The sequence below is a fragment of the Pseudomonas sp. PA27(2017) genome (genome assembly GCF_001945445.1).
Classification (GTDB): Bacteria; Pseudomonadota; Gammaproteobacteria; order Pseudomonadales; family Pseudomonadaceae; genus Aquipseudomonas.
This window is the reverse complement of sequence record NZ_MSXW01000009.1, coordinates 114837-170762: the sequence shown is the minus strand read 5'-3', so window position 1 is coordinate 170762 and position 55926 is coordinate 114837. Positions and strand designations below refer to the sequence as shown.

Here is a 55926-nt window from a genome sequence, read left to right as displayed (position 1 = left end):
GGCAACGACCCGGATGCCTTCGCCGAACCGCTGGCCAATGCCCGAGCGCTGTGCGAGCGAGCGCGAGACGCTGGCCTGGACAGCCCGGCCCAGGATCGCCTGATCGACGAGTTGATGAGTTTCCAGCACTGGCATTACGTGCTGCCCAGCAGCCCGGCGCTGCTGGTGCTCGATACCCGCACCCGCCGCTGGCGCAGCGAGCGCAACCTCAAGCGCCCATCCGGATTGCTCGACTGGGAAGCGCTCAGCGAACTGCAACAGAACCTGCTCGACCACCCGAGCGCCATCATCGTCTCGCCGGCGCCGATGTTCGGGGTCAAGCTGATCGAAGCCGTGCAGCGGATATTCAGCTGGGCCGGCCACCCGCTGATGGTCGATGCGGAAAACTGGATGGCACACCGCGGTGCCGCCAGCGTGATGATGAACATCTTCCGCCACTCGCGCACACCCCGAGACTACGTGGTGCTGTCCGGCGACGTGCACTACTCGTTCTTCTACGAGGTCAAGGTGCGGCACCGGTTGCGCGGCCCGACCATCTGGCAGATCACCAGCAGCGGCGTGAAGAACGAATTCCCACGCCGTCTGCTGGATGTCTTCGACCGCCTCAATCGCTGGCTGTACGCGCCCTGGTCACCACTCAACTGGCTGACCAAGCGCCGGCGCATGCAGGTTTTCCCGCACATTCCCAAACACAGCAGGTCGGGCGAGCGGCTGTGGAATTCCGCCGGTCTTGGTCAGGTGTTCTTCAATGCCAAGGGCCAGCCGAGCCGGGTGTTCCAGCTCAACGCCGACGGCTCGCCGCGAACCGAATTCATCGACGACCGCGACGAAGTGGCCGAGTCCAGCGAAGCGCCGAAACACGTTTAAGTGCGGCGCCGTGGCGGGCTAGCGGCGTGCCCAGGTTTCGAAACGATGTGCGGGTGCCTCATCGGTGGCCGCCTGCTCGTCGCACTCGACGCGCTGCCATTGCGCCTCGTCGAAGGCCGGAAACCAGGCGTCGCCCTCCGGCTGCAGCGCCACCCGGGTCAGGTACAGGCGGTCGGCATCCGGCAGCGCCTGTTCATAAAGCTGGGCACCGCCGATCAGCATCACCTCGTCGACACCCTGCTCGCGCGCCCAGGCTTCGGCACGCTGATGTGCGGCCTCGACCGTGGCGAAGACTTCCGCGCCTTCTAGCTGCAGGCCTGCCTGGCGGCTGACCACCAGATTGAGACGTCCCGGCAACGGACGGCCGAGGGAATCCCAGGTCTTGCGGCCCATGATGATCGGCTTGCCGAGGGTCATGGCCTTGAAGTGCTTGAGATCCGCCGGCAAGCGCCAGGGCAGTTGATTGTCGCGGCCAATCACGCGATTTTCGGCGAGGGCGGCGATCAGGCAGAGGGGGAGTCGAGTCGTCATGGCGGCGAGCATAGCAGAGGGCCGCGTGCCGTCGCATGACTTGCTGCATTGTCATGCGCGCGCCATGGTTGATGGTGCAGGCTAACCCTTCAAATCGCCAGGAAGCCCTCTCCATGCCGACCCACCAGCCCCGCGCGCTGCTGCTCAGCGCCCTGCTCGCCCTGCCCTTCACCGCCAACGCGGAACAACCGACAGCCCCCGCAGCCAAGCGCGCCGACGACGGCAAGCCGCTGATCATCGCCCATCGCGGCGCCAGCGGTTACCTGCCCGAGCACACCCTGGCCGCCTATGCGGTCGCGGTGCTGCAGGGCGCGGACTACATCGAGCCGGACCTGGTGATGAGCAAGGACGGCCAGCTGTTCGCCCGCCATGACAACGAACTGGGTTTGACCACCGACGTGGCCGAGCACCCGGAGTTCGCCGACCGCAAACGCAAGCAGCGCATCGATGGGGTCGAGCTCGATGGCTGGTTCAGCGAGGACTTTACCGCCGCCGAGCTCAAACGCCTGCGCGCCATCGAACGCATCCCCGATACCCGCCCAGGCAACACGCGCCTGGATGGCCAGTTCGAGATTCCGACCCTGCAGGAAATCATCGGCCTGGTGAAGGCGCTGCAGGTCAGCCAGGGCCGCGAGATCGGTCTGTATATCGAGACCAAGCACCCCGCGCACTTCCAGCAGCTCGGGCTGGCCATGGAGAAACCTCTGGTAGAGGCGCTGGCCCGCAACGGCTATCGGGACTCAGAGGCACCGGTGTTTATCCAGTCGTTCGAAGTGAGCAACCTCAAGGCCCTGCGCCAGCTCAGCCCGCTGCGCCTGGTGCAGCTGTACGGCAAGGGCCAGCCACAGGATCAGGTCGAGTTGGGTAATCCGCTGACCTACGCGCAGATGGCCACGCCTGCTGGATTGAAGGCAGTGGCCGAGTACGCCAACGGCGTGGGCCCGGACAAGGGCTACGTGATCCCACGCCAACCGGACGGCAGCCTGGGTGAGCCGACACGTTTTGTCACCGATGCCCATGCAGCCGGCCTCAAGGTTCATCCCTACACCTTCCGCGCCGAAAACCAGTTCCTGCCCACCGACCTGCAACGGGGCAGCGACCCGGCCACCCGCGGCGACATCGACGCCGAGCTGCGCGCCTTCCTGGCCACGGGCATCGATGGCCTGTTCATCGATCAGCCGGATATCGCCGTGCGCCTGCGCGACGCCGCCAGACACTAGGGTCTGTTGCCGTTTCACGCACGGCCGCGCCGGAGCCCGTTTTGTCGCGAGGCAAGGCACGAGCCGCGAAGTTTAGTGGGCTAAATGAGCCGGCGAGAAACGCAGCGTCGCGACAAAACGGGCCCGGCCCTTCGGGTTGTGCGGGAAGTCTCGCCATGCGTCGTTGGAGGACTTGGCAAGGGAAAACGCGGACGGCTAGTCCATTACCTGCGTCCTCCGCCTAGCGGATCGCCGCCCGGCCTGGCGAGATTTCTCGCGACAACGCGGCTCGCGTTGAAACGGCAACAGACCCTAGCTGCGAGCTGTTGTCATTCACCACGCAGCGGGTATGCTCCCGGAGACTGACACTCACCGGGAGATCGCGTGTCCCTACCCAAGCTGCAACGCCTCTGGCTTTGCGAGGCCGTGCGCCTGCGCGAAGAACATGCCGGCCTGCTCGAAGACAGCGAAGCCAACCGCCGCGCCCAGGTAGCCGGTGGCGACCTGGCCACCCGTATCGAACACCGCGCCCTGCACCTGGCCGAACGTGACGGCCAAGTGCAGGCGCAGCGCCACTGGCTGCAAGGCGCGCGCCTGGCCCTGCTGCTGCTCGGCCTGCTGGCCCTGGCCAGTGGCGCCGGCCTGGCGGTAGCGGCCCTGGGTGACGGGCAGACGCCGGTGAACGTGTTCTGGGCCCTGGGCAGTATGCTCGGCCTGCATATTCTGATGCTGCTGGGCTGGTTGCTCGGCCTGCTGTTCGGTGGCGGTCATGGCGCGGTGCTCGGCCGTCTGTGGCTGTGGCTCAGCGAAAAGCTGGCCCGCGATGCCAGCGCACTGCACACCGGCCCGGCCCTGGTTCTGCTGCTGCGTCGCCAGCGCCTCAATCGCTGGCTGGTCGGCATGGCCGTACACGGCCTCTGGCTGGTGGCGCTGACCACCGCCCTGGTAATGCTGCTGGCGCTGCTCTCCACCCGCCGCTATGGCTTCGTCTGGGAGACCACTCTGCTCGGCGGCGATACCTTCGTCGCCCTGACCCAGGCTTTGGGCGCATTGCCTGGCCTGCTCGGTTTTCCGGTGCCCGATGCCGCCACCATCCGCGCCAGCGGCGACAGCCCCTTGCCGCTGGAAGCCGCCCGCCATGCCTGGGCCGGCTGGCTGATCGGCGTGCTGGTGATCTACGGGCTGCTGCCGCGCCTGCTGCTGGGCCTGGTGTGCCTGTGGCGCTGGCGAGCCGGCACGGCCCGGCTGACCCTGGACCTGTCGCAACCCGGCTACGACCTGCTGCGTGACCGCCTGCAACCCAACAGCGAGCGCTTAGGCATCTGCGATGCCGAACCGACGCAGTTGCATCGGGTGCAGCCGGCTGCCGGCGTCGCCGCAAGCGACGGCGCACTGCTGGTGGCGATCGAGCTCGACGACCGCCGCCCCTGGCCGCTGGCCCTGCCCAAGTCGGTGGCCGACGCCGGGATCATCGACAGCCGTGAGCAACGCCGTCAGTTGCTCGACCAGCTCATCCGTTTTCCGCCGGCGCGCCTGGCCATCGCCTGCGATCCACGGCGTTCACCGGACCGCGGTAGCCTGGCACTGCTCGCCGAACTGGCCCGCAGTGCCGGCGAAACACGCATCTGGCTGCTGCAGCCACCCCAGGGCGAGACCCTCGACAGCGAGCGCCTCGGCGACTGGCACAAGGCGCTGGACGACCTGCAACTGGCCCACCGCGGCAGCTCGCCGCTGACCTGGCTGGAGACCGGCCATGACTGAAGAGAACCGTAGGCGTGGATCGGGGCGCGCAGCCGGCGATCCTTTCATCCAACGTGCAACTGTGAAGCCTGGTGGATCGGTCAAGCGTCATCCACCCTACCGCACTGAGGCCCGAATCAGCGTAGGAGCCGCGCCCTCCCAGCGAATGGGTACCGCACCGCTGCTACGGCTCCATGGCTCCCTTCGCATCGCCCCGAGGTCGGGGCTCCTACAGGATCGAAACGGGAGCCAGTACCCATGACCCAGGCCCTGAGATTCGCCGTGGTCGGCCACACCAACGTCGGCAAGACCTCGCTGCTGCGTACCCTGACCCGTGACGTCGGCTTTGGCGAGGTATCCCACCGCCCCAGCACTACCCGCCACGTCGAGGGCGCGCGCCTGTCGGTGGACGGCGAGGCGCTGCTGGAGCTCTACGACACGCCCGGCCTGGAAGATGCCATCGCCCTGCTCGATTACCTCGACGGGCTCGACCGCCCCGGCGAGCGCCTCGACGGCCCGGCGCGACTGGCGCGCTTCATGGAAGGCAGCGAGGCGCGCCAGCGCTTCGAGCAGGAAGCCAAGGTGCTGCGTCAGCTGCAGGCCTCGGACGCCGGCCTGTATGTAATCGACGCCCGCGAGCCGGTGCTGGCCAAGTATCGCGACGAGCTGAACGTGCTGGCCATGTGTGGCCGGCCGCTGCTGCCTGTGCTGAATTTCGTGGCCAGCGCCAACCACCGTGAGGACGACTGGCGCGAAGCCCTGGCGCGCCTGGGGTTGCATGCCCTGGTGCGTTTCGACAGCGTGGCGCCGCCGCTCGACGGTGAGCGCCGCCTGTACGAAAGCCTGGCGCTGATGCACGAGAAGTCGCGCCCGCAATTGCAGCGCTTGATCGACGATCACGAAGCCCAGCGCGTGGCTCGCCACCGCAGCGCCAAGCGGCTGATCGCCGAGCTGCTGGTCGACTGCGCCGCCTGCCGGCGCAGCGTCGCCAACCAGCCGGAGCTGGAAAAAAGCGCCATCGAGGATTTGCGCACCCAGGTGCGCCAGCGTGAACAACGCTGCGTGGAAGCCCTGCTGCGCCTGTACGCCTTTCGCCGCGAAGATGCCCGCGCCGACGACCTGCCCTTGCTGGACGGCCGCTGGGGCGAGGATCTGTTCAACCCGGAGACCATCAAGCAACTGGGCATCCGCCTGGGCGGCGGCGCGGCCGCCGGTGCCGCGGCCGGCGCGGGTGTGGATCTGCTGGTCGGCGGCCTGACCCTGGGCACCGCCGCCCTGGCTGGCGCGCTGCTCGGCGGTGGCGCGCAGACCCTGCGTAACTATGGCTCGCGCCTCAAGGGCAAGCTCCAGGGCCAACGCGAGCTGACCGTCGACGACGCCGTGCTGCGCCTGCTTGCGCTGCGCCAGGAGCACTTGCTGGCCGCACTGGATCAACGCGGCCACGCGGCCGTCGAAGCGGTGCGTCTGGGCGCCCTGCAAGACAGCCAATGGCGCGAAGGCAAGCTGCCGGGCGCCCTGCGCGTTGCCCGCGCACGGCCGGAATGGTCGTCGCTGAACCCGGGCGCCCGGGTCGATCAGGTCGAACGCCAGGAACAGGTCGAACGCCTGGCTCGGGAAATCGGCTCGGTGCCGAGCGCGTCATGACCTTCTGCGCAGAGCTGGCCGCGGTGCTGGCCCGCGAATTGAGCAGCGGCAACCGCCTCGGCCAGGCGCCGCATCGCGCCGGCTGGCCACAGCCCGACTCGCTGTTCGCCGCCCTGCGCGATGATTTCAAGAGTGACCTCGCGCATCTGCCGGCCTGCCTGCAACATGGCTACTGCAACGATCCCCACTACGGCTGGTACGAAGAACTCTACTGCCGTGATCACCACCACCTGCTGGTCGCCGGCGTGCCCAAACCCGGCCGCCGCTGAACACGAGCCCGCCCGATGCTCATTGCCAACCTGTTCCATGACAGCCAGCCGCCTGCCGAGGGTGAGCGCTTCGACACCCTTCTCAGCCACCGCAACCTGCAGATCGAACGGATCCTCAGCTCGTCACGGATCGAGTCGGTGGACTACGTGCAGGAACAGGATGAATGGGTACTGCTGGCCCGCGGCGAGGCGAGCATGACAGTGGCAGGTGAAGCGATCGAGCTGAGCGCGGGCGACCACCTGTTCCTGCCCGCTGGCACGCCCCACCGGGTGGAGCGCACCAGCGATGGCGCGCTGTGGCTGGCCATCCATTTGCACCCCAGCAACCCGTAGCCTGGGTCGAGCGCAGCGACCCCCGGATTTTTTCATACCCTTGCTCAGCCCCGGGTTGCCCCTTTGGCTAACCCGGGCTACAGAGCCGAGGCCACAGCTAGACTCAGACTGTGGGAGCGCGCCATGCGCGCGACAATTGGCGGGCCAATCCCGGAGGGTGGAAGACGCTTCACCTCCGCGGCCCGCCCCTTCCACCACTCAGGTATCAGCGCCTAAGCAAGCTCGTCCACAGCGTCGCCGCGACGATCAGAAAGCCGCCGATCCAGGCCTGTACGCTCAATTGCTCACTGAGCCACAGCACGGCGAACAGCGCGCCGAACAACGGCTCGCTGCCCATCAACAGCGACACCCGGGTCGGGCTGCTGCGCCGCAGCGCGTAGTTCTGCACGAAGAACGCGAACAGCGTGGCGAACAGCACCAGGTACAGGGTGCCGATCCAGAACGCTGGCACGGTCGGCAGTGCAGGCAAACCGCCTGGCAGAACGATCACCCCGAGCAGCAGACAGCCAATACCGATCACCCCGGTTTGCACGGCGGTCAGCGCCAGGGCCGGCACCTGGGTGTGTGCGGTCAGCCGCCCGGTCAGACACACCAGCACCGCGCGCAGCAGCGCCGCCAGCAGCATCAGGCCGTCGCCCAGGTTGAACTGCAGATCGACGCCACCGCTGAGCAGCCAGGTACCGAACAGCGATAGGACCACGGCCGGCAGCAGCCGCGAGTCGGGGCGGCGGTCGAGCATCAGCCATTCCACGAATGGGGTGATGACCACGCACAGGCTGATCAGGAACGCGGCATTGCTCGCCGAGGTGTGCAGCACGCCGTAGGTTTCGCACAGGAAGATCGCCAGCATCACGCCGCCTAGCGGGATGCCGGGTGCCCAGGCCTGGCGCCCCTCGCCGCGTAGCTGCGGCAGCAGGATCAGAAAGGTCAGGCAGAAGCGCACGGCGAGAAAGCCCAGCACCGGGTAGAACACCAGCGCCTCCTTGGCCACGCCGTAGCTGGTGCCCCAGACCATGGCGACCAGCAACAGAAGCACATCACTGGCCTGCAGCAGGCGCGAAGGGGAACGGCTAACCAGGGTGGACATGTGGATACTTCCTGCACTTGGTGAGGAGCGCATTGTCCATTGCGTCCCTGAGCGTGATAATCCACCAACCCCGAACAAGACCTGTTCCCCATGCGCACGAATATCACACCACAATTGCTTCCCTATCTGGCCATCTTCGTGCGCGTGGTCGAGGCTGGTAGCTTCTCTGGCGCGGCCCGTCAGCAGGGCAGCACGGCGTCGGCGGTGAGCCGGCAAATCGCCCATCTCGAGCAGACGCTCGGCGTTCGTCTGCTCGAGCGCACCACACGGCGCCTGCGCCTGAGCGAAGCCGGCAGCGAAGTTTTCGAGCGTTGCAAGGACATGCTCGACGCCGCCCAGGCTGCCGTGGATGTCGGTGAGAGGCTGATGAGCCAACCGCGCGGCCGGGTGCGCCTGAGCGTGCCAAAGGCCTTCGGGCGCTTCCTGGTCATGCCGCTGATTCAGGACTTTCTGCAGCGCTATCCGGAAGTGGACGTCAGCCTCAACCTCAGCGACCGCAGCCCGGACCTGATCAGCGAGCAGTTCGACCTGCTGGTGAGCATCACCGACCAGCCGCCAGCGGCTCTCGCCGGTCGGCCGCTGTGCAATGTCCAACAGCTGCTGTGTGCAAGCCCCACCTATCTGCAGCGCCATGGCACGCCCCAGCATCCGAGCGAACTGGTGCGCCATGCCTGCCTGTATCTCGACGAAACGCCGGACGACCACCGCTGGCACTTCAGCAACGGGCCGGAACAATGCGTGGTAACGGTGGGCGGCCGCTTCGCCAGCAACCACAGCGAAGTACGTCTGAACGCCGTGCTCGGCCACCTGGGCATTACCTGCCTGCCACACTTCACCGCCGCGGCGGCATTGGCCAGTGGCGAGTTGGTACGGGTGCTGCCACAGTGGCGCTACACCGGCTCGTACCAGGGTACCGCGTGGATTCTCTATCACCCCACCCGCCACCTGCCGCCGAAACTGCGGGTGCTGATCGATCACCTGGCACAAGGGCTGGGCAAGGACTCATCCCGATGACCCGGCTCTGGCGGTGGCTGAAACGACGGCGCCTGGAATGGCAGCCGGTGGATACCACCGGGCACATCACGCTGGAGAATATCGATACGCAAGTGGGCAATCGCCTGCTGGAAACCCTCAAGGCCGAGGGTTGGCGGCAGGTCGCGCAGTACAGCCCGCTGGCGTTCGACAAGGGCATCGATTACGACAGCTACCGCCTGCGCCGCGGCCTGGATGAGCTGAGACTGGAGTGGGACAACTGGTTCGAGTGGAAACTCAGCGGTCCGAGTGAGCTCGTCGAAGAGATCGCCGAGCGTTTTTCGTTACCCAAGTGAGCGATAGCATTCCCGGGTTACGCCTTCGGCTAACCCAGGCTACGAGGTTACTTGAACGTAGTCCGGGTTGAGCGAAGCGACACCCGGGAAATGCATCAGACCGCCACCGGCGCTTTGATATGCGGGTGCGCCTGGTAGCCGACCAGTTCGAAATCCTCGAACTTGAAAGCGAACAGGTCCGTCACTTCGGGGTTGAGCTTCATGGTCGGCAGGGGCAGCGGCTCGCGGGTCAGTTGCAGGTCGGCCTGCTCCAGATGATTGGCGTACAGATGGCAGTCACCGCCGGTCCAGATGAACTCGCCCGGCTGCAGACCGCAGACCTGCGCGACCATCAGGGTCAGCAGTGCGTAACTGGCGATGTTGAAGGGCACGCCGAGGAAGATGTCGGCCGAGCGCTGGTACAGCTGGCAACTCAGCTTGCCATCCGCCACATAGAACTGGAACAGCGCGTGGCACGGCGGCAGGGCCATCTGCTCGACCAGGGCCGGGTTCCAGGCCGAGACGATCAGGCGGCGCGAATCCGGGTTCTTCCTGATCATCTCGATCAGCTTGCTGATCTGGTCGACCGACTCGCCATTGGGCGCCGGCCAGTTGCGCCACTGGTAGCCGTACACCGGGCCGAGGTCGCCGTTCTCGTCGGCCCACTCGTCCCAGATGCGTACGCCGTTGTCCTTCAGGTACTTGATGTTGGTGTCGCCCTGCAGGAACCACAGCAACTCGTGGATGATCGACTTGAGGTGGCACTTCTTGGTGGTCACCAGGGGAAAGCCGTCGGCCAGGTCGAAGCGCATCTGGTGAGCGAACACGCTGTAGGTGCCGGTGCCGGTGCGGTCTTCCTTGAAGGTGCCGTTTTCGCGCACGTGGCGCATCAGGTCGAGATACTGTTTCATCGGGCCACCTCCACTGCAGCTTGGCGCTTGTAGGCGTAGACCATCAGGCCCAGGCCGGCGAGAACCATCGGCACGCACAGCACCTGCCCCATGGTCAGCCAGCCCCAGGCCAGGTAACCGAGCTGGGCGTCCGGCACGCGGACGAACTCGACGATGAAGCGGAAGATGCCGTAGCACACCGCGAACAGCCCGGAAACGGCCATGGTCGGGCGCGGCTTGCGCGAGTAGACCCACAGGATGACAAACAGCGCCACGCCTTCCAGGGCGAACTGGTAGAGCTGCGACGGGTGACGCGGCAGCGGCCCGCCAGTCGGGAACACCATGGCCCACGGCACGTCGCTGACCTTGCCCCACAACTCGGCATTGATGAAGTTGCCGATGCGCCCGGCGCCCAGGCCAATCGGCACCAGCGGCGCGATGAAATCCATCAGCTCGAAGAAGCTCTTGCCGTTGCGCCTGGCGAACCACAGGGTTGCCAGCATCACGCCGATCAGCCCGCCGTGGAACGACATGCCGCCTTTCCACACTTCGAGGATCAGCAGCGGGTTGGCGATGTACGCCGGCAGGTCGTAGAACAATACGTAGCCCAGACGCCCACCGACGATCACCCCCATGGCCACCCAGAACACCAGGTCGGAAAGTTTCTCCTTGCTCCAGGTCGGGTCGAAGGCGTGCAGCCGCCGCGAGGCGAGGAACCAGGCACCGCCGATGCCCACCAGGTACATCAGGCCATACCAGTGGATCTGCAGGAAGCCCAGGTCGAGAGCGACCGGGTCAATATTCGGGTAAGGCAGCATCAGGATTCCTCACAACAGAAAATTCAGGCCGACGATAAACAGCAACAGGGCGAACAACCGCTTGAGCACCCGCGGCGACAGGCGATGAGCCAGCCGCGCGCCGGTACGGGCGAAGAACACGCTGGTCAGCGCAATGCCGAGCAACGCCGGCAGGTACACGTAACCCAGGCTCCAGTGAGGCAGACGCGCGTCGCCCCAACCCAGCCACAGGTAACTCAGGGCGCCGGCGGCGGCAATCGGCCAGCCACAGGCCGACGAAGTCGCCACCGCCTGCTGCACGGGCACACCGCGCCAGGTCAGGAACGGCACGGTCAGCGAACCGCCGCCGATACCGATGATCGCCGAGGCCCAGCCGATCACGCCACCGGCAGCGCCCAGCCCTGCCTTGCCCGGCACCTCGCGGCTGGCCTTGGGTTTCAGATCCAGTGCCAACTGCAGCGCCACGCACAGGGCGAACACGCCAATGATCTTCTGCAGCACCAGGCCGTCGATGGAGTCAGCCGTCAGCGCGCCGAGTGCCGAGCCCAGCACGATGCCCACCGTCAGCCAGACGAACAGCCCCCAGCGCACCGCACCGCGGCTATGGTGCTCGCGCACGGCATTGACCGAGGTGAACAGGATGGTCGCCAGCGAGGTACCCACCGCCATATGGGTCAGCACGGAGGCATCGAAGCCCTGGGCGGTAAAGGCGAAGATCAGCACCGGCACGATGACCATGCCGCCACCGACGCCGAACAGCCCGGCCAGCAGGCCTGCGGCGGCACCGAGCAGGATGTAGAGAAGGAAGATCATGGTGTGCTCTGCGAAGCGATGCGGCATGGTAGCGGAAGCAGCCCGCAGCCTCTAGTTTTGGCGATGGATGCCACACGATGCTTTGCGTAGAGTGAGGGCTCTCCCAGACAGCGAACTGCACCGTGGCCAATACCTTTTACCTGCGCATCGCCTGCAATCATCTGCACCTGACCCATCTGGAAAGCGCCCGTGTAACGGTACTGGAGGCTGACCCGCCCTTCAGCAATCAACGTCTGCTGGTGGCGGATTTCAGCATCGCCGACCGCTTGATCGCAAAGACAGTGCAAGGCCTGATGCCCAAGCGCCTGGCCTTTCTCAACGCCGCGCCAAAGCTGTTGATCCAGCCACTGGAGCGGCTGGAAGGCGGCCTTTCCCAGGTGGAAGAGCGCATTCTGATGGAGCTCGGCATGGGCGCGGGAGCGCGCAAGGTCGTGGTACATGTCGGCGAAATTCTCGACGCCGCTGGCGTACGCAGCAGGCTGAAATAAACATGTGCCTGATCGTCCTCGCCTGGCGCCCCGGCCACGTCTTGCCGCTACTGGTCGCCGCCAACCGCGATGAATTCCATGCCCGCCCGACCGCCGTCATGGCCGAGTGGCCGGATGCGCCTGGGCTGATCGCCGGGCGCGATCTGCAGGCTGGCGGCACGTGGCTGGGCATCGGCCCCGAAGGCCGCTTTGCCGCCCTCACCAATATCCGAGACCCGCAGGCCGAGCAGGGCTCTCGTTCGCGGGGTGAATTGCCGCTGCGCTTTCTGCTGGGAAACCAGGGTCCAGAGGCTTTTCTGAACGAGTTGCGCCGTGAGGCAGATGAATACAGCGGCTTCAACCTGCTGGTCGGCGACCGCCACGCACTGTGGCACTTCAATTCGCACGGCGGACAGGCCCAGGCGCTGCCCGCCGGTATCCATGGCGTTTCCAATGCAGGATTGGATACGCCCTGGCCCAAGCTCGAACGCGCCAAGGCAGCACTTGCCGCCACGCTCGAGGTGCCGGATGAGCCTGCGCTGTTCGCGCTCCTGGCCGACACCACCAAACCGGGCGATGCGGCGCTACCCAAGACGGGGGTGAGCCTGGATCTCGAGCGGCTGCTCGGTAGCGTGTTCATCACCAGCCCGACCTACGGCACCCGCGCCAGCACCCTGGTGTTCGCCCATGCTGACGGTCGACGGCAGATCGTCGAGCGCAGCTTCGGTGCCGAGGGCGTACCAATTGGAGAAGCGAGGTTCGAGATCTAGGCTGGCAACTGGGTGCCGTGGAAGCAGCTCTGCTCCAGCCGCTAAGCCTGAATATCCGACGCCGGGTTGATCATGCGGCCCAGGCCCAGGTTGCGCAGGGCCAGTTGCAGGGTGCTGTGGATGACCTGCGGGTTGTCGATGCGCATGGCCTGGCCAAGCAGGTCCTTGGCCTTGCTCAGGCTGATCTGGCGCAGCAGCCATTTCACCTTCGGCAGGTTGGTAGCGTTCATCGACAGGCTGTCGAAGCCCATGGCCATCAGCAGCACGGCGGCGCTCGGGTCGCCGGCCATTTCGCCGCAGATGCTCACCGGTTTGCCTTCGGCGTGGGCATCTTCGACCACCTTGGTCAGCGCCTGCAGCACCGCCGGGTGGAGGAAGTCGTAGAGGTCGGCCACCCGCGGGTTGTTGCGGTCCACGGCCAGCAGGTACTGGGTCAGGTCGTTGGAGCCGACCGACAGGAAATCCACCTGACGAGCCAGGTCGCGGGTCTGATAGACCGCGGCGGGAATCTCGATCATCACGCCGATGGGCGGCAACGGCACGTCGGTGCCCTCATCGCGCACCTCGCCCCAGGCGCGGTGGATCAGGTGCAGGGACTCTTCCAGTTCCTGAATACCGGAAATCATCGGCAGCAGGATGCGCAGGTTGTTCAGGCCCTCGCTGGCCTTGAGCATGGCGCGCACCTGCACCAGGAAGATTTCCGGGTGGTCAAGGGTCACGCGAATGCCGCGCCACCCCAGGAAGGGGTTGTCTTCCTTGATCGGGAAGTAGCTCAGGCCCTTGTCACCGCCGACATCCAGCGTACGCATGGTCACCGGCAGCGGATGGAAGGCGGTCAGCTGCTCGCGGTAGATGGCCAGCTGTTCCTTTTCGCTGGGGAAGCGGTCCTTGATCATGAACGGCACTTCGGTGCGGTACAGGCCGACGCCCTCGGCGCCGCGCTCCTGGGCGCGCACCACATCGGCGAGCAGGCCGGTGTTGACCCACAGCGGCATCTGGTGGCCGTCGAGCGTCTCGCAGGGCAGCGCGCGCAGGGCGTCGAGGCCCTTGGTGAGCTGGCGATCCTCCTCGACCACATCGGCATACTGCTTGCGCAGGATCTCGCTGGGGTTGGTGAACACTTCACCGTGGTAACCGTCGACGATCAGCTGAATGCCATCGATCTTCGAGTACGGCAGCTCGACCGCACCCATCACCGTGGGAATGCCCATGGCACGGGCAAAGATCGCCACGTGGGAGTTGCCCGAGCCCTGCACCGATACCAGGCCGACCAGCTTGCCTTCCGGCACTTCGCCGAGCATCGCCGGCGACAGTTCTTCGGCGACCAGGATGCAGTTGTCCGGATACACCAGTGTCTGCTGACGGGCCTGTTGCAGGTAGGCAAGCAGACGGCGGCCCAGGTCGCGGACGTCCGAGGCACGCTCGCGCAGGTAGGCGTCGTCCATCAGCTCGAAGCGGTTGATGTGCTCGCTGACCACATGGCGCAGGGCGCCCTGGGCCCACTGGCCGGTCTTGATGACGTTGACCACCTCGTTACCGAGGGCGGCGTCTTCGAGCATCATCTGGTAAACGTCGAACAGCGCGCGCTCTTCGGGGCGCAGCTGGGTCGCCATGCGCTCGGAGAGGTTGCGCATGTCGGCGCGCACGCCTTCCAGGGCGTTCTGGAACAGTTTCAGCTCGGCATCGATGTCGTCGATGCTCTTGTCCGGCACCACTTCCAGATCGGCCGGCGGCAGCACCACCACGGCAGTCCCGACCGCTGCGCCGGGCGAGCCCGGCACACCGATGAACTTGGCCTCCTGAATGCCCTTGCCCTGCTTGCCCAGGCCACGGATCGAACCGGTGGCCTCGGCGTGGGCGATCACCCCGGCGAGCTGCGCGCTCATGGTGACCAGAAAGGCTTCCTCGCCTTCGTCGAACTGGCGGCGCTCTTTCTGCTGCACGACGAGCACACCCATCACCCGACGGTGGTGGATGATCGGTGAGCCGAGGAAGGAGGCGTAGCGCTCTTCGCCGGTTTCGGCGAAGTAACGGTAACGGGGGTGCTCGGAGGCGTTTTCGAGGTTCAGCGGCTCTTCACGGGTGCCGACCAGGCCGACCAGGCCCTCGTTCGGCGCCATGCTGACCTTGCCGATCGAGCGCTTGTTGAGGCCGTCGGTGGCCATCAGCACGAAACGGTTGGTCTCCGGGTCGAGCAGGTAGACCGAGCACACCTGGGTGCCCATGGTCTCCTTGACGCGCTGCACGATGATGCCCAGCGCCGCTTTGAGATCCTTGGCGGCGTTCACTTCCTGGACGATCTTGCGCAGCGTGTTGAGCATGCCTGACCCTGCCTAATCCCGTGCCAGCAGGCGCGGTGCGAGTTCCTTGAGTGCGCGACGGTAGACTTCGCGCTTGAATGTAACCACCTGCCCCAACGGGTACCAATAACTGACCCAGCGCCAGCCGTCGAACTCCGGCTTGCCGGTCAGGTCCATACGCACGCGCTGCTCGTCGGAGGTCAGGCGCAGCAGGAACCACTTCTGTTTCTGGCCGATGCACAGCGGTTGGCTGTGCGTGCGCACCAGGCGCTGCGGCAGACGATACCTCAACCAGCCCCGGGTGCAGGCGAGAATTTTCACGTCCTGCTCTTCAAGGCCCACTTCTTCGTTCAATTCGCGGTACAACGCTTCTTCCGGCGACTCCCGGTCATTGATACCGCCTTGCGGGAACTGCCAGGCATCCTGGTTAATTCGACGCGCCCAAAGCACCTGGCCGACATCATTGGTGAGAATGATGCCGACGTTGGGGCGAAAACCATCAGGATCGATCACGGCACACAACCTCGTAAACGCATGTCTCCGCATTGTTCCACAAAGCTCGCGACAGCGGCAACGCGCTCGGATGGGACTGCATGGCGGCCCGTCGCGCGGTTTTCCCCGGGCCGGCAAAGCCGCTATTCTGGCTGCCTCCATGGCCCTGTATGAAGAGGTGATTCTGTGCGTTTGGCTTTATTCGATCTCGACAACACCCTGCTTGGCGGCGACAGCGACCATGCCTGGGGCGACTGGCTGTGCGAACGCGGCATCCTCGACGGCGCCACCTACAAGGCGCGCAACGATGCCTTCTACCAGGACTACCTGGCCGGGCGCCTGAACATCACCGACTACCTGAACTTCACCCTGGCTATCTTCGGCCGCACCGAGATGGCCCAGCTCGACGCCTGGCACCGCGAGTTCATGGCCGAATGCATCGAACCGATCATCCTGCCCAAGGCCCTGGCGCTGCTCGACAAGCACCGCGTAGCCGGCGACAAGCTGGTGATCATCACCGCCACCAACCGTTTCGTCACCGCGCCCATCGCCGCGCGCCTGGGCGTCGACACCCTGCTGGCCACCGAGTGCGAGATGGTCGACGGTCGCTACACCGGGCGCACCACCGACGTGCCCTGCTTCAAGGAAGGCAAGGTCACCCGCCTCAACCGCTGGATGCAGGAAAACGGCTTCAACCTGGACGGCGCGACGTTCTACAGCGACTCGATGAACGATCTGCCGCTGCTCGAGCAGGTCAGCTATCCGGTTGCCGTTGACCCGGATCCGAACCTGCTGGCCGAAGCGCAAAAACGCGGCTGGCCGGTCATGTCACTGCGCGACTGAGGCGCAACAGGCCCCGAAAGCGGCCAAGGAGCTTTATGCCGCGCCCCGTCGAGCAGCCTGCGTCGCGACCACTGGTGGTGGTCGCACTGGCCACCGCGCTGTGTCTGGCTGGCGACTCCATGCTGTACATCGCCCTGCCCGTCTACTGGCAGGACGTGGGCCTCGATGCACTCTGGCAGGTCGGCGTACTGCTGTCGGTAAACCGGCTTATCCGCCTGCCATTCAACCCACTGATCGGCTGGCTGTATCAGCGTATCAGTCTGCGCACCGGGCTGTTGCTGGCCACCGTACTCGGCGCCGCCACGACATTGGGCTACGGCATCGCCAAAGGCTTTCTCGTCTGGCTCGTGTTGCGCGCAGCCTGGGGGATCGGCTGGTCATTCTTTCGCATCGGCGGCCTGTCGGCCGTGGTCTACTGCTCGGACGGGCAGTCGCGTGGCCAGGCAATGGGCCTCTACAACGGCCTTTACCGGCTCGGCAGCCTGGCGGGAATGCTGCTCGGAGGGTTGCTGGTTCCGCTCTATGGGTTGCCAGCGCTGGCGCTAAGCTTTACCGGCCTGGCCCTGCTGGGCTTGCCACTGTTGCTGCGTCATTTCCACCTGCCCGCCGGCCATGACCAACAACATATCGCACCCGCGCGAGGTAGCCGCGCCTTGCTCGACGGCAAGCCGGCGGCCGGCGCCCGCGGGGTTCTGGTCAATGGCTTTTGCGTTGCTCTGCTGATTCAGGGTGTGCTGGCAGCGACGCTTAGCGCTCTGATCGCCCACTTTTACGGCAACGAGCTCGACGTGTTCGGTCTGCTGCTCGGCGCCACCGCCTTGTCGGGCGTTCTGCAGGCGCTGCGCTGGGCCTGGGAACCCTGGCTAGGCCGGCGCGTCGGCGCCTGGTCAGACGGCCCGGGTGGGCGCTCACGGCTTTATGGATGGACGCTGATGGGCGCCGCGGCGAGCTTCGGCCTGATGGCCAGCGGCCTGCCGCTGATCGCCTGGATTGCCGTGACCATGCTGGTGATGGTACTGGCGACTGCGCTGACCACGCTCTCGGACGCCCTGGCCAGCGATGCCGCCAGTGCTGGCAATGTCGTCGCCTTCATGACTCGCTATTCGATCGCCCAGGATCTCGGGGCCGCGCTGGGCCCTCTGCTGGCCTACCTGCTGATCGAACTGGACAACGGCTTCGCCTGGCTGTACTGGGGTGGCTCATTGATCTACTTGCTGCTGGCCGTTACCTGGCTGCGCCCCGCCGCCCAGGCGCGTAGCTGATCATGCCGGCTTGGCACCCATCACCGCCATGATCACCACCAGCAGCACGACGATCAGCGCGGTGTAGACCACCACCAGTCGCAACGACTTGGCGGGCACCGCGCCGTCGGCCTGGGCCTGCCAGGCGCCGAGGCGGCCGAGCAGCAACAGGCCGACGATCATCAGCACGGCAAACAGGCTGCTGCCCAGCAGCAACCACAGCTGGCTCAGCGGCCAGCCGGCCAGGTTGACCATCCACCAGCCGGTCACCGGCAGGCTCAGCGCCAGCACGGCGAACACCGGCAGGCTGATGGTGCGGGTGCGCCGCAACTTGCGTTGCAACACCTCCCGGTCACCGCCGCGCCAGGCTTTCCAGAGCATGAAGGCATGGGCCAGAACGCCGGCCAGCAGCAGAATGCCGGGCAGCGCATGGAGGACTCTGATCAGCAGATAATGCTCCATCACGGTATTTCCTTTGTTTTTTATAAGTACAGGCCCTGGGTACCGCTGCGCTCAACGCCAGGCTACACGCGCAAGAACGGTAGCCTGGGTGGAGCAGAGCGATACCCAGGAACCTATCAGAGCTATCAAAAAGCCTATGTTGATCGGCGCCTATGAAAGACGCTGATCAGATGGCTAGCCAAGAAACAGCTTGTAGGCCGGGTTGTCGCTTTCGTCCCAGTACGGATAGCCGATGGCGTCCAGCGCCGGCGCCAGCAGATGGCGCTCGTCTTCCGGGACCTGCAGGGCAGCCAGCACCCGGCCATCGGCAGCGCCGTGATTGCGGTAATGGAACAGGGTGATGTTCCAGCGCCCGCCCAGCTTGTTGAGGAAGTTGAACAGCGCGCCCGGCCGCTCGGGGAATTCGAAGCGGAACACGCATTCGTCCGGCACTGCCGCCGCATGCCCGCCCACGGTGTGGCGGATGTGCAGCTTGGCCAGTTCGTTGTCGGTCAGGTCCAGCACCGGGAAGCCCTGGCCACGAAGGTTCTCCACCAATGCCGCACGTGGGTCGTTCTCCGGGTGGGTCTGCACGCCAACGAAGATGTGCGCCTCGCCGTCCTGATGATAGCGGTAGTTGAACTCGGTGATCTGCCGCTTGCCGATGGCCTCGCAGAACGCCTTGAAGCTGCCCGGCTTCTCCGGGATGGTCACGGCGATGATCGCTTCGCGTTTCTCACCCAGTTCGGCGCGCTCGGCCACATGACGCAGGCGGTCGAAGTTGACGTTGGCGCCGGAGTCGATGCCCACCAGCGTCAGGTCGGCGATGCCTTCACGCTCGACGTAGCGCTTGATCCCGGCTACGGCCAACGCGCCGGCAGGTTCAGTGATCGAACGGGTATCGTCGTAGATATCCTTGATCGCTGCGCAGATCTCGTCGGTGCTGACGGTGATCACCTCGTCCACGCATTGCTTGCAGATATCGAACGTATGCTGGCCGATCTGCGCCACCGCCACGCCGTCGGCGAACAGCCCGACCTGAGGCAGCACCACGCGCTCGCCAGCGGCCAGGGCCTGCTGCAGGCAGTTGGAGTCGTCCGGCTCCACGCCGATTACCTTGGTGTTCGGGTACAGGTATTTGACGTAGGCGGCGATACCGGCGATCAGGCCGCCGCCACCCACCGGCACGAACACCGCATGCAGCGGCCCCTGATGCTGGCGCAGGATCTCCATCGCCACGGTACCCTGGCCGGCGATCACCAGCGGGTCGTCGTAGGGGTGGATGTAGGTATAGCCCTTTTCCTCGACCAGCTTCAGCGAGTGGGCCAGGGCCTCGGGAAAGGCGTCGCCGTGCAGCACGACCTTGCCACCACGCGAACGCACACCCTGCACCTTGAGCTCAGGAGTGGTGCGCGGCATGACGATGGTCGCCTTCACGCCCATGTGCTTGGCGGCCAGGGCCAGCCCCTGGGCATGGTTGCCGGCCGAGGCGGTCACCACGCCACGGGCCAGCTCCTCGGGCGAGAGCTGCGCCAGCTTGTTGTAGGCGCCACGAATCTTGAACGAGTACACCGGCTGCAGATCCTCGCGCTTGAGCAGAATCTGATTGCCCAGGCGTTCGGAAAGCTGGCGAGCGGGTTGCAGCGGGGTTTCCACGGCAACGTCATAGACACGGGAGGTCAGAGTCTTCTTGACGTACTGTTCGAGCATGGCGGGCATCGCAGGCGGCTTCGAGGGGAACGGACGAGTCTAACACCAGGGGCTGCCGTCGTTTCAGCACAAGCCGCATTGCGGCGGAAAAATTCACCAGATTGCAAGGGGACCACAACAGCAGCCTCTACCATCCGCCGAGCGACCATACGAATTCCGGGGTTTTGCCGGCTATAATCGCGGCCTCGTTTCCTTCCTTCTCGTGGAACCCGCATGACCCAGGATCAGCTCAAGCAAGCCGTGGCCCAGGCCGCCGTCGACTTCATCCTTCCCAAGCTCGATGCCAAGAGCGTCATCGGGGTCGGCACCGGCTCCACGGCCAACTGCTTCATCGACGCCCTGGCCAAGCACAAACTGGAGTTCGACGGCGCGGTGGCCAGCTCCGAAGCCACCGCCGCGCGGCTCAAAGGCCACGGCATCCCGGTGTATGAGCTCAATACCGTCAGCGACCTGGAGTTCTACGTCGACGGCGCCGACGAAAGCGACGAGCGCCTGAACCTGATCAAGGGCGGCGGCGCGGCCCTGACCCGCGAGAAGATCGTCGCCGCAGTGGCGCGTACCTTCATCTGCATCGCCGACGGCAGCAAGCTGGTGCCGGTGCTCGGCGCCTTCCCGCTGCCGGTGGAAGTGATCCCCATGGCGCGTAGCCATGTGGCTCGCGAGCTGGTCAAGCTGGGCGGCGACCCGGTGTACCGCGAAGGCGTGGTGACCGACAACGGCAACGTGATCATCGACGTGCACAACATGAGCATCACCGACCCGGTGAAGTTAGAAGCGGACATCAACGCCATCGTCGGCGTGGTCACCAACGGCCTGTTCGCCGCGCGCCCGGCAGACCTGCTGCTGCTCGGCACCGCCGAAGGCGTGAAGTCGCTGCAGCGCTAAGCACTCGGATTGGATCAGCGAAGGCCGGCTGAGCGATCACCCGGCCTTTTTTTCAAAGGTGTAGAACAGGTTCGGCTCGCTGATCATGTAGATCACGCCCTGCTCGTCCATGGCGATACCTTCGGCCTGCGGCACGGACTTCTCGAGCCCCTGCTGGCCACCGAGCAGCGACAGGCTGCTGACCGGTTCGCCCTTGGCATCCATCTCCACCAGCAGCCGCGAATCATCGGACAGTGCCAGCAGGTGGCCGGTACGGGCATCGTATTGCAGGCTGGACAGGTCACGGACGAACAGGCCGGCATCGCGCTCGCGATCATCGACGATGCGAATCGCCGACGGGCTCTGCGAGTCCAGATGCGGAAAGCCGTGCACTTCGTAGATGCGCAGTGGATCGCGCTCCTTGGCAATGAACAGGCGTTGGCCCGCCAGGTCGTAGGCCAGGCCCTCGAAGCCCTTGTTCTTGGCTTCCATTTCCAGGCCCAGCGACAGCTGCTGGCCGTCGGCAGCATCGACCTGAGTGGTGGCGTCGTCGATACGCACCTCGACCAGACGCTGCGGGCGCTCGTCAGCGATCACGAAAACGCCGGGGGCGACATACTCAACGGCCTCGGGATCGCCGAAGCCGACCAGGCCGATCTCGCGCAGCACCTTGCCGTCGAGCGACAGTTCGACCAGCCGGGAATTCTGATTGGTGACGGTGAACAGGCTCTTGCGCACCGGATCATAGGCCAGCGCCGACACATCATCGTCCAGGCCTTCGATCACCCTGGCTTCACGGGTTACCCGATAGTCGTCCAGCCACAGCGTGCTGGCCGGCGCCTCGGCCGGCTGCCGCACGTTGAACCAGGCGCGTTCGAACACTCGAAATTCCTGCCCCCACAGAATCAGCAGCAGCGCAGTGACCAATGCCAGCAACACTAACAGTGACTTGAAAGAAATCAGACGCCCCATACCCGCTCACCCATGAAAGAAGAAAACAGCCGCTGCGCGTGGTGCGGCCTCTCACGACCTGCGACGCTGACCAGCCTCACCCGGCCTTACCACCCTTGCTGAACACATAGAAGAGGTTGGGCTCGCTGGTCATGTACAGCACACCCTGATCATCCATGGTGATGCCTTCGGCCTGTGGCACCGATTTCTTCAGGCCCTGCTGCCCCTGCAACAGCGACAGGCTACTGATCGGCTTGCCCGCCTCATCCAGCTCAACGACCAGCCGCGATTCGTCCGAGAGCGCCAGCAGGTGGCCGGTCAGGCTGTCGTAGTGCAGGCTGGAAAGGTCGCGTACAAAGATGCCGGCGTCGCGTTTGCGGTCGTCGCGAATCTGCACGGGATTGGGCGTTGCCGGGTCGAGGTTGGGGAAGCCCTGCACCTCGTAAATGCGCATCGGGTCGCGCTCCTTCGCCACGAACAGCCGCTGGCCTTTCAGGTCATAGGCCAAGCCCTCGAAGCCCTTGTTCTTGGTGCCCATTTCCAGGCCCAGCGACATCTGCTGCCCTTCGGCGGCATCGATGGACGTGGTGTCCTCATCGATCCGCACCTTGACCAGCCGCTGTGCTCGCTCGTCAGCGATCACGAAGCGCCCGGGTGCCACGTATTCGACGGCTTCCGGATCGCCAAAGCCGATCAGCTCGATCTGCCTCAGCACCTTGCCATCCAGCGACAGCTCGATCAGCTTGGGGTGCTGGTTGGTGACGGTATACAGGCTCTTGCGATCAGGATCGTAGGTCAGCGCTGACACGTCGTCCTCCAGCCCCTCGATGCGCTGTGCCTCGATCACTACCTTGTAGTCGCTCAGCCACAGTGAGTGGGCGGGCGCCTCGACCGGCTGACTGACGTTGAACCAGGCCCGTTCGAACAGGCGGAACTGCACAGCAACGGTGACCAGTGCGGCCAACAGCACAAGCACCAACAGCAGGAGTAATCCCTTGATCGAAAACAGACGGCCCATGGCGACTCACATATGCAACGACAGAAATGACGACGCCGCCCCTCGAATCATCGAGAGGCGGCCATTCAATGCGGTGATGGGAAGCTAACAGCGTGTGGCTTATTTCACCAGTTCGACGATATCGACGTCGATTTCACGGCTGGTCAGGTCCTTATCGACTTCACCGGTCAGCTTGACGGTGGCTTTCTCGGAGATGGCCTGCGGCGGCCAGTCTTCGTCGTCGATCTCGACATGGATGGTGCCGGTGGCATCCTTGAACTCATAGAGTTCGTCCTGCAGGCGCTTGGTGATCTGGCCCTGCAGCACGACCGGCGTGTCGTCGCCGGCTTTCAGAGCCTGCTCGACCGTGGTGACCTGGGCGACCTGGCCCGGGCCGGTGTAGCCGGCAGCCAGAGCGGCGGTCGAGAACAGCGGAGCGAGCAGCAGTGCGATGACGGGAGCTTTCATGGGGATGACCCTCTATCTGTAGATGACGGGGTCAGGTTAAGTCGCCTAGCTGAAGCGAGCCTTAAAGCGGGCTTAAGCGAAGCTTAATTGGCAGGAGGCCGGTTTCAGGGGCGATGACCGCCGTGTGGCGGGAGCGGACGTTATCCGATCCATTGTGGGAGCCGCGACCTCGCGGCGAATCGCTCAGGCACCGCCGAAATAGGCAGTCAGGCTGCAATCGTTTCGCCCCGAGGTCGGGGCTCCCACAGGTTGGCTTGAGTGTCGGCTCCTGCCTTTCAGCAGCCCATGGATTGGGCGCTACGCCTGTCAGATTACCCGGCTGGCAAAACTGGAGTGACCGACCAGATCCAGCACCAGCTCGTCGCCCGTGTTCAGCGGGCCGACGCCAGCGGGCGTGCCGGTAAGGATCACGTCGCCGGGCTGCAGGTTGAAGTGCCCGGCCATCTCCTGGATCACCGGCACGATCGGGAAGATCATGTCGCCGCTGGTGCCATCCTGGCGCACATCGCCGTTGATGGTCAGGCGGATACCGATGTCGGACAGGTCGCTGATCGCGTCACCCGGCACGAAGGGCGCCAGCACGCAGGCGCCGTCGAAGGACTTGGCCGGCTCCCACGGGTGGCCTTTGTCCTTGAGCTTGTTCTGCACGTCGCGCAGGGTCAGGTCCAGGGCCGGGGCGAAACCGGAGATGGCGTCGAGCACTTCTTCTTCATTCGGCTTGCGCGACAATGGCTTGCCGATCAGCACGGCGATTTCCACTTCGTAATGCACGGAGCCACGGTCTTGCGGGATGCTGAAGCCGCCTTCCAGCGGCACCACGCAGCTGCCAGGCTTGATGAACAGCATCGGCTCGGTCGGCAGCGGATTGTTGAGTTCCTTGGCGTGCTCGGCGTAGTTACGGCCGACGCACACCACCTTGCCCAGCGGGAAATGGATACGGGTGCCATCGATGTACTGGTGCTGGTAGCTCATGGTCGCTCCTTTATTGTGTAGGGTCTGCTGCCGTTTCACCGCGACCCGCGTTGCAGCGAGAAATTTTGCCAAGCTAGGCGGAGGACGCAGGGAATGGCATTCCCTTTTCAAGTCCTCCAACGACGCATGGCGAGATTTCTCGCGCAACCCATAGGGCCGGGCCTGTTTTGCCGCGAGACAGCGTTTCTCGCCGGCTCATTTAGCCTACTAAACTTCGATGCTCGTGCCTTGCCTCGCGGCAAATCGGGCTCCGGCGCGGCCGTGCGTGGAACGGCAGCAGACCCTAGTTCAGGCGAAGATCTTGCCCGGGTTCATGATGCCGTTGGGGTCGAACACCGCCTTGATCGCCTTCATGTAGGCGATTTCCGCCGGCGAGCGGCTGTATTCCAGATAATCGCGCTTGACCAGGCCCACACCGTGCTCGGCGGAGATCGAGCCGTTGTAGCGCTGGACGGTCTCGAACACCCATTTGTTGACCCGCGCGCACGAGGCGAAGAAGGCCTCCTTGTCCATATGCTCGGGTTTGAGGATGTTCAGGTGCAGGTTGCCGTCGCCGATATGGCCGTACCAGACCACTTCATAGTCGGGATAGTGCTGGGTGACGATGGCGTCGATATCGCGCAGAAAGGCCGGCACCTTCGAGACGGTGACGGAGATGTCGTTCTTGTAGGGCGTGTGGTGCGAGATGGTTTCCGACAGGTACTCGCGCAGCTTCCAGAGGTTCTTCAGCTGCGTCTGGCTCTGGCTCATCACCCCGTCCAGCACCCAACCCCGTTCGATGCAGTGCTCGAAGGTGCTCAGCGCCTCGCTGGCCACTTCCTCGCTGCTGGCCTCGAACTCCAAGAGGGCGTAGAACGGGCAGTGGGTCTCGAAGGGTGACGGTACGTCACCACGGGCCATGATCCGCGCCAGCCCCTTGTCGGAGAAGAACTCGAAGGCAGTAAGGTCGAGTTTGCTCTGGAAGGCGTGCAGCACCGGCATGATCGAGTCGAAATCCGCGGTGCCGAGCACCATGGCGGTGAGGTTGCGCGGGGCGCGATCCAGGCGCATGGTCGCCTCGACCACGAAGCCCAGGGTGCCCTCGGCACCGATGAACAGCTGGCGCAGGTCGTAACCGGTGGCGTTCTTGATCAGGTCCTTGTTCAGCTCGAGCAATTCGCCGGTGCCGGTGACCACTTTCAGCCCCGCCACCCAGTTTCGGGTCAGGCCGTAGCGAATCACCTTGATGCCGCCGGCATTGGTGCCGATATTGCCGCCGATCTGGCTGGAGCCGCTGGAGGCGAAATCCACCGGGTAGTAAAGGCCCTTGTCTTCGGCGAACTGCTGCAGCACACCGGTCACCACGCCCGGCTGGCAGACCACGGTGCGGTTGGACTCGTCGAAGTCGAGGATCTGGTTCATGTAGTCGAACGACACCACCACCTCGCCGTTTGCGGCCACCGCCGCCGCCGACAACCCGGTGCGACCGCCCGACGGCACCAGGGCGACCTTGTGGGCGTTGGCCCAGCGCACGATGGCCTGCACCTGCTCGACCGTCTTGGGAAACACGATGGCGCTGGGCGCAGGCGTGTACTGACGGGTCCAGTCCTTGCCGTAGGCTTCCAGGGAAGCGGCGTCGGTCAACACCTTGCCGGGCTCGACCAGCGTTCTGAGTTCGTCAATCGGCATGAGATCGGTCATAGCAACTCTCGAAACGTTCATGGTCGCCCTGAGAACCGTTCAGGTCGCAACCGAGCAAGGAAAAGGGAAGCCATGCTAGCATATGCACCCCGCCAATCGCCCTGCACAGCGATCTGCCGGGCCGATTGGCGAGCGCGCCGATCCTTCTCCTGACACTTAAATTAGTGGGGCAACAGGTACTCCGATGAGCACGACCTCTCTCGACAAGAGCAAGATCAAGTTCCTTCTTCTCGAAGGCGTCCACCAAAATGCCGTGGATACCCTGAAGGCGTCCGGCTACACCAACATCGAGTATCTCAAGACCGCGCTCTCCGGCGAAGAGCTGAAGGCCAAGATCGCCGACGCACACTTCATCGGCATCCGTTCGCGCACCCAACTGACCGAAGAGATCTTCGACTGCGCCAAGAAGCTGGTCGCCGTCGGCTGCTTCTGCATCGGCACCAACCAGGTCGACCTGGACGCCGCTCGCGAGCGCGGTATCGCTGTGTTCAACGCGCCGTATTCCAACACCCGCTCGGTGGCCGAACTGGTGCTGGCCCAGGCCATCCTGCTGCTGCGCGGCATTCCCGAGAAGAACGCCTCCTGCCACCGTGGCGGCTGGATCAAGTCGGCGGCCAACTCCTTTGAAATCCGCGGCAAGAAGCTGGGTATCGTCGGTTACGGCTCGATCGGCACCCAGCTTTCGGTACTCGCCGAGGCCCTCGGCATGCAGGTGTTCTTCTACGACACCGTGACCAAGCTGCCACTGGGCAACGCCCAGCAGATCGGCAAGCTGCATGACCTGCTCGGCCTGTGCGACATCGTCTCCCTGCACGTACCAGAGCTGCCGTCCACCCAGTGGATGATCGGCGAGGCGGAAATCCGCGCCATGAAGAAGGGCGGCATCCTGATCAACGCCGCGCGCGGCACCGTGGTCGAACTCGACCACCTGGCTCAGGCGATCAAGGACGAACACCTGATCGGCGCGGCCATCGACGTGTTCCCGGTCGAGCCGAAGTCCAACGACGACGTCTTCGAAAGCCCGCTGCGCGGCCTGGACCGCGTGATCCTGACCCCGCACATCGGCGGATCCACCGCCGAAGCCCAGGCCAACATCGGCCTGGAAGTGGCCGAGAAGCTGGTCAAGTACAGCGACAACGGCACCTCGGTGTCCTCGGTCAACTTCCCTGAAGTGGCCCTGCCCGCGCACCCGGGCAAGCACCGTCTGCTGCACATCCACGCCAACGTGCCGGGCGTGATGAGCGAGATCAACAAGGTGTTCGCCGACAACGGCATCAACATCTCCGGCCAGTACCTGCAGACCAACGACAAGGTCGGCTACGTGGTCATCGACGTCGATGCCGACTACTCGGACCTGGCGCTGGAGAAGCTGCAGCAGGTCAACGGCACCATCCGCAGCCGCGTGCTGTTCTAAGCCGTCACTGCAGTGAAAAAGGGAGGCTTCGGCCTCCCTTTTTCATTTGCGTGTCACGACAAGCCGCTCAGAGCACGCCATCGCCACGGCGGCGAAACCAGCCGGTCAAGGACAGCCGGTCGCGGGTGGCCGGCAGCACCTCGTGGGGTACATCCGCCGAGAGAAACACCACCAGCGTGCCGGCTTCGGGCAGCACGTCGCGCACCTGGCCGTCCGCCAGATACAAGCGCAGCATGCCGCCCTCCTCGGCCTGCCAGTCGTCGTTGAGGTAGAGCACGGCCGATACCGCGCGGCGGTCGTCGTCGCGAAAGCGATCCAGGTGCTTGAGATAGAAGCCGCCCGGTGGATAGAAGGCGAAGTGACTCTCGTAGTCCACCAGCCCCAGGTAAAGGCTCTGGTTGATCGCCACACGCAGCTCGTCGAGTAACTGCAAGTAGCCATCGCAGGCAGACGACTGCCCGGCTTCGAGCCACTGGATGTGGTCGCTGCGAGTGCCTTCGTGCACCGCCACCGCATGGCCACGGCCGGTACCGGCCGGCGCCAGGGTGCCCTGGGCGATGCGCTGGCGGCACTCATCGGCCAGTTCCCGGGTCAGAGAAGCGGGGGCGAATTGGGTTTGCAACGACCATCCGAATTCGGCAAGGTCATCGATGATGCGGCTCAGCAGCGAATCGGAAATGTCTGTCGTCATGGCAGGATTCTACCCTGTGTCGAGTACACCTCGACAAGCTCCACCTGGCTGCCGAAAATAGCCGCCCCAGACAGGAGTTCGTATGCGCGCGTTGTGTTGTTTCTTGCTGTTGCTCCTGAGCCTGCCGGCCATGGCCGACACCCATGCCGAGCTGTATGAAAAAGCCGGCTGGCCCCAGCAGCGCGCGCATTTCAGCGATGCCCTGAGCGCCGCCCAGGCGCGCTACAGCAAGAGCCTGCCGCCGGCGGTCTATCAGGCGCTGGTCGACAACAGCAATAGGCGCTTCGCCGCCCGCGCCATGGACGAGCGCGCCGAAAACAGCTTGCGCGCCAATCTCGCCGACCCGGCGCCCGCCCTGCGCTTCTTCGAATCGCCCTTGGGCCGCAAGATCGTCAGCGCCGAGTTGCTCGCCACCCGGCCCGATCAGCTGGCCAAATACGCCGACGGCCTGCCGGTCAGCGAAGCCGACGCTACCCGCCGCCTGCTGATCCGCCACCTGGCCCAGGCCTTGCCAGCCAGTGAAGCGGGTGCCGAGATCAGCCTGGCGCTGGCCGGCGTGGCGGCCGACAGCCTCAGCCAGATGATTCCCGGCCTGCTCGGCGGCGGTACTGCCCAGGGGCTGCTCGACGGTCAGCGCCAACGGCTGATGAGCCAGATCGACAAGGATCTGGACAACACCCTGCTGCACGTCTACCGCGGGCTGTCCGATCCGGAGCTGGAGGAGTTCGTGACCTTCGCCCAATCCAGCGAAGGCGCGGCCTACTACAAGGCGGCCCTGACAGCGATCCGCGCCGGCCTGGCGGTCGGCCAGTAAATCTCAGCTCAACTGTTCGCCGAGATAATCGAAATAGCGCTGGCGTAGCGGAGCCGCCTCGTTGGCGAGGTGATGACGCGCTTCGGGGAGCCGGAAGATCCGTGGCGTGCTGAACTTGTTTTCGAGCACCGTCAGGTTGTGGCGCCAGTCCACCGTCATGTCCGCCTCGCCCTGGATGATCAGCGGGCTGCGCTTGCTGCGTGGCGCCTGCTCGATGCGCGGCACCCACTGGCTCAGCGCACCGACCCAGACGGTCGGCACCACCTTGGGTTGCAGCGGGTCGCGGTTGCGCAGGAAGTCGAGAAATTCCGGGTCGCTGGAGTTCTCGCTGAAGCGCCGCGGGATTTCCTGCACGAAGCGGCGCAGCAGGCGGTAGCTGAGCTGCGACCAGTTCCAGCGCCGTGGCCGAACCAGAGGCGCCAGCAGGATGGTTTCACCGACGGCGCCGAGCGGTTTGTCGTTGAGCAGATAATCGATCAGGATCGCCCCGCCGGTGCTCTGCCCACACAGGTGCCAGGGCGCCGGCAGGCCCAGCGCATCGGCCTGTTGCAGAGCGCCGCGCAGCACGGCCTGGTATTCGGCGAAATCCCTGATGCTGGCACGCGCTCCGCTGGACAGCCCATGCCCCGGCAAGTCCACGGCGAGCACCGCGAAGCCGGCTTCCAGCGCCCACTCGATCACATGCCGGTACAGGCCACTGTGGTCGTAATAGCCGTGCAGCAGCAGCAGCGAGGCACGGGGCGCCAGGGGTTTCCAGAGCTGGCCGGCGATACGGTAATCGTCCACCTCGAACCAGCCGAGCCGGCTCTCGACCGCCTCGCGCGGCACGAAGCCATAGAACTGCCGATAGGCCAGCTCCGCAGCCGACAATGGCGCAGCGCTGGCCAGCGGGCGCAGGCTGGCAACCAGCGGTTCGGGTTGGAAGATATCGGACATTGGCACCATCGACTCGTTGATTCACGGCAGCGTCATCCGGGCGCGTGCCCGGTACAGTGACGATCTTCTGCTGCCATGCGCGCCATGGCAAGCTACCGGACCGCTCAACGGAAATTGTCGGCATGGCCCGCTCCCGCCGCACCACCCTGCTCGCCTGCCTGGTCGCCGTCATCTGGCTGGCCGCCATGGTCGCCGCCTTCTGGTGGTTCGAGGCGCGCTACCTGCGCCCGTTCGATGAGCGTACCGCGCTGTTTTCCGGCAGCCAGCTACGCCTGCCAGACCAGCTGGCAGGGCCAGGCGAGATTCGCCTGGTGCATTTCTGGGACCCCGCGTGCCCCTGCAACGTCGGCAACCAGCAGCACCTCGGCGAACTGGTCGAGCGTTACGCCGGGCGCGGCGTGCAGTTCTATGCGGTGCAGAAACCCGGTAGCGAAGGGCAGTTGCCGCAGCCTCTGATCGCGCTGCAGCCGCTGCCTGGCCTCGCCGGCAGTGAACGGCTACCCGCCAGCCCGGCGGTGGCGATCTGGGACCAGCGCGGCGAACTGGTCTACGTAGGCCCCTATAGCGGCGGGTTCACCTGCACCTCCGGCAACAGCTTCGTCGAACCGCTGCTCGATGCGTTGCTCGACGGGCGAAAGGTGCTGGCGGACAACAACCTGGCCAGCGGCTGTTTCTGCGATTGGATTAAATAGCGGCAATCGGCCAGCAAAAAAAGCCGAATCTGCTTTTCTTTCCGTACGGCCGCCACTTCTGAGCGCCGCCTCGACAGGAACGGACACCCATGCACGATCATTTCTATCGCCAGGCCGATCGCCTGATGCTGTGCGTCGTCTGGCTGATGGTGCTGTACGCGCTGGGCCTGGCCTTCTGGCACGCGACCTGGGCCGCCGCCCTGATCATCGGCGGCGGTACCGCCGTTACGCTCAGCACGCTCTACGCGATGGTCGGTGGCACGCGCCTGTACCGCTGCCTGATCGCCGTGGCCTTCATGGTGCTGGCAGCGCTGCATATCCAGCAGAGCCACGGCATGGTGGAGACGCACTTCAGCGTCTTCGTGCTGCTGGCCTTTCTGGTCTACTACCGCGACTGGTTGCCCATTCTCCTGGCGGCCGGCACCATCGCCGTGCACCACTTGAGCTTTTTCGCATTGCAGCAGGGCGACAACGGCATCTACCTGCTGCAGCCGGGCTCCGGCTGGCACGTGGTGTTCATCCACGCCGGTTACGTGATCGTCGAAACCGCCATTCTGCTGGTGCTCGCGCGCCACGCTGCCCGCGAGGCCGCAGCCGGGGAAGACCTGCAACGCACCTCGGCGCACCTGCTGCGCGAGGGCCAGCCGGTGGATCTGGCCTACCGCAGCCCATCCAGTGACGGTTTGGCGCAGCGCTTCAACCGCTTCCTGGCGCTGCTCGACAATCTGGTGAGCCGGGTCATCGGCGCCGGTGACGAGCTGCGCGACACCAGCCAGCGCCTCACCCAGTCGACCCAGCAACTGAATCACTGCGCCGATGCGCTGCTCGATGCCACGGCGCAGATGGGCGGCGCCATCGAGCAGCTGAGCCATGCCGTCGGCGACGTCTCCAACAGCGCCGAGCAGGCGGCACATACCGCTCGCCAGGCCGATGCCGATGCCGCTGCGGGGGCCGTGGCGATCAGCGACACCCAGAGCGAAATCCACACCCTGGCTCGACAGATGGACAGCAGCAGCGGCGTGGTGCAACAACTGGCCGTCGAGGCCCAGGCCATCGACCGGGTGCTGGAGGTGATTCGTTCGGTGGCCGAGCAGACCAACTTGCTCGCCCTCAATGCGGCCATCGAAGCGGCACGGGCAGGCGAACAGGGCCGCGGCTTCGCCGTGGTGGCCGATGAGGTACGCCAGCTCGCGCAGTGTACCCAACAGGCCACCGGCGAAATCCAGGGCATGATCAGTCGCCTGCAGCAGGGCTCGGCCAACGCGGTCAGCGCCATGGCCGAAAGCCACGCCGGCGTGGCCCGCTGCGTCGGCCATACCGAGCGTACGGTGGCGCTGCTGGACAACGTGCACCGCTCCATCGAAGCGATCCAGACCATCGGCGTGTCCACCCGCGAGCAGCTGGCGGCCACCACCGAAGTGGCCAGGCTGATCGAACAGGTGCGCCAGGTGGCCGGTGACACCGCTCGCGATGCCGGCGAGGTGGCCGGCGACAGTCAGCGCCTGGCGTCCCTGGCCGAGCACCTCAACGGGCTGTGCGGGCAGTTCCAGACCAGTCAGACCCGCGTCACGTCCTGAGCAGGTCGCCTTGCAGTCCGTGCTGATTGCCCGCAGCATGGCGGCCCGCGTGAGACAAGGACGGCAGCATGAGACGCACCCTGATCACCCTGGCGGTCGTCCTGCTGACTGTCGCAGGTGGTGGCGCCTGGTACCTGCACGACAAGCGGCCGCTGCGTAGCGGCGAGCTGGCGCTGCAGCACCTCGGCGCACCGGTGCAGGTGCGCTATGACGAGCGTGGTGTGCCCCACATCGAGGCGCAGAACGAAGCCGACCTGTACCGCGCCCTGGGCTTCGTACAGGCCCAGGATCGCCTGTTCCAGATGGAGATGCTGCGCCGCCTGGCCCGCGGTGAGCTGGCCGAAGTGCTCGGCGCCAAACTGCTGCCCACCGATCGCCTGTTCCGCACCTTGCAGATTCGCCAACGCGCCGACCAGCAAGCCCGCGAGCTTGACCCCGACAGCCCCCATGGCAAGGCGCTGGCCGCTTACCTCGACGGCATCAACCAGTACCAGAACAGTCGCCCGGCGCCGCTGGAGTTCGATCTGTTGGGCATCGAGAAGCGCCCGTTCACCGCAGCCGACACCCTGTCCATCGCCGGCTACCTGGCCTACAGCTTCGCCGCGGCGCTGCGCAGCGAACCGCTACTGACGCGCATTCGTGATGAACTGGGCAGCGATTACTTGGCGATCTTCGATATCGACTGGCACCCCGAGGGCGTGCTCGACACGGCACTGGGCAAAAACGACTGGCGGATGCTCGACCGGATCGCCGCCCTGAGCGATCAGGCCCTGGCTGACAGCGGCCTGCCGCAGTTCGAGGGCAGCAACGCCTGGGCAGTGGCCGGCGCCCGCACCGCCAGCGGCAAGCCGCTGCTGGCTGGCGATCCGCACATCCGCTTCTCGGCACCGTCGGTGTGGTACGAGGCGCACCTCAAATACCCGGGCTTCGAACTCTACGGCCATCACCAGCCCGCGACCCCGGTGGCCTTTCTCGGCCACAACCGGGAGTTCGCCTGGACCCTGACCATGTTCCAGAACGACGACATGGATCTGGTCGCCGAACGCCTCAACCCGGACAACCCTGCCCAGGTCTGGTACCAGGGCCGCTGGGTCGATCTGCAGCAGCGCGAGGAAGTCATCCGGGTCAAGGACGGCGAGCCGGTGACCCTGCAACTGCGCCGCTCGCCCCATGGGCCCATCATCAACGATGCTCTGGGTGACAGCGCCGGCAGCACGCCGATCGCCATGTGGTGGGCCTTTCTGGAAACCGAAAACCCGCTACTCGACGCCTTCTACCGCCTGAACCGTGCCGACACCCTGGCAAAGGGCCGCGCCGCCGCCGAGCGCATCCATGCGCCGGGCCTCAACCTGGTGTGGGCCAACGCCAGCGGCGACATCGCCTGGTGGGCCGCGGCCAAGCTGCCGATGCGGCCCACCGGGGTGAACCCGGCGTTCATCCTCGATGGCAGCACGAGCGCCGCCGACAAACCGGGTTTTCATCCCTTCAGTGCCAACCCGCAGGAAGAGAACCCACCGCGCGGCTACATCGTCTCGGCCAACTTCCAACCGCTGCCGGCGAGCGGCATCGAGATTCCGGGCTACTACAACCCGCCGGAACGCGGCCAACGCCTGAACCAACGGCTGGCCGACCCACAGGTGCGCTGGGACCTGCACAACAGCCGGGCTCTTCAGCTCGATACCGGCACAGCCTACGGGCCGCGGTTGCTGGCGCCAATTCTCGGCGAGCTGCGCGCCGCTGCTGCGGACCAACAGGAGCGGGAGCTGGTCGAGGCTCTGGCAGCCTGGCAGGGCGATCACCCGCTGCAATCGCTGCCGGCGACGCTGTTCAACCAGCTCACCTATGAACTGGGCCGCACTGCACTGGCGCCGCGCCTGGGCGCGCAGGCCTTCGAGCAACTGCTGTCGACGCGAATGATCGACAGCGCACTGCCGCGCCTGACCGCTGCCCCCGATTCTCCCTGGTGGGCGCGCGCCGATGGCCAGCCGCGCAGCCGCGCCGAAGCGGTGGCCGAAGCCTGGCGCGCCACCGTGCAGCACCTGCGCGCCACCCTGGGCGACGATCCGGCGCAATGGCGCTGGGGCCAGGCCCATACCCTCACCCATCAGCATCCGCTGGGCGTACAGTGGCCGCTGAGCATGCTGCTCAACATCGGCCCGCTGCCGGCGCCCGGTGGCCACGAGATGCCCAACAACCTGTCGCACCGTATCGGCACGGCGCCCTGGGCAGTGGGTTACGGGCCCTCGACGCGGCGGCTGGTCGACCTGGCCGATGCCGACAACAGCCTGGGTATCAACCCGCTGGGCCAGAGCGGCGTACCGTTCGACCGCCACTACAGCGACCAGGCCCAGCGCTTCATACACGGCGAGTACGTGCCGCAGCACCTGAATACCGACGACGTAACCGCCCATACGCGCAGCACGCTGACGCTACGACCGGCGCCCTGAACGACCGGCGGCACGCCAAATCGCAGGCATGAAAAAGCCCGCCATGGGGCGGGCTTTTCGAGTCAGCCGATCAATTACTTGATCTTGGCTTCCTTGTACGCAACGTGCTTGCGGACGACCGGATCGTATTTCTTGATCTCGATCTTGTCCGGAGTGGTGCGCTTGTTCTTGTCGGTGGTGTAGAAGTGGCCGGTACCGGCGCTGGACACCAAACGGATCAGTTCACGCATGACAGTCTCCTTAAACCTTTTCGCCGCGAGCACGAAGCTCGGCCAGCACTACGTCAATACCACGCTTGTCGATGATGCGCATGCCTTTGGTGGACAGGCGCAGACGTACGAAGCGGTTTTCAGACTCGACCCAGAAGCGGTGATGCTGCAGGTTCGGCAGGAAACGACGACGGGTTTTGTTGTTTGCGTGGGAAATGTTATTCCCGGTTACCGGACCCTTACCGGTAACTTGACAGACTCTCGACATACCTCAGCCCTCTAAAACCACATGCCCAACCCGGCATGGGTTGGCCGCTTAATCTCTGTTTTTCGGCGCTGGGCGCCGCGTTTCTTCAGGGTCTTACCGGTGATAGATCGCGATCAAGCAACCGGGCCCCTAGAAAAGAGCGCTGCTTTATACCAGAAAGCCCCCACAGCAACAAGCGCGAGCGCACTTTAAAATCCAGGCCATTCGGGGCTTGAGCCCCAGGCGTCGGGCATGGACGCGAACGACCGCTCGTCGCCGTATTGCATTGTTAGCCTGCATCTTATCGTTTAGGGTCTGTCCACGCGTTAACGCGACCCTCTCTCCCCTCAGTATTTCATGACCGGCCCGCCGGATGCGCGCCGTTACGTTCAGGAGATCACTATGCGCCTTGCCCTGTTGCCGCTGCTCGTCGCCCCGCTATTCGCCCAGGCCGCGACCCTGAGCGTCTGTACCGAAGCCAGCCCAGATGGCTTCGACGTGGTGCAGTACAACTCCCTGACCACCACCAATGCCTCGGCCGACGTGCTGATGAATCGCCTGGTCGAATTCGACGCCGCCAGCGGCAAGCTGGAGCCGAGCCTGGCCAGCAGCTGGAAGATCTCCGACGACGGCCTGAGCTACACCTTTACCCTGCGCCCGGACGTGCTGCTGCACCGCACCGCCTACTTCAAGCCCAGCCGCCCGACGCTGGAAGCCGACGACGTGCTGTTCAGCTTCCAGCGCATGCTCGACCCCAACCACCCGTGGCACAAGACGGCCACCAGCGGCTATCCCCATGCCCAGTCCATGCAATGGCCGGCGCTGATCAAGACGGTGGAGAAGGTCGACGCACATACTGTACGCATCACCCTGAACAAACCGGACGCGACCTTTCTCGCCACCCTGAGCATGGGTTTTGCCTCCATCTATTCCGCCGAATACGCCGACCAACTGATCAAGGCCGGCACACCGGAAAAACTCAACAGCCAGCCGATTGGTACCGGCCCTTTCGTGTTCAAGCGCTTCCAGAAGGACGCCGCGGTGCGCTACACGGCCAACGCCGACTACTTCGCCGGCAAGCCCGAGGTCGACGAGCTGGTGTACGCCATCACCCCGGATGCCAACGTGCGCCTGCAACGCCTGCGCCGGGGCGAATGCCAGATTGCCCTGTCGCCCAAACCGGTCGACGTCGAAGCGGCGAGCAAGGACGCCGACCTCGACACCGTGAAGACCGCCGCCTTCATGACCGCCTTCGTGGCCATCAACAGCCAGCACCCGCCGCTGGACAAGCCCGCCGTGCGCCAGGCCATCAACCTGGCGTTCGACAAGAGCAGCTACCTCAAGGCCGTGTTCGAGAACAGCGCCGAACCCGCCAACGGCCCTTATCCGCCGAACACCTGGAGCTACGCCAGCGATCTGCCGGGCTACGCCCATGACCCGCAAAAAGCCCGTGACCTGCTCAAAGAGGCCGGGCTGGCCGATGGGTTCAGCACCACCATCTGGACGCGCCCCTCGGGCAGCCTGCTCAACCCCAACCCCAGCCTGGGCGCACAATTGCTGCAGGCCGATCTGGCCGAAGTCGGCATCAAGGCGCAGATCCGCGTGATCGAGTGGGGCGAACTGATCCGCCGCGCCAAGGCCGGCGAGCATGACCTGCTGTTCATGGGCTGGGCCGGCGACAACGGCGACCCGGACAACTTCCTGACCCCGCAGTTTTCCTGTGCCTCGGTGGAGTCCGGCCTGAACTTCGCACGCTTCTGCGACGCCAAGCTCGACAAGCTGATCGCCGATGGCAAGGCGGTCAGCGACCAGGCCAAACGCAGCGCGCTGTACAAGGACGCCCAGGCGATCATCCAGCAGCAGGCGCTGTGGCTGCCGCTGGCCCACCCGACCGCCTATGCCCTGACCCGCAAGGGCGTCGAGGGCTACAGCGTCAGCCCGTTCGGCCGTCAGGATTTCTCCAAGGTCAGCGTGCCGTGACGCAGATGGGCTGCCATCCATGATGGTGGCAGCCCGGCCGCGGTAACCATGCCGGGCTCTGTCACCGGCATGACATACGCCTGCCGCACCCTGTTGGCTTTTCAGCGCAGGGAATCATCAGGTATGCGTCGACTCACTCATCTTCACGCACTACTGGCCAGCACGCTCTGCTGGGCCTCGCTCGCCGCGGCTCAGGACACCGCCACCGACTATCCGGCCACGTTGGCTGGCCATGCCGTGTTGCCGGCCGCCAGCTTCATCCAGCCGCCCGCCGACGCGCCGGCGGATTTCACCCTCAGCGGCAAATTCTCCAACGGTCAGCGCAATGAACAGGTCGGCAGCCTCGAAGGCCTGTCGGCCAATCGCCCCACCGGCCTCTCACTGCCCTTCGAAGGCCAGCCACTGCAGGGTCACTCCGGCATCAAGCACATGCCGGACGGCAGCTTCTGGGTACTCACCGACAACGGCTTCGGCACCAAGGCCAACTCCGCCGACGCCATGCTCTATCTCAACCATTACGCCATCGACTTCAAGAGCGGCGAATTCAAGCGGCTGAACACGGTGTTTCTCAGCGACCCGGACAAGAAGGTCCCGTTCCGCATCGTTCACGAGGGCACGCCGACGCGCTACCTGAGCGGCGCAGACTTCGACCCGGAAAGCGTCCAGTTGATCGGCGATTCCATCTGGATCGGCGACGAGTTCGGCCCCTACCTGATCAAGACAGACATGAAGGGCCGCGTACAGGCGGTGCTCGATGTCGAGGCCGACGGCGAACCGGTGCGCTCGCCCGACAACCCCGCCCTGACGCCCCCCGCCTGGCCGGCCGACGCCATGAACTTCCAGGTGCGCCGCTCCAAGGGCCTGGAGGGTATGGCCGCCGCGAAGGACGGCAGCAAGCTCTACGCGCTTTTGGAAGGCCCGCTGTGGGACGCGGCCAGCAAGGGTGCCGAGCAGCGCGATGGCAAGAACGTATTGCGCGTGCTCGAATTCGATGTCGCCAGCGAGGCCTGGACGGGCCGCCACTGGTTCTACCCGCTGGAGCAACCCGGCCACGCCATCGGCGATTTCAACATGATCGATGCGGCCAGCGGCCTGATCATCGAGCGCGACAATGGTGAAGGCACGCCGGACAAGGCCTGCCCGCCTGGCGAGAAAGGCACCCGCTGTTTTTCGGATATCGCCCGCTTCAAGCGCGTCTACAAGGTCGCTTTCGATGATGGCAACGTCGGCCAGGCCGTGCGCAAGGTCGGCTACATCGACCTGCTCACCATCCAGGACCCGCAGCGCATCGCCCGCAAGCCGCTGAACGACGGCGTGCTGACCTTGCCGTTCTTCACCATCGAGAATGTCGACATCGTCGATGATCGGCATATCGTGGTCGGCAACGACAACAACCTGCCGTTCTCCAGCAGCCGCGAACCGAACAAAGCAGACGACAACGAAATGGTGCTGCTGGAAGTCGGCGAATTGCTCAAGGCCCGCTGACGGCTGCCGAGTCGCCGCTACATCCAGCCGTGCTCGGCCATCGACAGCGGCTCGCCGTCGCCGACGATGAAATGGTCGAGCACGCGCACCTCGACCAGCGCCAAGGCGTCCTTGAGGCGCTGGGTCAGCACCTTGTCTGCCTGGCTCGGCTCGGCGACGCCAGAGGGATGGTTGTGGGTCAGGATCAGCGCCGCTGCATTGTGGGCCAGGGCGCGCTTGACCACCTGCCGCGGGTAGACGCTGGCGCTGTCGATGGAACCGTGAAACAGCGCCTCGAAAGCCAACACCCGGTGCTTGGCATCGAGAAACAGGCAGCCGAACACTTCGTGGGGTTCGTGACGCAGCTGCGCCTTGAGGTAATCGCGCACCGCCTGGGGGCTTTCCAGGGCCGAATCACGGCGCAGTTGTTCGGCCAGGTGGCGACGGCCCATTTCCAGCACGGCCTGCAATTGGGCGAACTTGGCAGGACCAAGGCCCAGGTGCTGGCAGAAGGACGGCAGGTCGGCCTGAAGCAATGCGCGCAGGCTGCCGAAATCGGCGAGCAGGTGGCGCGCGAGGTCCACTGCACTCTGCCCGGCCACGCCGGTACGCAGGAAGATCGCCAGGAGCTCGGCGTCGGTCAGGCTGGCCGCTCCCTGGGCCAGCAATTTCTCCCGCGGGCGCTCTGCCGCAGGCCACTCACGAATGCTCATCGCACGCCCCTTGCCCATCCAGTCCGCTGCCGACGAATCGTCGCCCGGCGCGCCGCTGCCCCCCTGCTGCCGCTGTGCTATCGTAGCCGCGTTTTTCGCGGGGCGCCGGGCCTGGGGAGGTCTCGGGCACCTGCGTCTGTAACTACACACGACAAAGGCAGAGTTATGCAGCGGCTGTATCGCAAACGCATCATCCTCGGCGTGGGTGGCGGCATCGCGGCGTACAAGAGCGCCGAGCTGGTCCGCCGCCTCAAGGATCAGGGCGCCGAAGTGCGCGTGGTCATGACCCAGGGTGGTCGCGAATTCATCACCCCGCTGACCCTGCAGGCGTTGTCCGGCCACCCGGTGCATCTGGATCTGCTCGACCCGGCGGCCGAAGCCGCCATGGGCCATATCGAACTGGCACGCTGGGCCGACCTGGTGCTGATCGCGCCGGCCACCGCCGACCTGATGGCGCGCCTGGCCCAGGGCGTCGCGGATGACCTGCTCACCACCCTGGTGCTGGCTACCGATGCGCCGGTGGCCCTGGCGCCGGCCATGAACCAGGCGATGTGGCGCGACCCGGCCACCTTGGCCAACGTCGAGCTGCTGCGCAGCCGTGGCCTGAAAATGTTCGGCCCGGCCTCCGGTAGCCAGGCCTGTGGCGACGTCGGCCTGGGCCGCATGCTCGAGGCCGACGACCTGGCACACCTGGCCGCCGACTGCTTCGAGCACCTGGCGCTGACCGGCAAACACGTATTGATCACCGCCGGCCCGACCCAGGAAAACATCGACCCGGTGCGCTACATCACCAACCACAGCTCCGGCAAGATGGGCTTCGCCCTCGCCGAGGCAGCCATGGAAGCCGGCGCCAAGGTCACCCTGATCAGCGGCCCGGTGCACCTGGCGACGCCGGATCGGGTCAACCGCATCGACGTGGTCAGTGCCCGCGACATGCTCGCCGCCTGCGAAGCGGCCATGCCCTGCGACATTCTCATCGCCGCCGCGGCGGTGGCCGACTACCGCCCGGAAGTTGTCGCCCAGCACAAATTGAAGAAAGACCCCAACAGTGGCGACGGCCTGCTGTTGCAGATGGTGCGCAACCCCGACATCCTCGCCACCCTGGCGCACCGAGATGATCGCCCGTTCAGCGTCGGTTTCGCCGCCGAAACCGAGAACCTTCTGGAGTACGCCTCGCGCAAGCTCAAGGACAAGAACCTCGACCTGATCGTCGCCAACGACGTGGCCAACCCGAGCATCGGTTTCAACAGCGAAGACAACGCGATCACCATCATCGATCGCGCGCTGCACCAGACCAGCTTTGCGCAGACCAGCAAGGGCAAGATCGCCCGCCAACTGGTGAGTTTCATCGCCGCGCAGCAACCCAAACACTGACATTCATTCGCACGGAAACCCTGATCGCCCCATGCACGCCCTACAAGCCAAGATCCTCGACCCCCGCCTCGGCAGCGAATTCCCCATGCCCGCCTACGCCACGCCCGGTTCGGCCGGCCTGGATCTGCGCGCCATGCTCAAGGAAGACCTGACCCTGGAACCGGGCCAGACCGTGCTGATTCCCACCGGCCTGGCGATACACGTCGCCGATCCGGGCCTGGCCGCCCTGATCCTGCCGCGCTCCGGCCTGGGCCACAAACACGGCATCGTGCTCGGCAATCTGGTTGGCCTGATCGACTCGGACTACCAGGGCGAGCTGATGGTGTCGTGCTGGAACCGCGGCAACAGCGCGTTCAAGATGGCCGTGGGTGAACGTATCGCCCAACTGGTGCTGGTACCGGTCATCCAGGCACGTTTCGAGGTGGTCGAGGAATTCGACGACAGCGAACGCGGTGCCGGTGGATTCGGCCACTCGGGCACCAAGTGATCCCCTTCTAGCTCGCCAGGAGACGTCGGATGAAAGGCTTCAAACGCGCGCCCAAGGAAGAACGCCCCGGCGACTCGAAACCCGCCACTCGCGGCCAGAGCAAGGCATCGGCCGACCTGGCCCCCGGCGTGATCGCCGCCGCCCTTGGCGTGGCCCTGGCCGGTGCCATCCTGTGGTTCGCCGCGGTGAGCCCGGCGCAAGAGTTACAGCAGCAACAGCTCAGCCAGGCCTGGGGCAGCAGCCAGGCGGCCAGCCTGCAGCAAGCCCTCAAGCAACTCAGCGCCGACACCCTCGCCGCAGCGCGCAACCCGGCGCTCTCGCAAGCCCTGCAGAGTGGCGATGACGCCCAGGTGCGCAATGCCGAGAACGGCCTGCGCTACTGGAATGGTGTAGTCGATGCCCAGCTCAACCTGCCTGGCCAGGCGGTTCCGGACAGCTCGCGCAGCGCGCCGATGAACTTCGCCGCGCTGGACTTGCTGCGCCGCCTGGAAGCCGGTCAGGCGCCGGCCGTGGAAGCCTACAAGGTCGGTGAGCGCTGGCTGGCCTACAGCGTGGCGCCGGTACGCCAGGACGACAAACAGCCCATGGTCGGCACGCTGCTGCTGGCCGTCGACCTCAACCGGCTGCTCGGCAACCTGCCGCCAATGCCGGCGGACGTCGGGCAGATCCAGCTGGTGCAACGCTTCGATGCCGGCGCCGCCCAGGTGCTGGCCCAGCGCGGCCAGGCCGAAGGCGCGCCCCAGGTGTTCGCCACCGGCAACCCGCACTGGACGCTGAACTTCACGCCGGCCTCAGGCCTCGGCGCCTCAGGCCTGTCGCCCCTGTTGCTGGGCCTCGCGCTGCTGGTTGCGCTGATCGGTGCGCTGGCCGGTCTTTATCTGACCCAACGCAGCCTGCAGCAGCGCCTGGATCGCGATACTGCGCAATTGGCCGAACTGGTTAAAGAACTCTCCGCGGGCAAAGCCGTCAAAGCCTTCAGCTTGAGCCTGCCCGCCCTGCACCACCTGGCACAGAGCCTGAGCCGACTGCCCCGTCGCGCCCAGGAACCCGTGGCGACCCGCCCGGACATCACCGCCAGTGAAATACCCAGTAGTCGCGTCGCAGCCAAGCCGGCGGATCTCGTGAATCCGCTGTTTCAAGACACCGATATTCTCGATATCGACATTCTCGACGACGACCAGGATCTCCTGGGACTGGAGCAGACACCGATCATGACCGCGCCGCAAGCCCCGAAACTCCCAGCAGACATCTTCCGAGCCTATGACATCCGCGGTGTGGTGGGCGCAGGCCTGACCCCAGAAACCGCCTACTGGATCGGCCGCGCCATCGGCTCGCAAAGCCTGGCCGAAGGCGAGCCGAACGTCGCCGTTGGCCGCGACGGCCGCCTGTCCGGCCCGAGCCTGGTGGAACAGCTGATTCAGGGCGTGGCCGACAGTGGCTGCCAGGTCAGCGACGTCGGCATGGTGCCGACCCCGGTCGTCTACTTCGCCGCCCACGTGCTGGCCGGCAAGACTGCGGTGATGCTCACCGGCAGCCACAACCCGCCGGACTACAACGGCTTCAAGATCGTCATCGCCGGCGACACCCTGGCCAACGAACAGATTCAGGCGCTGAAGACCCGCATCGACACCAACGACCTGAGTAGCGGCGAAGGCAGCGTCGAGCGCGTCGATCTGCTGCCACGTTATCTGGAGCAGATCCGCAGCGACATCGCCATGGCCAAGCCGCTGCGCGTGGTGGTCGATTGCGGCAACGGCGCTGCCGGGGTGATCGCCCCGCAGCTGATCGAGGCGCTGGGCTGCAAGGTGATCCCGCTGTACTGCGAGGTCGACGGCAACTTCCCCAACCACCACCCGGATCCGGGCAAGCCCGAGAACCTGATCGACCTGATCGCCAAGGTCAAGGAAGAGAATGCCGACGTCGGCCTAGCCTTCGACGGCGATGGCGACCGCGTGGGCGTGGTCACCAACACCGGCACCATCGTCTACCCGGACCGCCTGCTGATGCTGTTCGCCAAGGACGTGGTGTCGCGCAACCCGGGCGCCGACATCATCTTCGACGTCAAATGCACCCGCCGCCTGACCCCGCTGATCAGCGGCTACGGCGGTCGCCCGGTAATGTGGAAAACCGGTCACTCGCTGATCAAGAAGAAGATGAAGGAAACCGGCGCCCTGCTGGCCGGCGAGATGAGCGGCCACGTGTTCTTCAAGGAACGCTGGTTCGGTTTCGACGACGGCATCTACGCTGCCGCGCGCCTGCTGGAAATCCTCAGCCAGGACAAGCGCACCGCCGAGCAGGTGTTCGCCGCGTTCCCGAACGACGTGTCGACCCCGGAAATCAACGTGCAGGTCACCGAGCAGACCAAGTTCCCGATCATCGAGCGCCTGCAGCGTGAAGGTCAGTGGGGCGAAGGCAGTGTGACCAACCTCGACGGTGTGCGCGTCGATTACCCCAAAGGCTGGGGCCTGGTGCGTGCATCCAACACCACGCCGGTGCTGGTGCTGCGCTTCGAAGCGGAAAGCCAGGCCGAGCTGGAGCGGATCCAGGAGCTGTTCCGCTCGCAGATGCACAACGTCGCCCCTGACGTCCAACTACCGTTCTGACCCGTCCAGCACTGGAGCCCCACATGACCCTAGAGCGTGAAGCCGCCACCAACGTCGCCAAGGTGCTGTCCGAAGCACTGCCCTACATCCGCCGCTTCGTTGGCAAGACCCTGGTGATCAAATACGGCGGCAACGCCATGGAAAGTGATGACCTGAAGGAAGGCTTCGCGCGCGACATCGTGCTGATGAAGGCGGTGGGCATCAACCCGGTGGTGGTTCACGGCGGCGGCCCGCAGATCGGCGACCTGCTCAAGCGCCTGAGCATCGAAAGCCACTTCATCGATGGCATGCGCGTCACCGACGCGGCGACCATGGACGTGGTGGAAATGGTGCTCGGCGGCCAGGTCAACAAGGACATCGTCAACCTGATCAACCGTCATGGCGGCAGCGCCATCGGCCTGACCGGTAAAGACGCCGAGCTGATCCGTGCACGCAAGCTCACCGTCAGCCGGCAGACGCCGGAAATGACCCAGCCGGAAATCATCGACATCGGCCATGTTGGCGAAGTCACCGGGGTGAACACCGACCTGTTGAACATGCTGGTCAAGGGCGACTTCATTCCGGTGATCGCACCGATTGGCGTAGGCCCCAAAGGCGAGTCGTACAACATCAACGCCGACCTGGTGGCCGGCAAGGTGGCCGAAGCGCTGAAAGCCGAGAAGCTGATGCTGCTGACCAACATCGCCGGCCTGATGGACAAGCAGGGCGAAGTGCTGACCGGGCTGAGCACCGAGCAGGTCAACGAGCTGATCGCCGACGGCACCATCTACGGCGGCATGCTGCCGAAGATCAAGTGCGCCCTGGAAGCGGTGCAGGGTGGTGTGACCAGCTCGCACATCATCGACGGTCGCGTGCCGAATGCGGTGCTGCTGGAGATCTTCACCGATGTGGGTAACGGCACCATGATCAGCAATCGCAAGCGTCCCTGACCGCGGTTCGTGAAACGAAAAACGCCGGCCTCGTAGCCGGCGTTGTCATTTCTGCAGCATCAACTTCGCGCAGTTTTATCGGCTCTGACTGCTAGGTGACCCTATCCGGTGGGAGCGGGCCATGCCCGCGAAAAAATCACGGGCATGGACTGGGTGTCCGCACCCGTTCCCACAGGTAAAGCTACGATGGCAGCTTCTGCCTTCACTCGACCCATCACCGAATCGCGTAGATATCCTTCTCGTTCGCTTCGGCGTATTCGTACAGGCGCGCCAGGTAGGCCTTCTGCTGCTCCCAGACCTTTTGCGCGGCAGGATCCGCGGCGGCGGTGGCGTCAACCACCTCGGCCGAGACTTCCTTGAGCCTGGCGAGCACGTCATCCGGCAGGCGGCGCACATCGACGCCGTCCTTCTTCAGTTGCTCCATGGCTTCCATGTTCTTGGCGTTGTAATCGTCGAGCATGTCGCCGTTGACGTCGCGGGCGGCGGCGCGAACGATGGCCTGCAGGTCCGCCGGCAGGGTATCCCAGGCCTTGAGGTTGACGTCCAGCTCGAAGGTGACGTTCGGCTCCTGCCAGCCCGGCGTGTAGTAATACTTGGCCGCTTTGTGCAGGCCCAGGGCCTGGTCGTTGTATGGCCCGATCCACTCGGTGGCGTCGATGGTGCCGGTCTGCAGGGCGGTGAAGATTTCACCGGCCGGCATGTTCACCACGGTACCGCCGACCTTGGTCAGCACTTCGCCGCCCAGGCCCGGGGTGCGCATCTTCAGGCCCTTGAGGTCATCGACCGAGTTGATTTCCTTGTTGAACCAGCCGGCGGTCTGCACGCCGGTGGCACCGCAGGCCATCGGCAGCACACCGTAGGGTTTGTAGACCTCTTCCCAGAGCTGGATGCCGCCACCGTAGTGCAGCCAGGCGTTCATTTCCTGGGCGTTGGGGCCGAACGGCAGGGCGCAGAAGAACTGGGCCGCGGGCACCTTGCCTTTCCAGTAGTAGGGCGCGCCGTGGCCCATTTCCGCGGTGCCGCGCGAGACCGCATCGAACACTTCGAGAGCCGGCACCAGCTCACCGGCGGCGTAGATCTTGATCTTCAGGCGACCATTGCTCATCTGCTCGACGAGCCTGGCGAAACGCTCGGCGCCGACGCCTACTCCAGGGAAGTTCTTCGGCCAGGAAGTGACCATCTTCCAGTTGAAGGTCTTGGCCTCGGCGGCCGGCTTGGACGCGTCAGCAGCGCCGGCCTCCTCCTTGCACCCGACCAGCGCTCCTGCAGCGATGCCGATACCTGCCGCTGCCAGTATTTGGCGACGTTTCATAGGTAACTCCTTGTTGTTGTAATAATGACCCGTGGGCCGTTCCAGCCCAATGCACAGTGGCGATCCGCCAACCGCCCCGCGCGCCAATCCTAGTACCGGGCGCCGGCCAGACAGGATCGGCAAGTGTTTCAACCCATGTCTAGCCAATGGCCATCAGCCCCCTCGGAAGGCTCAAGACCGATGCTTCCAGGTCATTCGACAAATCATGGCAAACCGCGCCAACCGGCCTGGGCGCCATTGCCGTACGCGCGAAGCGCCGCCTAAAATCCCCCGCTTTTCGCTCTTTTTCGATAACTATAAGGACGCATCATGTCCAACACGCCTTCACTTCCTCTGGGGATCGCACGGGTCATCGACGCCGTGAACTTCCGCTTCGGCCAGGCCTGCTCCTGGTTGACCCTGTTTCTGGTACTCGGCACGGCCCTGGTGGTGATCCTGCGCTATGGCATGAACCTGGGCGCCACTGCGCTGCAGGAAGCCGTGCTCTACGCCCACGCGCTGGTGTTCATGGGCGCCTCGGCCTGGGCACTGCAGCGTAACGCCCATGTGCGTGTGGATATCTTCTACCAGCAGTTCAGCGGCCGCCGGCAGGCGCTGGTGGAGGTGCTCGGCACCCTGTTCCTGCTGCTGCCGGTGTGCCTGTTCCTGGGCTGGGCGAGCTGGGACTACGTGGCCAACTCCTGGTCGACCCGCGAGGGCTCGAGCGAGTCGGGGGGGCTGAAATTCGTCTACCTGCAGAAGAGCATCATTCTGGTGCTGGTGGTCAGCCTCACGCTGCAGGGCATTTCCAATCTGATCAAGGCGATCTACCTGTTGTGCGGCGTGCTGCCGGAGCAGGAGGTGAAACATGGCTGAAGTCATGTCGATCCTGCTGTTCGTCAGCATCTGCCTGGTGTTGATGGGCGGCTACCCGGTGGCCTTCACCCTGGCCGGGGTGTCGCTGCTGTTCGCCGGTATCGGCGTGGTCACCGGCACCTTCGACGCCGGGTACCTGAGCGCCCTGCCCAACCGCCTGTTCGGCATCATGAACAACCAGACCATGCTGGCCGTGCCGCTGTTCGTGTTCATGGGCGTGATGCTGGAAAAGTCCAAGGTCGCCGAAGACCTGCTCGAGTCGATGTCGCGCCTGTTCGGCGGCATCCGCGGCGGCCTGGCGATTTCGGTGTGCTTAGTGGGCGCATTGCTCGCCGCCAGTACCGGCATCGTCGGCGCCACGGTGGTAACCATGGGCCTGCTGGCCCTGCCGACCCTGCTCAAGCGCGGCTTCGATCCCGCTGTGGCGACCGGCACCCTGGCCGCCACCGGCACCCTGGGGCAGATCATTCCACCGTCCATCGTGCTGGTGCTGCTGGGTGATGTGATGTCCAGCGCCTACCAGCAGGCGCAGCTGCGCATGGGCATCTTCTCGCCCAAGACGGTATCGGTCGGCGACCTGTTCATGGGCGCACTGATACCGGGTCTGCTGCTGGTGGTGCTGTACGTCGTCTACCTGATTCTGGTGGCGATCTTCCAGCCGAAGAAGATGCCCGTGGTGCCCAAGGAAGAGCTGGGCGAGGTGCAATGGGGCAAGCTGCTCGGCTCTCTGGTGCCGCCGCTGGCGCTGATCATCGCGGTGCTCGGCTCGATTCTCGCCGGTTACGCCACGCCCACCGAGGCCGCTGCCATCGGTGCCGTCGGCGCGACCCTGCTGGCGCTGTTCAAGGGCCAGCTGAGCCTGCCGCAGCTGCGCAGCGTAGCCCAGGGCACCACGGAAATTTCCAGCATGGTGTTTCTGATCCTGATCGGCGCCTCGCTGTTCTCCCTGGTGTTCCGTGGTTTCGGCGGTGAAGCGCTGATCGAGGACGTGTTCAAGCAGTTGCCAGGCGGCGTGCTCGGCGCGTTCTTCCTGGTCATGCTGGTGATTTTCCTGCTGGGCTTCATTCTCGATTTCATCGAGATCATCTTCGTGGTGGTGCCCATCGTCGGCCCGGTGCTGCTGGCCATGGGCCTGGACCCGGTATGGCTGGGCGTGATGATCGCCCTCAACCTGCAGACCTCGTTCCTCACCCCGCCCCTGGGTTTCTCGTTGTTCTACCTGCGCGGCGTCACACCCCGTACGGTGAGTACCGCGACCATGTACCGCGGGGTGATTCCGTTCATCATCATCCAGCTGATGATGCTGGTCATCGCCTACCAGTTCCCGGCGCTGATCACCTGGCTTCCGACCCAGGTCTACGGCTCGTAAACTGTGCGGCAACGCAAAACGCCCGTCTCGACGGGCGTTTTTCATGGCGCTGGCGAACCTCCCCGCCGCGCCGTGGCCCAACAGCCAACCTATTCAGGAGCAGCCCCCATGAGCACCTCGAACGAACGCATTCAACTGGGCGATCTGGCCTGCTGGCGCATCCAGCATGCCGGCGCCGAACTCGTGGTCAGCGAACAGGGCGCGCAGATCCTGCGCTATCAGCCGGCCAAGGGCGAACCGCTGATCTGGCTCAGCGACGAGGCGGCCTATGAAGCCGGAAAAAGCGTGCGCGGCGGTGTACCGGTGTGCTGGCCCTGGTTCGGCGACCTGCAGCGCAATCCCGAAGCGATCCGCGCCAGCCATGCGCGCCCGGCCGATGCGCCGGCCCACGGTCTGGTGCGTGACCGTGACTGGCAGTTGATCGGCCTCAACACCGAAGAAGACGGCGTGACCCTGTCGTTCGCTTTCGACACCGCTGCCGAGCCGATCGCCGAATGGCCACATGCCGCCGAGCTGCAGTTGGACATTCACCTCGGCGATCGCCTGACGCTGAGCCTGACCACCCGCAACCTGGGCGACAGTGAACTGCCGATCAGCCAGGCGCTGCACACCTATTTCGCGGTCAGCGACATTCGCCAGGTGCGCATCGAAGGACTGGAGGGCTGCAGCTACGTCGACACACTGCAAGACTGGAAAACCGTACGTCAGCAAGGTGCGGTGACCTTCACCGGAGAAACCGACCGCATCTACCTCGATACGCCGCCGCAGTTGAGCATCGTCGACTCCCTCTGGAAGCGACGCATTTTCATGCGCAGCCAGGGCTCGGGCTCGGCGGTGGTGTGGAACCCATGGATCGACAAGGCCAGGCGCCTATCGCAATTCGCCGATGACGCCTGGCAGGGCATGCTCTGCATCGAGCACGCCAACGTGCTGGACGACTCGCTGATTCTCGCCCCGGGCGCCGAGTACCGCCTCGACGTGACGCTGTGGGCGCAACCACTTTGAGATGACGTGCCATGGCGGCAGTCAGGCGGCGCGGGTCAGCGAGTCGCCAGCCTGATAGACTGCCGCGATGCACGCCCCTCCACCGGAAACTCCGATGCACGCAAAGAACCCCGCAATCGGCTTGTGTCAGCAAGCCACCTTTCTGATCAGCGCCGCCAAGGTCGACCAGTGCCCGGACGACCAGGGCTACGAAGTCGCCTTCGCCGGGCGCTCCAACGCCGGCAAGTCCAGCGCGCTGAACACCCTGACCCACGCCAGCCTGGCACGCACCTCGAAAACCCCGGGGCGCACCCAGCTGCTGAACTTCTTCCGCCTGGATGACGAACGCCGCCTGGTCGACCTGCCCGGCTATGGCTACGCCAAGGTGCCGATTCCGCTCAAGCAACACTGGCAGAAGCACCTCGAAGCCTATCTGGGCAGCCGCGAGAGCCTGCGCGGGCTGATCCTGATGATGGACATCCGCCACCCGCTGACCGAGTTCGACCGCATGATGCTCGACTGGTCCGGCGCCAGCGGCATGCCCATGCACATCCTGCTGACCAAGGCCGACAAGCTGGCCTTCGGCGCGGCGAAGACCACCTTACTCAAGGTGCAGCAGGAGATCCGCAAGGGCTGGGGCGAGCACGTCAGCATCCAGCTGTTCTCGGCGCCAAAGCGCATCGGCGTGGAAGACGCGCAAACCGTTCTGGGTCACTGGCTGGGCCTGATCGGCGACGAGGAAGGGGAGCAACACCAAGAATAACCTCACTCCCGTAGCCCGTGGTTGAGCATAGCGATACCCGGGAGCGGGATTGAGTGTTGTCGTGCTTACCAGCGTCTCCTGGGTATCGCTTCGCTCAACACCAGGCTACCAACGCCCCGCCTTGCGCGGGGCGTTTTGCATTGCGCTCTGGCGAAGAGCGGCTAGGCTCGAGGAAGGAGCTGGGGGGATGGGGAGCTGCCGGCAGTTTCCTGCAGGCAAAAAAAACCCCGAACTTCGTATGGGGAGGGAGAAGATCGGGGTTTAAGAGTCTGAACCGCTAGGGCGGGGTTCAGATGTCTGCCAACACTTAACACAACAAAGGAGCATCGAAGGGCTTTATGGGCCATTCCCAAACTCTGACCGGGTGGACAGAAGTAAAGTTCAGCGGTGCTTAGATTCCTTTGTTTGGTCTTGATGCCGATTAAGACCACACGGTACTAACTGATAACGGGACGCAGCCGCGTCCCTTTTTCATGGGCGTCAGTGTGCTTCATCCCAGTTATTGCCCACGCCGACCTCGACCAGCAGCGGCACATCGAGCTTCACGGTTTCGCCCATCAGTGGGCGAATCTGCGCGCTGACCTGCTCGACCAGATCCTCGCGAACCTCGAGTACCAGTTCATCGTGTACCTGCAGGATCACCCGGGCATCCAGGCCGGATTCGGTCAGCCACTCATCCACGGCGACCATGGCCTTCTTGATGATATCGGCAGCCGTGCCCTGCATCGGCGCGTTGATCGCCGTGCGCTCGGCCCCGGCGCGCTCCTGCGGGCGGCTCGACTTGATCGCTGGCAAGTACAGGCGCCGACCGAACAGGGTTTCCACGTAGCCCTGCTCTGCCGCCTGGTGGCGCGTGCGGTCCATGTACTCACGCACGCCTGGGTAGCGGGTGAAGTAGGTTTCGATGTATGCCTTGGCGGTCTTGCCGTCGACGCCGATGTCCTTGGCCAGCTTCTGCGCGCCCATGCCGTAGATCAGCCCGAAGTTGATCGCCTTGGCGCTGCGCCGCTGGTCGTTGCTGACCTGATCGAGCTCGACCTTGAAGACTTCCGCAGCGGTCGCGGTGTGCACGTCGAGGTTGTCGCGGAAGGCGTTCATCAGCCCTTCGTCGCGGGACAGGTGCGCCATGATGCGCAACTCGATCTGCGAGTAGTCCGCCGACACCAGCTTGTAGCCCTTCGGCGCCACGAAGGCCTGGCGAATGCGCCGGCCTTCGGCGCTGCGCACCGGGATGTTCTGCAGGTTCGGGTCGCTGGATGACAGCCGCCCGGTTGATGCCACGGCCTGTTGATAACTGGTGTGGATGCGCCCGGTGCGCGGGTTGATCTGCTCCGGCAGGCGGTCGGTGTAGGTGCTCTTGAGCTTGCTCAGGCTGCGGTACTGCATCAGTACCTTGGGCAGCTCGTAATCCTGCTCGGCCAGTTCGACGAGTACCGCCTCGGCGGTCGAGGCCTGCCCCTTGGCGGTCTTGCTGATGATCGGCAAACCAAGCTTTTCATAGAGGATGGCGCCCAGCTGCTTGGGCGAGCCGAGGTTGAACTCCTCGCCGGCCACCTGGAAAGCCTGGCGCTCCAGGGCCACCAGCTTCTCGCCCAGCTCCTGGCTGTGCTCGCCCAGCAGCTTGGCATCGACCAGCGCGCCATTGCGCTCGATTCGCGCCAGCACCGGCACCAGGGGAATCTCGATATCGCGCAGCACGCCGGCCAGGCTCGGAATATCTTCCAGGCGCGCCCACAGGTTCTGGTGTAGGCGCAGGGTCACGTCAGCATCCTCGGCGGCGTACGGCCCGGCCTGCTCGAGGGCGATCTGGTCGAAGGTCAGCTGCTTGGCGCCCTTGCCGGCGATGTCCTCGAAACGGATGGTGCTGTGGCCCAGGTACTTGAGCGAAAGGCTGTCCATGTCGTGACGGGTGGCGGTGGAGTCCAGCACGTAAGACTCAAGCATGGTGTCGAAGGCCACGCCCTGTACGTTGATCGGCGTGCTGGCATTGGCCAGCACGTTGATGTCGTACTTGGCGTGCTGGCCGACCTTGGCCTTGGCCGGATCTTCGAGAATCGGCTTGAGTGCGCGCAGCACCGCGTCGCGGTCCAGTTGCTGCGGCACGCCCATGTAGCTGTGCGCCACCGGCACGTATACCGCCTCACCGGCCTTGACCGCAAAGGACAGGCCGACCAATTGCGCCTGCTGGGCATCGACGCTGGTGGTTTCGGTATCGAAGGCGATCAGCTCGGCCTGCTTGAGATCCTCCAGCAGGGTATCGAACTCGCCTTGGTCGAGGATGGTGCGGTACTCGCCGGTGACCACCGATGGCTGATCTTCGCCAGCAGCCGGCGTGGCGGCAGCCTGGACCGCTGGCACCTCGCCCGCATCCGCACTGGCCGTCGCGCTGAACAAATCGCCAGCAGGCGGCGCCATTTCGGAGCGGGCAGCCGCCTTGGTCTTGGGTGCGGCAGACTTGTTCTGGCGCAGCAGCTCGTCGAGCCAGCCCTTGAACTCCAGCTGTTCGTAGAGCGCGGTCAGGGCCTCGATGTCCGGCTCGCCGGGCATCAGTTGCGAGCAGTTCAGGTCCAGCGGCACGTCCAGCTTGATGGTCGCCAGTTGGTAGGACAGGTAGGCCATCTCGCGGTGCTCTTCGAGCTTGGCGGGCAGGGTCTTGGCGCCACGAATCGGCAGGCCGGGCACCTTGTCGAGGTTGGCGTAGATCACGTCGAGGCCGCCGCCGACGCCGACCAGCAGCCCCAAGGCGGTCTTCTCGCCGACGCCCGGCACGCCGGGAATGTTGTCGATCTTGTCGCCCATCAGCGCCAGGTAATCGATGATCAGCTCGGGGCCGACGCCGAACTTCTCCTTCACACCCTCGATGTCGTAGACGCTGCCGGTCATGGTGTTGACCAGGGTGACGTGCTTGCACACCAGCTGCGCCATATCCTTGTCGCCGGTCGAGATCACCACGTCACGGCCTTCGGCGGCGCTCTGCCGGGCCAGGGTGCCGATCACGTCGTCGGCTTCCACGCCCTCCACGCACAGCAGCGGCAGCCCGAGGCCGCGCACACTGGCGTGCAGCGGCTCGACCTGCAGGCGCAGCTCGTCGGGCATCGGCGGGCGATTGGCCTTGTAGTCGGCGAACAGCTCGTCGCGAAAGGTGCCGCCCTTGGCGTCGAACACCACCGCGAAGGGGCTGTCGGGGTACTGGCGGCGCAGGCTGCGCAGCATGTTCAGCACACCTTTCACGGCGCCGGTGGGCAGCCCCTTGGAGTTGGTCAAAGGCGGCAGGGCATGGAAGGCGCGGTACAGATAAGAAGAACCGTCGACCAGGACGAGGGGAGCTTGGCTCATGAGGGCAATCAACCTTTTCGGCGGGCGTGGCGCTAGAATACAAAGCACCGTTGATATCAAAGGGACAAGGTTACCATGGGACCATTCAATCGCTTGATCCTGCTTGCCGTGCTGGCAGCCGTGCCGTTCGCCTCGCAGGCCAGTGATGCGCCCTCGGCCGAGCCCGACGTAACCATCCGCCAGGACGGCGATCGCACCGTGGAGGAATACCGGGTCAACGGATTCCTCTACGCCATCAAGGTCACCCCGAAAGGTGGCAAACCCTATTTCCTGGTACGGGCCGACGGCAGCGACGGCAACTTCGTGCGTTCCGATTCGCCGGATATGTTGATTCCGGCCTGGGAAATCTTCAGCTGGTAAGGCAGTCAATTCATGTCGGTGTTCACCCCGCTGCAACGTCCGCAACTGGAAACCTTTCTCGCGCCCTACGGGCTCGGTCGCCTGCTCGACTTCCAGGGTATCGAGGCCGGTAGCGAGAACAGCAATTTCTTCGTCAGCCTGGAACAGGGCGAGTTCGTGCTGACCCTGATCGAGCGCGGCCCCAGCGAGGACCTGCCGTTCTTCATCGAGCTGCTCGACATCCTGCATGACGCAGGGCTGCCGGTTCCGTATGCCCTGCGAACCGACAGCAACGAGGCGCTACGCACCCTGGCCGGCAAGCCGGCGCTGTTGCAACCGCGGCTGAGCGGCAGGCACATTCGCGACGTCAACGCCCAGCATTGCCATGAAGTCGGCGAGCTGCTGGCGCGCATTCACCTGGCGACCCGCGACCACCCGCTGCAGCGCAAGAGCGACCGTGGCCTGGAATGGATGCTGCGCGAGGGCAAGGTGCTGGCCACTCACCAGACGCCGGAGGCCACCGCACTGCTGGAAAGCGCCCTGGCGGAAATCGCCGCCGTGCAGGATCAGGTGCGCAAACTGCCGCGCGCCAACCTGCACGCCGACCTGTTCCGCGACAACTGCATGTTCGAAGGCACCCACCTGAGCGGCGTGATCGACTTCTACAACGCCTGCTCGGGGCCGATGCTCTACGACCTGGCGATAACCGTGAACGACTGGTGCTCGGACGAGCAAGGCCGCCTGGATGAAGCGCGCGCCCGCGCGGTGATGGGCGCCTATGCGGCCCTGCGCCCGTTCACTGCCGCCGAAGCCGAGATCTGGCCGGCCATGCTGCGCATCGCCTGCGTGCGTTTCTGGCTGTCGCGGCTGATCGCTGCCGAGGCCTTCGCCGGTCAGGACGTGCTGATCCATGATCCGGGCGAGTTCGAACGTCGCCTGGCCGCACGCCAGCAGGTCAGCCTGGCATTGCCTTTCGCGCTATAGACGCAGAATGTGACGAAATGGTGGCGCCTCGCTCAGGCGCCGCCCTTGTCCGTGCCCAACCCTTGTCCCTATGCTGCGCCACTCGATCGCCTGCGGCTGCCCGCCGTCCTGGGCTCGCCTGAGGTCGAGTCAGCCGTACGACCTTACAAGGGCCACCATGCAATCACCCTCACCCAAGCATCTCCGGCGCTCGACGCCCGCCATCTGGGCCCGCCGTGCGCTGGGCGCGGCCACCTTGCTGGTACTCGCCGTGCTCATCTGGAACGCCTGGGATCATCAGGCATTCATCGCCTGGCGCGAAGAAGCCGGCGTGGTGCCCTTCTTTCTGGCCATGGCCCTGCTGCCTGCGCTGGGCGTGCCGATCACACCGTTCTTCATCGTTGCCGGCGCGACCTTCGGCACCTTCGTGGGGCTCACCGGTAGCGCCATCGCCCTGTCAGCCAACCTGGTGCTCTGCTACTGGATCGCCCGCAGCGGCCTGCGCCCCTGGCTGACCCGGCTGCTGGAGCGCACCCGCTACGACATTCCGGACTTCGAAGAAGGAAAGGGCGCGCTGCGCTTCACGCTCCTGGTCAAACTGGCCCCGGGCGTTCCGATCTTCGTCAAGCATTACCTGCTGGGCATGGCTGGCGTGCCCTTCTGGATCTACTTCGCGGTGTCCGGGGCGATCACCGGCCTGTATGCCGGGGCCTTCGTGGTGCTGGGCGATTCGTTGCTGGAGCACGACCTGGGCACCAGCGCGATGGCGCTGGCCGTGCTGGCGGCAGTCGCGCTGGCGATCTACCTGTGGCGCCGGCGCGTCGGTAAACGGTCGGCCGACTGACTGCCAAGCCCTAGGGCCTGTTGACACTACCGCGCAAGCCGCGTTGCTGCGAAAAATCTCGCCAGGCTAGGCGGAGGACGCAGGGAATGGTTGTTCCCTTGCCAAGTCCTCCAACAACGCATGGCGAGATTTCTCGCGCAACCCGAAGGGCCGGACCCGTTTTGCCGCAATGCGGCGTTTCTCGCCGGCTCATTTAGCCCGCTAAACTTCGCGGCTCGTGCCTTGCCTTGCGGCAAAACGGGCTCCGGCGCGGTCGTGCGGAAGTGTTAACAGGCCCTAGAGCTTGCCCAGGCAGGCGCTGTACCCATCGGCCAGGGTCTGCAGCATGCGTTCGTATCCCGACGCGTCAACGGGCGCTGCGGCCCCCATGGCATCGAGCTCGGCCAGGGTCGCCGGCAGGCCGGCGGTCAGGGTTTCGGCCAGGCGCGGGCGCAGCGGCGGCTCGCTGAACACGCAGCTCGGCCCGACTTCCTGCAAGCGCTCACGCATGGCCGCCACATGGCGGGCGCCGGGCTGTACTTCGCTGGCGACGCTGAACACGCCGACATGCCTGAGGCCGTGGGCAGCCTCGAAGTAATCGAAGGCTTCGTGGAACACGAAAAACGGCTTGGCAGCCAAAGGCTCCAGCTGAGCCTTCAGCCGTGGTTCCAGAACATCCAGGCGCTTGCCGAACGATTCCAGGTTGGCCTGATAGCGCGCGGCGTTGGCCGGGTCGGCCTTGGCGAGGTCAGCTGCCATGCGCGCGGCGATCACCCGGGCATTGGCCGACGACAACCACAGGTGGGCGTCCAGGCTGCCAGGGCGATGGTCATGGTCGTGCTCGTCGGCGGCTGCCTGCGCTTGCTCGGCCTCGTGATCGTGATCGTGATCGTGATCGTGCTCCTCGCCGAAGTGACGCAATGTCATGTCCG

Annotated in this window: 53 protein-coding genes (2 of these 53 running past the window's edge); 31 read left to right on the top strand and 22 right to left on the bottom strand. The window is 65.0% G+C overall.

Annotation, left to right across the window (positions count from 1 at the left end):
* On the top strand, positions 1–867 hold the end of the coding sequence (locus BVH06_RS04540) for an alkaline phosphatase family protein (RefSeq protein WP_256575125.1). Its footprint begins 1089 nt before the window's first position; the window shows 867 of its 1956 coding nt (coding positions 1090–1956); its start codon lies beyond the left edge, outside the window; its stop codon occupies positions 865–867.
* An 18-nt stretch (positions 868–885) separates the two neighbouring features.
* Here the strand turns inward: BVH06_RS04540 and BVH06_RS04535 are convergent, their stop codons facing one another.
* Positions 886–1410: a dihydrofolate reductase gene (locus tag BVH06_RS04535; protein WP_075929333.1), complete on the bottom strand. Its 525-nt coding sequence runs from the start codon at positions 1408–1410 to the stop codon at positions 886–888.
* Positions 1411–1511: 101 nt separating this feature from the next.
* Here BVH06_RS04535 and BVH06_RS04530 point away from each other — a divergent pair, with 101 nt between their 5' ends.
* From BVH06_RS04530 to BVH06_RS04510, 5 genes are all read left to right on the top strand, one after another.
* Complete coding sequence (locus tag BVH06_RS04530) at positions 1512–2618, top strand: glycerophosphodiester phosphodiesterase (protein WP_075933338.1); 1107 nt, start codon at positions 1512–1514, stop codon at positions 2616–2618.
* Between the two features lie 363 nt (positions 2619–2981).
* A complete protein-coding gene (locus tag BVH06_RS04525) occupies positions 2982–4358 on the top strand; it encodes a DUF2868 domain-containing protein (RefSeq protein WP_075933337.1) in 1377 nt (458 codons plus the stop codon).
* Positions 4359–4595: 237 nt separating this feature from the next.
* On the top strand, positions 4596–5981 hold the full coding sequence (locus tag BVH06_RS04520; protein WP_075933336.1) for a GTPase/DUF3482 domain-containing protein: 1386 nt from the start codon (positions 4596–4598) through the stop codon (positions 5979–5981).
* Complete coding sequence (locus tag BVH06_RS04515) at positions 5978–6250, top strand: hypothetical protein (protein ID WP_027909010.1); 273 nt, start codon at positions 5978–5980, stop codon at positions 6248–6250. The genes BVH06_RS04520 and BVH06_RS04515 overlap by 4 nt, the downstream gene beginning before the upstream one ends.
* A gap of 15 nt (positions 6251–6265) precedes the next feature.
* Positions 6266–6583 (top strand): cupin domain-containing protein, encoded by a 318-nt coding sequence (locus tag BVH06_RS04510; RefSeq protein ID WP_075929337.1) that lies wholly within the window; start codon positions 6266–6268, stop codon positions 6581–6583.
* 205 nt (positions 6584–6788) lie between these two features.
* On the opposite strand, the gene BVH06_RS04505 is transcribed toward BVH06_RS04510, so the two are convergent.
* A complete protein-coding gene (locus BVH06_RS04505) occupies positions 6789–7670 on the bottom strand; it encodes a DMT family transporter (protein ID WP_075933335.1) in 882 nt (293 codons plus the stop codon).
* Between the two features lie 90 nt (positions 7671–7760).
* Between BVH06_RS04505 and BVH06_RS04500 the strand changes: the two genes are divergently transcribed.
* Together BVH06_RS04500 and BVH06_RS04495 are read left to right on the top strand one after the other, a co-directional pair.
* Positions 7761–8684, top strand: coding sequence for a LysR family transcriptional regulator (locus BVH06_RS04500; RefSeq protein ID WP_075933334.1), 924 nt, complete (start codon positions 7761–7763; stop codon positions 8682–8684).
* On the top strand, positions 8681–8998 hold the full coding sequence (locus BVH06_RS04495) for a hypothetical protein (RefSeq protein ID WP_083651868.1): 318 nt from the start codon (positions 8681–8683) through the stop codon (positions 8996–8998). The genes BVH06_RS04500 and BVH06_RS04495 overlap by 4 nt, the downstream gene beginning before the upstream one ends.
* 95 nt (positions 8999–9093) lie before the next feature.
* Here the strand turns inward: BVH06_RS04495 and BVH06_RS04490 are convergent, their stop codons facing one another.
* From BVH06_RS04490 to BVH06_RS04480, 3 genes are read right to left on the bottom strand one after another with little or no spacing between them, the layout of a single operon-like run.
* On the bottom strand, positions 9094–9888 hold the full coding sequence (locus BVH06_RS04490; protein WP_075929340.1) for a thymidylate synthase: 795 nt from the start codon (positions 9886–9888) through the stop codon (positions 9094–9096).
* The gene (gene lgt / locus BVH06_RS04485; protein WP_075929341.1) at positions 9885–10685 is read right to left on the bottom strand and encodes a prolipoprotein diacylglyceryl transferase; all 801 of its coding nucleotides are present in this window, start codon (positions 10683–10685) and stop codon (positions 9885–9887) included. The genes BVH06_RS04490 and lgt overlap by 4 nt, the downstream gene beginning before the upstream one ends.
* A gap of 9 nt (positions 10686–10694) precedes the next feature.
* Positions 10695–11477 (bottom strand): sulfite exporter TauE/SafE family protein, encoded by a 783-nt coding sequence (locus BVH06_RS04480; RefSeq protein ID WP_075929548.1) that lies wholly within the window; start codon positions 11475–11477, stop codon positions 10695–10697.
* A 122-nt stretch (positions 11478–11599) separates the two neighbouring features.
* Between BVH06_RS04480 and BVH06_RS04475 the strand changes: the two genes are divergently transcribed.
* Together BVH06_RS04475 and BVH06_RS04470 are read left to right on the top strand one after the other, a co-directional pair.
* Positions 11600–11965 carry a hypothetical protein gene (locus tag BVH06_RS04475; RefSeq protein ID WP_075929342.1) on the top strand — a complete coding sequence of 122 codons (366 nt, stop codon included), beginning with the start codon at positions 11600–11602 and terminating at the stop codon, positions 11963–11965.
* A 2-nt stretch (positions 11966–11967) separates the two neighbouring features.
* Positions 11968–12714: an NRDE family protein gene (locus tag BVH06_RS04470; RefSeq protein ID WP_075933333.1), complete on the top strand. Its 747-nt coding sequence runs from the start codon at positions 11968–11970 to the stop codon at positions 12712–12714.
* Positions 12715–12755: 41 nt separating this feature from the next.
* On the opposite strand, the gene ptsP is transcribed toward BVH06_RS04470, so the two are convergent.
* The gene (gene ptsP / locus BVH06_RS04465) at positions 12756–15035 is read right to left on the bottom strand and encodes a phosphoenolpyruvate--protein phosphotransferase (protein ID WP_075929344.1); all 2280 of its coding nucleotides are present in this window, start codon (positions 15033–15035) and stop codon (positions 12756–12758) included.
* A 12-nt stretch (positions 15036–15047) separates the two neighbouring features.
* Positions 15048–15527, bottom strand: coding sequence for an RNA pyrophosphohydrolase (locus BVH06_RS04460; RefSeq protein ID WP_013793353.1), 480 nt, complete (start codon positions 15525–15527; stop codon positions 15048–15050).
* A gap of 165 nt (positions 15528–15692) precedes the next feature.
* Here BVH06_RS04460 and BVH06_RS04455 point away from each other — a divergent pair, with 165 nt between their 5' ends.
* Complete coding sequence (locus BVH06_RS04455; RefSeq protein WP_075929345.1) at positions 15693–16349, top strand: HAD family phosphatase; 657 nt, start codon at positions 15693–15695, stop codon at positions 16347–16349.
* 35 nt (positions 16350–16384) lie between these two features.
* Complete coding sequence (locus BVH06_RS04450) at positions 16385–17611, top strand: MFS transporter (protein ID WP_075933332.1); 1227 nt, start codon at positions 16385–16387, stop codon at positions 17609–17611.
* Here BVH06_RS04450 and BVH06_RS04445 read toward each other — a convergent pair whose 3' ends face one another.
* Positions 17612–18052: a DUF2269 family protein gene (locus BVH06_RS04445; protein ID WP_075933331.1), complete on the bottom strand. Its 441-nt coding sequence runs from the start codon at positions 18050–18052 to the stop codon at positions 17612–17614.
* Between the two features lie 174 nt (positions 18053–18226).
* Positions 18227–19741, bottom strand: a complete 1515-nt coding sequence (ilvA, locus tag BVH06_RS04440; RefSeq protein ID WP_075929549.1) for a threonine ammonia-lyase, biosynthetic — start codon at positions 19739–19741, stop codon at positions 18227–18229.
* Positions 19742–19954: 213 nt separating this feature from the next.
* Here ilvA and rpiA point away from each other — a divergent pair, with 213 nt between their 5' ends.
* On the top strand, positions 19955–20626 hold the full coding sequence (gene rpiA, locus BVH06_RS04435; protein ID WP_075929348.1) for a ribose-5-phosphate isomerase RpiA: 672 nt from the start codon (positions 19955–19957) through the stop codon (positions 20624–20626).
* A gap of 36 nt (positions 20627–20662) precedes the next feature.
* Here the strand turns inward: rpiA and BVH06_RS04430 are convergent, their stop codons facing one another.
* From BVH06_RS04430 to BVH06_RS04410, 5 genes are all read right to left on the bottom strand, one after another.
* The gene (locus tag BVH06_RS04430; RefSeq protein ID WP_075929349.1) at positions 20663–21577 is read right to left on the bottom strand and encodes an SdiA-regulated domain-containing protein; all 915 of its coding nucleotides are present in this window, start codon (positions 21575–21577) and stop codon (positions 20663–20665) included.
* Between the two features lie 76 nt (positions 21578–21653).
* On the bottom strand, positions 21654–22574 hold the full coding sequence (locus tag BVH06_RS04425; RefSeq protein WP_075929350.1) for an SdiA-regulated domain-containing protein: 921 nt from the start codon (positions 22572–22574) through the stop codon (positions 21654–21656).
* 99 nt (positions 22575–22673) lie between these two features.
* On the bottom strand, positions 22674–23021 hold the full coding sequence (locus tag BVH06_RS04420; RefSeq protein ID WP_013793364.1) for a NirD/YgiW/YdeI family stress tolerance protein: 348 nt from the start codon (positions 23019–23021) through the stop codon (positions 22674–22676).
* A gap of 306 nt (positions 23022–23327) precedes the next feature.
* Positions 23328–23993, bottom strand: coding sequence for a fumarylacetoacetate hydrolase family protein (locus BVH06_RS04415; protein WP_075929351.1), 666 nt, complete (start codon positions 23991–23993; stop codon positions 23328–23330).
* A 288-nt stretch (positions 23994–24281) separates the two neighbouring features.
* Positions 24282–25673 carry an FAD-binding oxidoreductase gene (locus BVH06_RS04410; protein WP_075933330.1) on the bottom strand — a complete coding sequence of 464 codons (1392 nt, stop codon included), beginning with the start codon at positions 25671–25673 and terminating at the stop codon, positions 24282–24284.
* 184 nt (positions 25674–25857) lie between these two features.
* On the opposite strand from BVH06_RS04410, the gene serA reads away from it, so the two are divergent.
* On the top strand, positions 25858–27087 hold the full coding sequence (serA, locus tag BVH06_RS04405; protein ID WP_075933329.1) for a phosphoglycerate dehydrogenase: 1230 nt from the start codon (positions 25858–25860) through the stop codon (positions 27085–27087).
* 67 nt (positions 27088–27154) lie between these two features.
* Here the strand turns inward: serA and BVH06_RS04400 are convergent, their stop codons facing one another.
* Positions 27155–27778, bottom strand: coding sequence for a 2OG-Fe(II) oxygenase (locus BVH06_RS04400; protein ID WP_075933328.1), 624 nt, complete (start codon positions 27776–27778; stop codon positions 27155–27157).
* A gap of 82 nt (positions 27779–27860) precedes the next feature.
* On the opposite strand from BVH06_RS04400, the gene BVH06_RS04395 reads away from it, so the two are divergent.
* Positions 27861–28592 (top strand): DUF2059 domain-containing protein, encoded by a 732-nt coding sequence (locus BVH06_RS04395; RefSeq protein ID WP_075933327.1) that lies wholly within the window; start codon positions 27861–27863, stop codon positions 28590–28592.
* 3 nt (positions 28593–28595) lie between these two features.
* On the opposite strand, the gene BVH06_RS04390 is transcribed toward BVH06_RS04395, so the two are convergent.
* On the bottom strand, positions 28596–29528 hold the full coding sequence (locus tag BVH06_RS04390; RefSeq protein WP_075933326.1) for an alpha/beta hydrolase: 933 nt from the start codon (positions 29526–29528) through the stop codon (positions 28596–28598).
* 122 nt (positions 29529–29650) lie between these two features.
* Between BVH06_RS04390 and BVH06_RS04385 the strand changes: the two genes are divergently transcribed.
* From BVH06_RS04385 to BVH06_RS04375, 3 genes are all read left to right on the top strand, one after another.
* Positions 29651–30220: a DUF6436 domain-containing protein gene (locus tag BVH06_RS04385; RefSeq protein ID WP_075933325.1), complete on the top strand. Its 570-nt coding sequence runs from the start codon at positions 29651–29653 to the stop codon at positions 30218–30220.
* Positions 30221–30309: 89 nt separating this feature from the next.
* Positions 30310–31797 (top strand): methyl-accepting chemotaxis protein, encoded by a 1488-nt coding sequence (locus BVH06_RS04380; RefSeq protein WP_075933324.1) that lies wholly within the window; start codon positions 30310–30312, stop codon positions 31795–31797.
* A gap of 68 nt (positions 31798–31865) precedes the next feature.
* Positions 31866–34244 (top strand): penicillin acylase family protein, encoded by a 2379-nt coding sequence (locus BVH06_RS04375; protein WP_075933323.1) that lies wholly within the window; start codon positions 31866–31868, stop codon positions 34242–34244.
* A gap of 74 nt (positions 34245–34318) precedes the next feature.
* Here BVH06_RS04375 and rpmG read toward each other — a convergent pair whose 3' ends face one another.
* Positions 34319–34474 carry a 50S ribosomal protein L33 gene (gene rpmG / locus BVH06_RS04370; RefSeq protein WP_013793373.1) on the bottom strand — a complete coding sequence of 52 codons (156 nt, stop codon included), beginning with the start codon at positions 34472–34474 and terminating at the stop codon, positions 34319–34321.
* Between the two features lie 10 nt (positions 34475–34484).
* Positions 34485–34721 carry a 50S ribosomal protein L28 gene (rpmB, locus tag BVH06_RS04365; RefSeq protein WP_013793374.1) on the bottom strand — a complete coding sequence of 79 codons (237 nt, stop codon included), beginning with the start codon at positions 34719–34721 and terminating at the stop codon, positions 34485–34487.
* Between the two features lie 381 nt (positions 34722–35102).
* On the opposite strand from rpmB, the gene BVH06_RS04360 reads away from it, so the two are divergent.
* Positions 35103–36680 (top strand): ABC transporter substrate-binding protein, encoded by a 1578-nt coding sequence (locus BVH06_RS04360; protein ID WP_075933322.1) that lies wholly within the window; start codon positions 35103–35105, stop codon positions 36678–36680.
* A gap of 123 nt (positions 36681–36803) precedes the next feature.
* On the top strand, positions 36804–38165 hold the full coding sequence (locus BVH06_RS04355; RefSeq protein WP_139315567.1) for an esterase-like activity of phytase family protein: 1362 nt from the start codon (positions 36804–36806) through the stop codon (positions 38163–38165).
* A 17-nt stretch (positions 38166–38182) separates the two neighbouring features.
* On the opposite strand, the gene radC is transcribed toward BVH06_RS04355, so the two are convergent.
* Positions 38183–38857: a DNA repair protein RadC gene (gene radC, locus BVH06_RS04350; protein WP_075929361.1), complete on the bottom strand. Its 675-nt coding sequence runs from the start codon at positions 38855–38857 to the stop codon at positions 38183–38185.
* A 165-nt stretch (positions 38858–39022) separates the two neighbouring features.
* Here radC and coaBC point away from each other — a divergent pair, with 165 nt between their 5' ends.
* The 4 genes from coaBC (at position 39023) to argB (ending at position 44250) form a co-directional block, all read left to right on the top strand.
* Positions 39023–40231: a bifunctional phosphopantothenoylcysteine decarboxylase/phosphopantothenate--cysteine ligase CoaBC gene (gene coaBC, locus BVH06_RS04345; RefSeq protein ID WP_075929362.1), complete on the top strand. Its 1209-nt coding sequence runs from the start codon at positions 39023–39025 to the stop codon at positions 40229–40231.
* A 31-nt stretch (positions 40232–40262) separates the two neighbouring features.
* Complete coding sequence (dut, locus tag BVH06_RS04340) at positions 40263–40718, top strand: dUTP diphosphatase (RefSeq protein WP_075929363.1); 456 nt, start codon at positions 40263–40265, stop codon at positions 40716–40718.
* Positions 40719–41929: 1211 nt separating this feature from the next.
* Positions 41930–43321, top strand: coding sequence for a phosphomannomutase/phosphoglucomutase (gene algC / locus BVH06_RS25885; protein WP_218189091.1), 1392 nt, complete (start codon positions 41930–41932; stop codon positions 43319–43321).
* Positions 43322–43344: 23 nt separating this feature from the next.
* Positions 43345–44250 (top strand): acetylglutamate kinase, encoded by a 906-nt coding sequence (argB, locus tag BVH06_RS04330; RefSeq protein WP_027908549.1) that lies wholly within the window; start codon positions 43345–43347, stop codon positions 44248–44250.
* Positions 44251–44464: 214 nt separating this feature from the next.
* On the opposite strand, the gene BVH06_RS04325 is transcribed toward argB, so the two are convergent.
* On the bottom strand, positions 44465–45562 hold the full coding sequence (locus tag BVH06_RS04325) for a TRAP transporter substrate-binding protein (RefSeq protein ID WP_075933320.1): 1098 nt from the start codon (positions 45560–45562) through the stop codon (positions 44465–44467).
* Between the two features lie 309 nt (positions 45563–45871).
* On the opposite strand from BVH06_RS04325, the gene BVH06_RS04320 reads away from it, so the two are divergent.
* The 4 genes from BVH06_RS04320 to yihA all read left to right on the top strand — a co-directional run bounded on the left by BVH06_RS04320 (position 45872) and on the right by yihA (position 49533).
* Positions 45872–46417: a TRAP transporter small permease subunit gene (locus BVH06_RS04320; protein WP_027908548.1), complete on the top strand. Its 546-nt coding sequence runs from the start codon at positions 45872–45874 to the stop codon at positions 46415–46417.
* Positions 46410–47786 (top strand): TRAP transporter large permease subunit, encoded by a 1377-nt coding sequence (locus BVH06_RS04315; RefSeq protein WP_075929366.1) that lies wholly within the window; start codon positions 46410–46412, stop codon positions 47784–47786. Before BVH06_RS04320 ends, BVH06_RS04315 begins: the two co-directional genes overlap by 8 nt.
* A gap of 108 nt (positions 47787–47894) precedes the next feature.
* Positions 47895–48791, top strand: coding sequence for a D-hexose-6-phosphate mutarotase (locus BVH06_RS04310; protein ID WP_075933319.1), 897 nt, complete (start codon positions 47895–47897; stop codon positions 48789–48791).
* 94 nt (positions 48792–48885) lie between these two features.
* Entirely contained in the window at positions 48886–49533 is a 648-nt protein-coding gene (yihA, locus tag BVH06_RS04305; RefSeq protein ID WP_075929368.1) for a ribosome biogenesis GTP-binding protein YihA/YsxC, read from the top strand.
* Positions 49534–50013: 480 nt separating this feature from the next.
* Here yihA and polA read toward each other — a convergent pair whose 3' ends face one another.
* Positions 50014–52869: a DNA polymerase I gene (polA, locus tag BVH06_RS04300; RefSeq protein ID WP_075933318.1), complete on the bottom strand. Its 2856-nt coding sequence runs from the start codon at positions 52867–52869 to the stop codon at positions 50014–50016.
* A 75-nt stretch (positions 52870–52944) separates the two neighbouring features.
* Here polA and BVH06_RS04295 point away from each other — a divergent pair, with 75 nt between their 5' ends.
* From BVH06_RS04295 to BVH06_RS04285, 3 genes are all read left to right on the top strand, one after another.
* Positions 52945–53229, top strand: a complete 285-nt coding sequence (locus BVH06_RS04295; protein WP_027908543.1) for a DUF2782 domain-containing protein — start codon at positions 52945–52947, stop codon at positions 53227–53229.
* A 12-nt stretch (positions 53230–53241) separates the two neighbouring features.
* Positions 53242–54192 (top strand): homoserine kinase, encoded by a 951-nt coding sequence (locus BVH06_RS04290; protein WP_075933317.1) that lies wholly within the window; start codon positions 53242–53244, stop codon positions 54190–54192.
* A 157-nt stretch (positions 54193–54349) separates the two neighbouring features.
* A complete protein-coding gene (locus BVH06_RS04285; RefSeq protein WP_075933316.1) occupies positions 54350–55015 on the top strand; it encodes a TVP38/TMEM64 family protein in 666 nt (221 codons plus the stop codon).
* Between the two features lie 276 nt (positions 55016–55291).
* Here BVH06_RS04285 and znuA read toward each other — a convergent pair whose 3' ends face one another.
* Positions 55292–55926: the 3' portion of a zinc ABC transporter substrate-binding protein ZnuA gene (znuA, locus tag BVH06_RS04280; protein ID WP_075933350.1), read on the bottom strand. The gene runs 292 nt beyond the window's last position; only the last 635 of its 927 coding nucleotides appear in the window; its start codon lies off the right edge, out of view — the gene reads right to left on this strand; the stop codon is at positions 55292–55294.

What these genes read in the sequence shown, in the direction of transcription:
- dut (WP_075929363.1), top strand. Translation starts at nt 40,263, where the DNA reads ATGCACGCCCTACAAGCCAAGATCCTCGACCCCCGCCTCGGCAGCGAA.
- BVH06_RS04390 (WP_075933326.1), bottom strand. Translation starts at nt 29,528, where the DNA reads ATGTCCGATATCTTCCAACCCGAACCGCTGGTTGCCAGCCTGCGCCCG.
- BVH06_RS04470 (WP_075933333.1), top strand. Translation starts at nt 11,968, where the DNA reads ATGTGCCTGATCGTCCTCGCCTGGCGCCCCGGCCACGTCTTGCCGCTA.
- BVH06_RS04380 (WP_075933324.1), top strand. Translation starts at nt 30,310, where the DNA reads ATGCACGATCATTTCTATCGCCAGGCCGATCGCCTGATGCTGTGCGTC.
- BVH06_RS04375 (WP_075933323.1), top strand. Translation starts at nt 31,866, where the DNA reads ATGAGACGCACCCTGATCACCCTGGCGGTCGTCCTGCTGACTGTCGCA.
- BVH06_RS04360 (WP_075933322.1), top strand. Translation starts at nt 35,103, where the DNA reads ATGCGCCTTGCCCTGTTGCCGCTGCTCGTCGCCCCGCTATTCGCCCAG.
- BVH06_RS04515 (WP_027909010.1), top strand. Translation starts at nt 5,978, where the DNA reads ATGACCTTCTGCGCAGAGCTGGCCGCGGTGCTGGCCCGCGAATTGAGC.
- BVH06_RS04385 (WP_075933325.1), top strand. Translation starts at nt 29,651, where the DNA reads ATGGCCCGCTCCCGCCGCACCACCCTGCTCGCCTGCCTGGTCGCCGTC.
- algC (WP_218189091.1), top strand. Translation starts at nt 41,930, where the DNA reads ATGACCGCGCCGCAAGCCCCGAAACTCCCAGCAGACATCTTCCGAGCC.
- BVH06_RS04510 (WP_075929337.1), top strand. Translation starts at nt 6,266, where the DNA reads ATGCTCATTGCCAACCTGTTCCATGACAGCCAGCCGCCTGCCGAGGGT.
- BVH06_RS04505 (WP_075933335.1), bottom strand. Translation starts at nt 7,670, where the DNA reads ATGTCCACCCTGGTTAGCCGTTCCCCTTCGCGCCTGCTGCAGGCCAGT.
- BVH06_RS04430 (WP_075929349.1), bottom strand. Translation starts at nt 21,577, where the DNA reads ATGGGGCGTCTGATTTCTTTCAAGTCACTGTTAGTGTTGCTGGCATTG.
- polA (WP_075933318.1), bottom strand. Translation starts at nt 52,869, where the DNA reads ATGAGCCAAGCTCCCCTCGTCCTGGTCGACGGTTCTTCTTATCTGTAC.
- BVH06_RS04450 (WP_075933332.1), top strand. Translation starts at nt 16,385, where the DNA reads ATGCCGCGCCCCGTCGAGCAGCCTGCGTCGCGACCACTGGTGGTGGTC.
- BVH06_RS04285 (WP_075933316.1), top strand. Translation starts at nt 54,350, where the DNA reads ATGCAATCACCCTCACCCAAGCATCTCCGGCGCTCGACGCCCGCCATC.
- rpiA (WP_075929348.1), top strand. Translation starts at nt 19,955, where the DNA reads ATGACCCAGGATCAGCTCAAGCAAGCCGTGGCCCAGGCCGCCGTCGAC.
- BVH06_RS04490 (WP_075929340.1), bottom strand. Translation starts at nt 9,888, where the DNA reads ATGAAACAGTATCTCGACCTGATGCGCCACGTGCGCGAAAACGGCACC.
- BVH06_RS04295 (WP_027908543.1), top strand. Translation starts at nt 52,945, where the DNA reads ATGGGACCATTCAATCGCTTGATCCTGCTTGCCGTGCTGGCAGCCGTG.
- argB (WP_027908549.1), top strand. Translation starts at nt 43,345, where the DNA reads ATGACCCTAGAGCGTGAAGCCGCCACCAACGTCGCCAAGGTGCTGTCC.
- BVH06_RS04395 (WP_075933327.1), top strand. Translation starts at nt 27,861, where the DNA reads ATGCGCGCGTTGTGTTGTTTCTTGCTGTTGCTCCTGAGCCTGCCGGCC.
- BVH06_RS04480 (WP_075929548.1), bottom strand. Translation starts at nt 11,477, where the DNA reads ATGATCTTCCTTCTCTACATCCTGCTCGGTGCCGCCGCAGGCCTGCTG.
- rpmG (WP_013793373.1), bottom strand. Translation starts at nt 34,474, where the DNA reads ATGCGTGAACTGATCCGTTTGGTGTCCAGCGCCGGTACCGGCCACTTC.
- BVH06_RS04410 (WP_075933330.1), bottom strand. Translation starts at nt 25,673, where the DNA reads ATGACCGATCTCATGCCGATTGACGAACTCAGAACGCTGGTCGAGCCC.
- BVH06_RS04400 (WP_075933328.1), bottom strand. Translation starts at nt 27,778, where the DNA reads ATGACGACAGACATTTCCGATTCGCTGCTGAGCCGCATCATCGATGAC.
- BVH06_RS04530 (WP_075933338.1), top strand. Translation starts at nt 1,512, where the DNA reads ATGCCGACCCACCAGCCCCGCGCGCTGCTGCTCAGCGCCCTGCTCGCC.
- ilvA (WP_075929549.1), bottom strand. Translation starts at nt 19,741, where the DNA reads ATGCTCGAACAGTACGTCAAGAAGACTCTGACCTCCCGTGTCTATGAC.
- BVH06_RS04290 (WP_075933317.1), top strand. Translation starts at nt 53,242, where the DNA reads ATGTCGGTGTTCACCCCGCTGCAACGTCCGCAACTGGAAACCTTTCTC.
- radC (WP_075929361.1), bottom strand. Translation starts at nt 38,857, where the DNA reads ATGAGCATTCGTGAGTGGCCTGCGGCAGAGCGCCCGCGGGAGAAATTG.
- serA (WP_075933329.1), top strand. Translation starts at nt 25,858, where the DNA reads ATGAGCACGACCTCTCTCGACAAGAGCAAGATCAAGTTCCTTCTTCTC.
- BVH06_RS04415 (WP_075929351.1), bottom strand. Translation starts at nt 23,993, where the DNA reads ATGAGCTACCAGCACCAGTACATCGATGGCACCCGTATCCATTTCCCG.
- BVH06_RS04420 (WP_013793364.1), bottom strand. Translation starts at nt 23,021, where the DNA reads ATGAAAGCTCCCGTCATCGCACTGCTGCTCGCTCCGCTGTTCTCGACC.
- BVH06_RS04310 (WP_075933319.1), top strand. Translation starts at nt 47,895, where the DNA reads ATGAGCACCTCGAACGAACGCATTCAACTGGGCGATCTGGCCTGCTGG.
- lgt (WP_075929341.1), bottom strand. Translation starts at nt 10,685, where the DNA reads ATGCTGCCTTACCCGAATATTGACCCGGTCGCTCTCGACCTGGGCTTC.
- BVH06_RS04320 (WP_027908548.1), top strand. Translation starts at nt 45,872, where the DNA reads ATGTCCAACACGCCTTCACTTCCTCTGGGGATCGCACGGGTCATCGAC.
- BVH06_RS04355 (WP_139315567.1), top strand. Translation starts at nt 36,804, where the DNA reads ATGCGTCGACTCACTCATCTTCACGCACTACTGGCCAGCACGCTCTGC.
- BVH06_RS04495 (WP_083651868.1), top strand. Translation starts at nt 8,681, where the DNA reads ATGACCCGGCTCTGGCGGTGGCTGAAACGACGGCGCCTGGAATGGCAG.
- BVH06_RS04425 (WP_075929350.1), bottom strand. Translation starts at nt 22,574, where the DNA reads ATGGGCCGTCTGTTTTCGATCAAGGGATTACTCCTGCTGTTGGTGCTT.
- BVH06_RS04535 (WP_075929333.1), bottom strand. Translation starts at nt 1,410, where the DNA reads ATGCTCGCCGCCATGACGACTCGACTCCCCCTCTGCCTGATCGCCGCC.
- BVH06_RS04445 (WP_075933331.1), bottom strand. Translation starts at nt 18,052, where the DNA reads ATGGAGCATTATCTGCTGATCAGAGTCCTCCATGCGCTGCCCGGCATT.
- ptsP (WP_075929344.1), bottom strand. Translation starts at nt 15,035, where the DNA reads ATGCTCAACACGCTGCGCAAGATCGTCCAGGAAGTGAACGCCGCCAAG.
- BVH06_RS04500 (WP_075933334.1), top strand. Translation starts at nt 7,761, where the DNA reads ATGCGCACGAATATCACACCACAATTGCTTCCCTATCTGGCCATCTTC.
- BVH06_RS04315 (WP_075929366.1), top strand. Translation starts at nt 46,410, where the DNA reads ATGGCTGAAGTCATGTCGATCCTGCTGTTCGTCAGCATCTGCCTGGTG.
- coaBC (WP_075929362.1), top strand. Translation starts at nt 39,023, where the DNA reads ATGCAGCGGCTGTATCGCAAACGCATCATCCTCGGCGTGGGTGGCGGC.
- BVH06_RS04520 (WP_075933336.1), top strand. Translation starts at nt 4,596, where the DNA reads ATGACCCAGGCCCTGAGATTCGCCGTGGTCGGCCACACCAACGTCGGC.
- rpmB (WP_013793374.1), bottom strand. Translation starts at nt 34,721, where the DNA reads ATGTCGAGAGTCTGTCAAGTTACCGGTAAGGGTCCGGTAACCGGGAAT.
- BVH06_RS04325 (WP_075933320.1), bottom strand. Translation starts at nt 45,562, where the DNA reads ATGAAACGTCGCCAAATACTGGCAGCGGCAGGTATCGGCATCGCTGCA.
- yihA (WP_075929368.1), top strand. Translation starts at nt 48,886, where the DNA reads ATGCACGCAAAGAACCCCGCAATCGGCTTGTGTCAGCAAGCCACCTTT.